The 40441-nt window shown below is 40.1% G+C and carries 31 protein-coding genes, 3 tRNA genes, 5 rRNA genes, 1 other RNA gene and 1 other annotated feature (2 of these 41 running past the window's edge); of the genes, 11 read left to right on the top strand and 29 right to left on the bottom strand.

Annotated elements, in window-relative coordinates:
• From G8O30_RS13840 to tadA, 9 genes are all read right to left on the bottom strand, one after another.
• Positions 1-532, bottom strand: a 23S ribosomal RNA gene (locus G8O30_RS13840); it reaches 2400 nt to the left of the window's first position.
• 206 nt (positions 533-738) lie between these two features.
• Positions 739-2289, bottom strand: a 16S ribosomal RNA gene (locus G8O30_RS13835).
• The 16S and 23S rRNA genes sit together here, the layout of an rRNA operon.
• A gap of 357 nt (positions 2290-2646) precedes the next feature.
• Positions 2647-2910 (bottom strand): pro-sigmaK processing inhibitor BofA family protein, encoded by a 264-nt coding sequence (locus G8O30_RS13830; protein ID WP_239674566.1) that lies wholly within the window; start codon positions 2908-2910, stop codon positions 2647-2649.
• 225 nt (positions 2911-3135) lie between these two features.
• Complete coding sequence (locus tag G8O30_RS13825) at positions 3136-3360, bottom strand: YaaL family protein (protein WP_239672635.1); 225 nt, start codon at positions 3358-3360, stop codon at positions 3136-3138.
• Positions 3361-3370: 10 nt separating this feature from the next.
• On the bottom strand, positions 3371-3967 hold the full coding sequence (recR, locus tag G8O30_RS13820) for a recombination mediator RecR (RefSeq protein WP_239672634.1): 597 nt from the start codon (positions 3965-3967) through the stop codon (positions 3371-3373).
• 17 nt (positions 3968-3984) lie between these two features.
• A complete protein-coding gene (locus tag G8O30_RS13815) occupies positions 3985-4302 on the bottom strand; it encodes a YbaB/EbfC family nucleoid-associated protein (RefSeq protein WP_239672633.1) in 318 nt (105 codons plus the stop codon).
• 12 nt (positions 4303-4314) lie between these two features.
• A complete protein-coding gene (gene dnaX, locus G8O30_RS13810) occupies positions 4315-6021 on the bottom strand; it encodes a DNA polymerase III subunit gamma/tau (RefSeq protein WP_239672632.1) in 1707 nt (568 codons plus the stop codon).
• A 178-nt stretch (positions 6022-6199) separates the two neighbouring features.
• Positions 6200-6463: signal recognition particle sRNA large type (gene ffs, locus G8O30_RS13805), an RNA gene on the bottom strand.
• Between the two features lie 77 nt (positions 6464-6540).
• Positions 6541-7032, bottom strand: coding sequence for a tRNA adenosine(34) deaminase TadA (gene tadA / locus G8O30_RS13800; protein ID WP_239672631.1), 492 nt, complete (start codon positions 7030-7032; stop codon positions 6541-6543).
• A gap of 64 nt (positions 7033-7096) precedes the next feature.
• Here tadA and G8O30_RS13795 point away from each other — a divergent pair, with 64 nt between their 5' ends.
• The 4 genes from G8O30_RS13795 (at position 7097) to G8O30_RS13780 (ending at position 10475) form a co-directional block, all read left to right on the top strand.
• A complete protein-coding gene (locus tag G8O30_RS13795) occupies positions 7097-7618 on the top strand; it encodes a cysteine hydrolase family protein (protein ID WP_239672630.1) in 522 nt (173 codons plus the stop codon).
• A gap of 71 nt (positions 7619-7689) precedes the next feature.
• On the top strand, positions 7690-8973 hold the full coding sequence (locus tag G8O30_RS13790) for a glycoside hydrolase family 18 protein (protein ID WP_239672629.1): 1284 nt from the start codon (positions 7690-7692) through the stop codon (positions 8971-8973).
• 196 nt (positions 8974-9169) lie between these two features.
• The gene (locus G8O30_RS13785) at positions 9170-9823 is read left to right on the top strand and encodes a deoxynucleoside kinase (protein ID WP_239672628.1); all 654 of its coding nucleotides are present in this window, start codon (positions 9170-9172) and stop codon (positions 9821-9823) included.
• Positions 9807-10475, top strand: coding sequence for a deoxynucleoside kinase (locus tag G8O30_RS13780; RefSeq protein ID WP_239672627.1), 669 nt, complete (start codon positions 9807-9809; stop codon positions 10473-10475). The genes G8O30_RS13785 and G8O30_RS13780 overlap by 17 nt, the downstream gene beginning before the upstream one ends.
• Before the next feature lie 122 nt (positions 10476-10597).
• On the opposite strand, the gene G8O30_RS13775 is transcribed toward G8O30_RS13780, so the two are convergent.
• The 6 genes from G8O30_RS13775 to guaB form a co-directional block, all read right to left on the bottom strand.
• Positions 10598-10690, bottom strand: a tRNA-Ser gene (locus G8O30_RS13775).
• Positions 10691-10818: 128 nt separating this feature from the next.
• Complete coding sequence (serS, locus tag G8O30_RS13770) at positions 10819-12102, bottom strand: serine--tRNA ligase (protein WP_239672626.1); 1284 nt, start codon at positions 12100-12102, stop codon at positions 10819-10821.
• A gap of 67 nt (positions 12103-12169) precedes the next feature.
• Positions 12170-12388, bottom strand: a binding site (T-box leader).
• Between the two features lie 50 nt (positions 12389-12438).
• Positions 12439-13029: a pyridoxal 5'-phosphate synthase glutaminase subunit PdxT gene (gene pdxT, locus G8O30_RS13765; RefSeq protein WP_239672625.1), complete on the bottom strand. Its 591-nt coding sequence runs from the start codon at positions 13027-13029 to the stop codon at positions 12439-12441.
• A gap of 1 nt (position 13030) precedes the next feature.
• On the bottom strand, positions 13031-13912 hold the full coding sequence (gene pdxS / locus G8O30_RS13760; protein WP_239672624.1) for a pyridoxal 5'-phosphate synthase lyase subunit PdxS: 882 nt from the start codon (positions 13910-13912) through the stop codon (positions 13031-13033).
• A gap of 252 nt (positions 13913-14164) precedes the next feature.
• Positions 14165-15490, bottom strand: coding sequence for a D-alanyl-D-alanine carboxypeptidase family protein (locus G8O30_RS13755; RefSeq protein ID WP_420844624.1), 1326 nt, complete (start codon positions 15488-15490; stop codon positions 14165-14167).
• A gap of 253 nt (positions 15491-15743) precedes the next feature.
• Entirely contained in the window at positions 15744-17207 is a 1464-nt protein-coding gene (gene guaB, locus G8O30_RS13750) for an IMP dehydrogenase (protein WP_239672623.1), read from the bottom strand.
• Between the two features lie 110 nt (positions 17208-17317).
• Here guaB and G8O30_RS13745 point away from each other — a divergent pair, with 110 nt between their 5' ends.
• Entirely contained in the window at positions 17318-18253 is a 936-nt protein-coding gene (locus G8O30_RS13745) for a YaaC family protein (RefSeq protein ID WP_239672622.1), read from the top strand.
• Positions 18254-18274: 21 nt separating this feature from the next.
• Here the strand turns inward: G8O30_RS13745 and G8O30_RS16300 are convergent, their stop codons facing one another.
• From G8O30_RS16300 to dnaA, 14 genes are all read right to left on the bottom strand, one after another.
• A complete protein-coding gene (locus tag G8O30_RS16300; RefSeq protein ID WP_420844623.1) occupies positions 18275-18487 on the bottom strand; it encodes a sigma factor G inhibitor Gin in 213 nt (70 codons plus the stop codon).
• A gap of 175 nt (positions 18488-18662) precedes the next feature.
• Positions 18663-18779, bottom strand: a 5S ribosomal RNA gene (gene rrf / locus G8O30_RS13740).
• A gap of 86 nt (positions 18780-18865) precedes the next feature.
• Positions 18866-21797 (bottom strand): 23S ribosomal RNA (locus G8O30_RS13735).
• Between the two features lie 113 nt (positions 21798-21910).
• Positions 21911-21986 (bottom strand) — tRNA-Ala (locus G8O30_RS13730).
• 29 nt (positions 21987-22015) lie between these two features.
• A tRNA-Ile gene (locus G8O30_RS13725) sits at positions 22016-22092 on the bottom strand.
• A 118-nt stretch (positions 22093-22210) separates the two neighbouring features.
• Positions 22211-23760, bottom strand: a 16S ribosomal RNA gene (locus tag G8O30_RS13720).
• 436 nt (positions 23761-24196) lie between these two features.
• The gene (locus tag G8O30_RS13715; protein ID WP_239672621.1) at positions 24197-25297 is read right to left on the bottom strand and encodes an HD-GYP domain-containing protein; all 1101 of its coding nucleotides are present in this window, start codon (positions 25295-25297) and stop codon (positions 24197-24199) included.
• Between the two features lie 125 nt (positions 25298-25422).
• Positions 25423-27927, bottom strand: a complete 2505-nt coding sequence (gene gyrA / locus G8O30_RS13710) for a DNA gyrase subunit A (RefSeq protein ID WP_239672620.1) — start codon at positions 27925-27927, stop codon at positions 25423-25425.
• Positions 27928-27981: 54 nt separating this feature from the next.
• A complete protein-coding gene (gene gyrB, locus G8O30_RS13705; protein ID WP_239672619.1) occupies positions 27982-29904 on the bottom strand; it encodes a DNA topoisomerase (ATP-hydrolyzing) subunit B in 1923 nt (640 codons plus the stop codon).
• Positions 29905-29964: 60 nt separating this feature from the next.
• A complete protein-coding gene (gene remB, locus G8O30_RS13700) occupies positions 29965-30210 on the bottom strand; it encodes an extracellular matrix regulator RemB (protein ID WP_239672618.1) in 246 nt (81 codons plus the stop codon).
• 14 nt (positions 30211-30224) lie between these two features.
• Positions 30225-31337: a DNA replication/repair protein RecF gene (gene recF, locus G8O30_RS13695; RefSeq protein WP_239672617.1), complete on the bottom strand. Its 1113-nt coding sequence runs from the start codon at positions 31335-31337 to the stop codon at positions 30225-30227.
• Between the two features lie 6 nt (positions 31338-31343).
• Complete coding sequence (gene yaaA / locus G8O30_RS13690; RefSeq protein WP_239672616.1) at positions 31344-31565, bottom strand: S4 domain-containing protein YaaA; 222 nt, start codon at positions 31563-31565, stop codon at positions 31344-31346.
• A 191-nt stretch (positions 31566-31756) separates the two neighbouring features.
• The gene (gene dnaN, locus G8O30_RS13685; RefSeq protein ID WP_239672615.1) at positions 31757-32893 is read right to left on the bottom strand and encodes a DNA polymerase III subunit beta; all 1137 of its coding nucleotides are present in this window, start codon (positions 32891-32893) and stop codon (positions 31757-31759) included.
• Positions 32894-33071: 178 nt separating this feature from the next.
• A complete protein-coding gene (gene dnaA, locus G8O30_RS13680) occupies positions 33072-34415 on the bottom strand; it encodes a chromosomal replication initiator protein DnaA (protein WP_239672614.1) in 1344 nt (447 codons plus the stop codon).
• Positions 34416-35045: 630 nt separating this feature from the next.
• On the opposite strand from dnaA, the gene rpmH reads away from it, so the two are divergent.
• The 6 genes from rpmH to mnmG form a co-directional block, all read left to right on the top strand.
• Positions 35046-35180 (top strand): 50S ribosomal protein L34, encoded by a 135-nt coding sequence (rpmH, locus tag G8O30_RS13675; RefSeq protein WP_239672613.1) that lies wholly within the window; start codon positions 35046-35048, stop codon positions 35178-35180.
• A gap of 189 nt (positions 35181-35369) precedes the next feature.
• Positions 35370-35750 (top strand): ribonuclease P protein component, encoded by a 381-nt coding sequence (rnpA, locus tag G8O30_RS13670; protein ID WP_239672612.1) that lies wholly within the window; start codon positions 35370-35372, stop codon positions 35748-35750.
• Between the two features lie 133 nt (positions 35751-35883).
• Positions 35884-36660, top strand: coding sequence for a YidC family membrane integrase SpoIIIJ (gene spoIIIJ / locus G8O30_RS13665; RefSeq protein ID WP_239672611.1), 777 nt, complete (start codon positions 35884-35886; stop codon positions 36658-36660).
• The gene (jag, locus tag G8O30_RS13660) at positions 36657-37286 is read left to right on the top strand and encodes an RNA-binding cell elongation regulator Jag/EloR (RefSeq protein ID WP_239672610.1); all 630 of its coding nucleotides are present in this window, start codon (positions 36657-36659) and stop codon (positions 37284-37286) included. Before spoIIIJ ends, jag begins: the two co-directional genes overlap by 4 nt.
• A gap of 530 nt (positions 37287-37816) precedes the next feature.
• Positions 37817-39202 carry a tRNA uridine-5-carboxymethylaminomethyl(34) synthesis GTPase MnmE gene (gene mnmE, locus G8O30_RS13655; RefSeq protein ID WP_239672609.1) on the top strand — a complete coding sequence of 462 codons (1386 nt, stop codon included), beginning with the start codon at positions 37817-37819 and terminating at the stop codon, positions 39200-39202.
• A gap of 18 nt (positions 39203-39220) precedes the next feature.
• Positions 39221-40441 carry the 5' portion of a tRNA uridine-5-carboxymethylaminomethyl(34) synthesis enzyme MnmG gene (mnmG, locus tag G8O30_RS13650; RefSeq protein ID WP_239672608.1) on the top strand. The gene runs 672 nt beyond the window's last position, so only the first 1221 of its 1893 coding nucleotides appear in the window; its start codon is at positions 39221-39223; its stop codon lies off the right edge, out of view.

Here is a 40441-nt window from a genome sequence, read left to right as displayed (position 1 = left end):
GGGTGCTTTTCACCTTTCCCTCACGGTACTGGTTCACTATCGGTCACTAGGGAGTATTTAGCCTTGGGAGATGGTCCTCCCGGATTCCGACGGAATTTCACGTGTTCCGCCGTACTCAGGATCCACTCAGGAGAGAACAAGATTTCGACTACAGGGCTTTTACCTTCTCTTGCGGACCTTTCCAGGTCGCTTCATCTACCTCGTTCTTTTGTAACTCCGTATAGAGTGTCCTACAACCCCAAGAGGCAAGCCTCTTGGTTTGGGCTGTTCCCGTTTCGCTCGCCGCTACTAAGGGAATCGCGTTTGCTTTCTCTTCCTCCGGGTACTTAGATGTTTCAGTTCCCCGGGTCTGCCTTCCAACTCCTATGTATTCAGAGAAGGATACTGTTCCATTACGAACAGTGGGTTTCCCCATTCGGAAATCTCCGGATCGAAGCTTACTTACAGCTCCCCGAAGCATATCGTTGTTAGTGACGTCCTTCATCGGCTCCTAGTGCCAAGGCATCCACCGTGCGCCCTTATTAACTTAACCGTTAATAATGCTATATTTTTTTCTTACCATAATGGAAAGAAATCTTAAGATGGCGATTCTCGGTTTTAATTGCTTTGGTGTCTTACAGTATTCAGTTTTCAAAGAACAAAAGTTTTGATGGATTGAACCATCAAAACTAAACAAACCAATGTATGTGCCGAACGTCAGCACTTCCGAAGAAGTACTGTTCCGTAATATATCCTTAGAAAGGAGGTGATCCAGCCGCACCTTCCGATACGGCTACCTTGTTACGACTTCACCCCAATCATCTGTCCCACCTTAGGCGGCTGGCTCCAAAAGGTTACCCCACCGACTTCGGGTGTTACAAACTCTCGTGGTGTGACGGGCGGTGTGTACAAGGCCCGGGAACGTATTCACCGCGGCATGCTGATCCGCGATTACTAGCGATTCCAGCTTCATGTAGGCGAGTTGCAGCCTACAATCCGAACTGAGAACGGTTTTATGGGATTGGCTTAACCTCGCGGTCTTGCAGCCCTTTGTACCGTCCATTGTAGCACGTGTGTAGCCCAGCTCATAAGGGGCATGATGATTTGACGTCATCCCCACCTTCCTCCGGTTTGTCACCGGCAGTCACCTTAGAGTGCCCAACTAAATGATGGCAACTAAGATCAAGGGTTGCGCTCGTTGCGGGACTTAACCCAACATCTCACGACACGAGCTGACGACAACCATGCACCACCTGTCACTCTGTCCCCCGAAGGGGAACGCCCTATCTCTAGGGTTGTCAGAGGATGTCAAGAGCTGGTAAGGTTCTTCGCGTTGCTTCGAATTAAACCACATGCTCCACCGCTTGTGCGGGCCCCCGTCAATTCCTTTGAGTTTCAGTCTTGCGACCGTACTCCCCAGGCGGAGTGCTTAATGCGTTAGCTGCAGCACTGAAGGGCGGAAACCCTCCAACACTTAGCACTCATCGTTTACGGCGTGGACTACCAGGGTATCTAATCCTGTTTGCTCCCCACGCTTTCGCGCCTCAGTGTCAGTTACAGACCAGAAAGTCGCCTTCGCCACTGGTGTTCCTCCACATCTCTACGCATTTCACCGCTACACGTGGAATTCCACTTTCCTCTTCTGCACTCAAGTTTCCCAGTTTCCAATGACCCTCCACGGTTGAGCCGTGGGCTTTCACATCAGACTTAAGAAACCACCTGCGCGCGCTTTACGCCCAATAATTCCGGACAACGCTTGCCACCTACGTATTACCGCGGCTGCTGGCACGTAGTTAGCCGTGGCTTTCTGGTTAGGTACCGTCAAGGTACCGCCCTATTCGAACGGTACTTGTTCTTCCCTAACAACAGAGTTTTACGATCCGAAAACCTTCTTCACTCACGCGGCGTTGCTCCGTCAGACTTTCGTCCATTGCGGAAGATTCCCTACTGCTGCCTCCCGTAGGAGTCTGGGCCGTGTCTCAGTCCCAGTGTGGCCGATCACCCTCTCAGGTCGGCTACGCATCGTCGCCTTGGTGAGCCGTTACCTCACCAACTAGCTAATGCGCCGCGGGTCCATCTGTAAGTGATAGCCGAAGCCACCTTTGAATCATCTGTCATGCGACAAATGATGTTATTCGGTATTAGCCCCGGTTTCCCGGAGTTATCCCAATCTTACAGGCAGGTTACCCACGTGTTACTCACCCGTCCGCCGCTAACTTGCGGGAGCAAGCTCCCACAAGTTCGCTCGACTTGCATGTATTAGGCACGCCGCCAGCGTTCGTCCTGAGCCAGGATCAAACTCTCCAATAGATGTTTGATTAGCTCATAAAAAACTTGTTTTGTTGTTTCCTAGAAACAACTGAATTAAACGTTGGCACTTGGTTTGTTTAGTTTTCAAAGTTCAATATTTGTTGTCGTCTTGTTTTGGCGACTTAACTATAATATCAAGTCTCAATAACTTTGTCAACAACTTTTTTCTTTTTTATCTCTGTGAACATGTTGTTCATCAGCGACGTTTAATAATATATCAACTATCTATTAATATTGCAATAAAAAAGATAAAACTTTCTTAAAAAGTTTTATCTTTTTTCACAATCCCATTAAAATGTTTTAACCTATCTTGATAGGTTTCTTACTATACCAACGCCTACTAAAGAGAAATGATCGCTATACAATTAAATATTGAATGACCGTTAAAGCCGCAACTCCAGGTATCCCTAATACCCCTGAAATTGTAGATGTTAATAAATTAATAGGTACATGAATCCCTACAGAACTTCCGAGCGTGTTTAATAGAAATAAAAAGATTGCTCCTATAATAATTTTCGTTATCCCTAAGCCTATCCATTTAACAGGTTTAATCGAACTTCCTATCGTCAGTAAAAAAACCACAGCTACACACACAATACCAATTACTAAAACTGGTTCCATCATCCAACTCTCCTTTTCGCACATCAATATCTTCTTATAATTAATCTACGAAAGGTTGTCCAAATTTAGAACCTAACGCTGCTACTTATACTTAGGAAAGCCGATTAATAGACACTAACATTACCTTTCACTACATGAATGGTTGGTGGAGACTCATCTCAGTACACGCCACATCAAGTGGCCACCGATGAGTTGTTACTGGTCACATAACAAAAAAGGAGGCGATTAATCGCCTCCTCCTGCTCGTATATTTCTATGTTTTGCTTCTTTAAATAAAAAGAAGTATATAGACTCTGCTACATTTGTTTCACTGGATAAACCTTCATTATATTCAAAGGTTCTAGAAAGAAGGTCTTTCTTTCTAACCCAATCCTCTCGAGCATCTTCTAATAATAGAAGAAGTTTTTCATCATACTCTTTTTTTAACTTTTGTTTTTGTCGGAAAAACATAATGTGCCTCCTATACTTGACGTCTTCCTTCTAACGCCTTAGACAGGGTAACTTCGTCTGCATACTCTAAATCGCCACCAACTGGGAGTCCATGTGCTATACGAGTGACATTAATCCCTGAAGGTTTTACCAATCTAGATATATACATCGCCGTTGCTTCTCCTTCTATATTAGGATTAGTGGCTAATATAACTTCTTCCACTTCTTCATTTTGAAGTCGCTTTAGAAGATCTGGTACATTTATATCTTCCGGACCAATACCGTCCATTGGTGAAATTGCACCATGTAATACATGATACAACCCATTGAATTCTTTCATTTTTTCCATCGCAATGACATCTTTTGGATCTTGGACAACACATATTAAAGACCTGTCTCTTCTTGTATCTTCGCAGATAGAGCACGGATCTTGGTCTGTTATATGTCCACATACAGAACAATACCCCAGATTCCTTTTTGCATTTACTAATGCTTTTGCAAAATCAAGGACTGTCTCCTCTTTCATACCAAGCACGTGAAAGGCTAATCGTGATGCAGTCTTAGGTCCAATTCCAGGTAATTTCATAAAACTATCTATTAGTTTTGATATCGGTTCTGGGTAGTGCATAGCATCCTCCCTACCAATTAGAATCCTGGTAGATTCATTCCTTTAGTAAACTGGCCCATTGTAGAAGAAGATAGTTCTTCTGCTTTCTTCAAAGCATCATTTGTCGCTGCTAATACTAAATCTTGAAGCATATCGATATCTTCTGGATCTACTACTTCTTCTTTAATAATAATGTCTACAACTTCTTTATGACCAGATACTACAACAGTAACCATACCGCCACCAGCAGATCCTTCAATTCTTTCTTCCCCAAGTTTTTCTTGTGCTTCTGCCATTTTCTTTTGCATCTTTTGCATTTGTTTCATCATATTTTGCATATTACCCATTCCACGCATATAGATACCCTCCTATTTTTCATCTACCCACTCTACTAGCTCATCACCCACTAGTTTTAAAGCTTCAGAAACCAATGGATCTTCTTCGCGTTCTCCAGAACTCATATCACTAGAAGAGGAGTCTGATTGTTGAAATTTAATAAACTCTTCTCTTATTTCATGCCAATGTTTTGAAGGCACTCCTATTACATCATATGACGTACCAGTTAATTCTGCAAGGACCGTTGAAATACTTTGCGAAAACTCGGGTTTTTCCGTAGCCATCTGACAGTGGATCTCGTGTTCAAACTTAATCACAAAGCTAGAAGGACTTGCAGCAACTGGCTCCGCTTCTGACAATAAAGCTACTAGGGAGCGCAGTTTCATTTGGACCATTCTCTCTTGCATTAAGCCCCAGCGAGTTCTAATTTGTTGGAGATCTTCCTTTGTTGCTTCTTTTAATATTTCTTTTACACGACCTGTAGGGGGACGATATCCTCTAGCCGATGGTCTACTAGTAGGTTTTGATTTAGCTGGCTCTGAGGTTGAACTTTGTACTTTAACCCCTTGTTCTACTAGCGTCTTTACTTGAGCTTGCAATTGGAGAAGCTGTTTTTTCAATTCATCTACTTCTTCATTAGATACGGAAACATGGTCTTGATCTTCACACATCTTTACTAATGAAATTTCCATAACAGTTTGTGCTTGATTAGCCCATTTCATATCTTGTTGTGTTTTTGTTAATACATCTAGGTAATGATAGATGAATGAAGTTGAAGTTCTATCTGCTAGCTCTTGAAACGCTTGGTCCATCACAACCCGTTCCATAGATTCCTCTAATTCCGGTGCAGATTTATATAAAAGTAAGTCTCTATAATACAATATAAGGTCTTCAATAATTCTGCTTGGATCTTTGCCACTCATCAGTAGCTGCTTTAAGGAAGTCAAAGCTTTCGATAAGTCCTTATCCTCTACAGCCTCTGCTAAAGACTGCAAAGCATCTTGTGAAATAGAACCTGTAACAGTTAACGCTTCCTGTATTGTTACCTCTCCATCACTAAAAGAAATAGCTTGGTCTAGTAGACTTAACGCGTCACGCATTCCACCCTCAGCTGTCCTAGCAATTGTAAACATAGCTTCTTCTTGAACGTGAATACCAGTTTCTTGTGTAATATGCTTCATTCGATAAACGATATCGTGTGCTGTAATTCTCTTAAAGTCGAAACGTTGACAGCGTGAGATAATTGTTAGCGGAATTTTATGCGGTTCTGTGGTCGCTAAAATAAATAAGACATGACTTGGAGGTTCTTCTAATGTTTTCAACAAGGCATTAAAAGCTCCAATGGAAAGCATATGGACCTCATCGATTATATATACCTTATAGCGAACGGAAGTTGGACTATATTTCACCTTATCTCGTATATCCCTTATTTCCTCCACGCCGTTATTAGATGCAGCATCAATCTCCATGACATCAGGACTAGACCCATCCGTAATACTTTTACAAGCAGGACATTCATTACAAGGTTCTGAAATAGGTGCTCTTTCACAGTTAATTGCTTTTGCTAAAATTTTTGCAGCACTTGTTTTCCCTGTACCACGAGGTCCAGAAAATAAGTAAGCGTGAGAAGTTTTTTGCTGAAGCAAGGCATTTTGGAGTGTTTGTGTAACGTGGCGTTGACCAATGACATCTTCAAATACCTGTGGTCTCCAAACACGATACAAAGCTTGATAACTCATTTGTTGCCTCCTTTATTCGATCTATTATATATGTTCTATTATACATGAATTAATATGTAAATATTAGAATGAACCTCACCCAAGTGTGAATCCTTTACCTGGTCGATGATATGTTTTCCTTGATTAAAGAAAAAAGCACGCCCCCTAAAGGACGTGCTTTGCTTATGTAAGTAAACTGCCGTGCACCTCTCGTCGATCACTTTCCATAAGCGTTACTCAAGCAGTTAGCTCGGCCCAGGCACTCCTGCGGCACATGAGAGATTCCACTTAATGCTGCTTCCTTCCGGACCTGACATGGTTCGTGGATTCTCATTGCGCAGGACCCAGACGTCAACACCACTTACTTGAGGCAGCCTTACAGAAGAGTGACCTCGGAAAGGGATTCAGTCCCGCTAGAGCGGATTGCGGGTGCAGGGCACCGCTACCTCCCCACCTAGCACGGCAAATGTGATACCAATTATGAAGTCGTGTAATCACGACGTAGACTCAGTATACTAAGAAACGGAACAAAATGCAAATTCAATCCGTATCGCTTCTTAATTGCTTAAGCAGCTTTTTCTTATCTCTAAGTTCACGGAAAAATGTTGTTAAAAGGCTAGAACAACGCTCATTTAATACACCTTCTGTTACTTCACATTGATGGTTAAATCGATCATCTTGAAGTAAATTCATTAAACTACCAACACACCCAGCCTTTGGATCCCTAGCACCATATACTACACGTTTAACTCTAGATAGGATGATAGCACCACTACACATAGGACATGGTTCTAATGTTACGTATAATGTCGTATCTTCTAAACGCCATGAACCAATTTTCTTACAAGCTTGTTCAATCGCTATGACCTCTGCATGAGTTGTTGCTTGTTGAGTAGTTTCACGCAAGTTGTGCCCTCTACCTATTATTTCTTCGTTTAATACAACTACAGCACCAATAGGAACTTCTCCGATAGCTCTTGCTTTTTCCGCTTCTGCTATTGCTTGTTCCATAAAATATGAATCCGTACACATGGCATTATTCTCCTTACTAATCGCCTTTTTACTTAGACAGACTAAAAGAAAAAAGGAGGCTACTATGACTAAAAAAGCCTTACTACTAATTGATGTTTTGAACTCCTTCGACTTCTCTCATGGAGACGTTTTAGCAAATAAAACAACGGCGATGATTCCAACTATATTGAAACTGAAACAATCTTTTTATGAGAGAAATGAGCCCATTATCTATATTAACGACCATTATAACTTATGGGAAGCAGATATAAAAAGGATTGTACAAGAAATTTCAAACCCTACAAGCAAGCCGATTATCGATTCTTTGTTCCCTGATAAAAATGATTATTTTTTAATAAAGCCGAAACACTCTGCCTTTTATGGTACAGCTCTCCAGACACTACTACACCAACTTCATGTAACCAACTTAGTGTTGGCAGGAATTGCAGGAAACATATGCGTACTCTTTACTGCAAATGATGCATATATGCGAGAGTTCCCTTTGCATGTTCCGGAAAATGCTATCGCATCCGTTTCTGATGATGATCAAATCTATGCACTGCGAATGATGAAGAATGTTTTGAAAGCTGACACAACTAAATTCTAACTTTTTGGTATGTGCCAACCCCCACCTGTCATATATGTAGCTTGAAAGCCATAAAGAAAAGAGGTGGGACAGTGCAAATACACGTTGTAAAGCCTGGCGAAAGCATTACTACCATTGCTCGTTCATACGGTTCAACAGTGTCAGAGATCGTAGAAGCAAATCAAATTCCAAACCCAAATCGACTAGTAGTCGGTCAAACAATGGTCATCCCTATTATAGGTTCTTTTTATGAAGTACAAAAAGGGGATTCTTTGTGGTCCATCGCAAACCGCTTTGGTTTGACTTACCAAGAGTTAGCAAGAATCAACGGTATATCCGTTAATCAATCCTTAACAATTGGGTTCCGTCTTTATATCCCAGAACCACCTAAGGTAAAAATGGAATTTAACGCGTATCTTGAACCTTTTAGTAAAACAATTCCTCAAGATTTACAAGATAGCGCAAGGGAAGCAGCTCCATACTTAACGTATTTAGCACCTTTTTCTTTTCAAGCTTTACGAACAGGTGAATTAAAGGAGCCTGCATTAACAAATTTGAAACAAATTGCTGATGAGAACAACAACATACTTATGATGGTAATAACCAACCTAGAAGAAGGTGGATTTAACGACGAATTAGGACGTATCTTACTAAACGATCAAGCCGTCCAAAATAAGTTACTAAACAATATTGAAGCAACTGCAAAAAAATATGGTTTCCGTGACATTCACTTTGACTTTGAATATTTACGTCCAGCTGACAAGGAAGCATATAACCAATTCTTAAGGAAAGCTAAACAACGTTTTTCCGCACAGGGATGGTTACTTTCAACTGCTCTTGCACCTAAAACAAGTAGCGATCAAAAAGGTGCATGGTACGAAGCACATGATTACAAAACACATGGTGAGATAGTCGATTTTGTTGTAATTATGACGTATGAATGGGGGTATAGTGGCGGTCCTGCTCAAGCTGTATCTCCTATTGGTCCTGTAAGAGAAGTTCTAGAATACGCTATTACAGAAATGCCTAGTAAAAAGATAATGATGGGACAAAATTTATATGGATACGACTGGACGCTTCCATTTAAACAAGGGACAACAGCCAAAGCATTAAGTCCTCAGGCAGCTATTCTTTTAGCTGCAGAAAAAAATGTAGCGATAGAATACAATGAGAAAGCTCAAGCACCGACATATAACTATCGTGATCAAGAAGGCAAACAACATGAGGTATGGTTCGAAGACGCTAGGTCCATCCAAGCTAAGTTTAATCTAATGCGAGAGTTAAATTTGCGAGGAATGAGCTATTGGAAGCTTGGTTTACCTTTCCCTCAAAATTGGTTACTCATTGACTCTAACTTCACAGTAGAAAAGAAGTAAAGCCCCTCTCCTACTTAGCGATATTTCTCGCTAAGTTTTTTTATTCCCCTAACTACCTTTACCTACTAATCAACTACATGCATTACCATAAAAAGAGAAAAGAAACTATTTGTTTAGACTAACTGTAAAGGAAGGTCTGTGATACAATAACATTTGTCTATTTAGGAATCGTTTCAGTTAGTGAGGAGGAAATCCTGTGAAGAATGTTCCGTTTATTACGGTAGAAGGTCCAATTGGGGTAGGAAAAACATCTTTAGCTAAAGCAATATCTGAGCACTTTTCTTATCACCTTTTAAAAGAGATAGTAGATGAAAATCCTTTTCTAGGAAAATTCTATGAAAACATTGAAGAGTGGAGTTTCCAAACAGAGATGTTTTTCTTATGTAATAGGTATAAACAATTAGAAGATATCCATACGAAGTTTTTATCTGAAGAAAAAGCGGTAGTAGCTGATTATAATATCTTCAAAAACTTAATCTTCTCTAAGCGCACATTAAAAGAACAACAAGCACAAAAATACATGGATATATACTCTATTTTAACAGAGGACATGCCTAAGCCTAACTTAGTGATCTATTTACATGCTAGTTTAGAAACATTACTAGAACGTATTCAAAAACGTGGTCGTGAAGTAGAGAAAAATATCAGCCCGCTATACTTAGAACAACTTTCAGCTGATTATGAACAGTTTATGGCTGACTTCGAAAAAGCTCATCCTGAAGTACCAGTTCTACGCTTTAATGGAGATCATATTGATTTTGTACAAAAACCAGGTGACCTAAAAATGATGTTACAAGCATTAGAAGAAACCTTAAAAGAAGGAGCACAGCAAGATGAATTTACGCGATAAATATAATATCCCGAAAGATGCTGTTATTACCATTGCAGGGACAGTTGGTGTAGGAAAATCTACTATGACAACAAAACTTGCAGAGAAATTAAACTTTAGAACATCTTTTGAAAAAGTTGATACAAACCCTTACCTTGACTCTTTTTATAATGACTTTAAACGTTGGAGCTTCCATCTACAAATTTATTTCTTAGCGGAAAGATTTAAAGAACAAAAACGTATCTTTGAATACGGAGGCGGATTTATACAAGATCGATCTATCTACGAGGATACTGGAATCTTTGCTAAAATGCATTATGAAAAAGGTAATATGAGCGAAGTGGACTATGAAACATATAAGAACTTATTTGATGCAATGGTTATGACACCTTACTTCCCTCATCCAGACTTACTTATCTATTTAGAAGGTTCGCTAGATGACATTCTTTCTAGAATTCATGAACGAGGACGTCCGATGGAACAAAAGACGCCTGTTGCATATTGGGAAGAAATGCATGAGCGTTATGAAAACTGGATTAATAACTTCAATACTTGCCCTGTTATGCGTTTAAACATTAATGAATATGATTTAATTGCTCAAGAGGATTCTATTGAACCATTATTAGAGCGCATAGGAGATTTCTTAAAACATACCTCTAACTTCAAAAAGTAACGAAAACCCTCTGTTCGGCAGAGGGCTTTTTTCTATCCAAATATATACGAAAAACCGCCATACTAGGTATGACGGTTTAATCTCCAATTTATGCGCGATGGTTCTTTGTTTAAAATATCAAATGGAGGAGGAAGAGGGATTCGAACCCCCGCGGGCTGTTACACCCCTGTCGGTTTTCAAGACCGATCCCTTCAGCCAGACTTGGGTATTCCTCCGTATCGACAAGATTTATATTACACTATATAAACGAAATGGTCAACACTTTTTAAAAAGTTTTTTCGAAAAGTTTTTTTAACCTTATTCAGACTCACTCTATCTCTAGAATGAGTCTGAACAATTTTCATTATCCTTTATAAGGGATAACTTCTTTTCCACCCATATATGGACGAAGTACTTCTGGAATAACTACACTACCATCTTCTTGTTGATAGTTCTCTAAGATTGCTGCAACAGTACGACCGATCGCTAGCCCAGATCCATTAAGTGTATGCACATGTTCTGGCTTCGCATTCGCTTCTCGACGGAAACGAATGTTTGCACGGCGCGCTTGGAACGCTTCGAAATTACTACAAGAAGAGATTTCACGGTAGGTACCGTAACTTGGAATCCAAACCTCGATATCATATTTCTTAGCTGCTGTGAAACCAAGATCAGCTGTACACATGCTCATCACTCGGTATGGAAGACCTAACAATTGAAGAACTTTCTCTGCATGTCCAACTAGTTTTTCAAGTGTTTCATAAGACTCTTCTGGTTTAACAAAGTGAACTAATTCTACTTTATTGAACTGATGCTGACGAATAAGTCCTCTAGTGTCACGACCAGCTGATCCTGCTTCTGAGCGGAAGTTTGCACTAAACGCAGCATAAGACATTGGTAATTCTTCTCCCGGAACAATTTCATCACGGTGCATATTCGTTACAGGAACCTCTGAAGTTGGAATTAAGAAATAATCTTCACTTTCAATACGGAATGCATCTTCTTCAAACTTTGGTAGTTGACCTGTACCAGTCATACTAGCACGGTTTACAAGGTATGGAGGTAATACCTCTTCATATCCATGTTCATCTACATGAAGATCTAACATGAAGTTAAATAGTGCGCGTTCTAATCTTGCACCTACCCCTTTATAAAAGACAAAACGGCTACCAGTAACCTTAGAAGCACGTTCAAAATCTAATAACTGTAGATCTGTCGCTACATCCCAATGAGGTTTTGGTTCAAAATCAAACTCACGAATATCACCCCAATGACGTACTGGAATATTGTCATCTTCAGAAGATCCAACAGGAACACTATCATGAGGAATATTAGGGATAGATAGTAGGATGCTTTCTAGTTTTTCTTCTACTTCACGCAGTTCTTCATCTAATACTTTTACACGGTCTCCAACTTCACGCATTTCTACGATCATAGCTTCGGCATCTTGCTTTTCTCTTTTTAATTGTGCAATCTTTTGAGAAACTTCATTACGTTTACTTTTTAGTTCTTCTACTTCAACTAGTAATTCACGGCGACGAACGTCTAGTTCCCCGAATTTCTCAAAATCTCCTAGGTCTTCTCCACGATGCTGGAATTTCGCTTTTACTTCTTCGAATTGAGTACGTAATACTTTGCTATCTAACAAAAGAAACTCCTCCTTTTTAATGAACGATTAGAGCGATAAGAACGCAAAAAAGCCCCCATCCCTTGTAGAAAGGGACGAGAGCTTTCCCGCGTTGCCACCCTAGTTAAGAAAGTTAGTACACTTTCTTCGCTTGACTGAATAACGGTCAGTGCCGGATACCCTTATACTCACAGAGCTTCGAATATCACTCTAAGATGGATTCATAAAAGGTGTTGAACGGTTTTCACCAACCACCGTCTCTCTTTACAACAGCACTTCTATTACTATTTCTTATCATCGTTTTCGTTCATTTAATTAACAATAGTTTACTATCATTATGTCTGAAAGGCAATACGCTTATGCATTCGTTTTTTGATAATCCTGTACCATTTCTACAAAGTAGTGCGTAATACGATGATCATCTGTCAATTCTGGATGGAATGAACAGCCTAGATATTGGCCATCTCTTGCTGCAACAATTCGACCATTATGTTTAGCTAAAACCGTTACATCTGGACCAACTTCTAAAATGTGTGGAGCACGAATGAATACTGCCGGGAAATCATCACCAATGTCAACCAAATCTAATGAGACTTCAAATGAATCTTTTTGACGCCCAAAAGAATTACGAGCTACTTTCGCATCCATTACACCAATATGAGGCTGATCATATCCTTCTATTGATTTTGCTAGCAAAATCAATCCCGCGCATGTTCCAAACATCGGCTTTTTTGATTCTGCAAAAGATTGTAGCGCTGGCATAAATCCATATTCATCAATTAGTTTACGCATCGTGGTACTTTCACCACCAGGTATAATCAAGCCATCTACAAGCTCTAACTGTTCTGGTTCTTTTATAATAACAGCTGTTTGACCAATTGCTTCAATAGCTTGCACATGCTCACGTACCGCACCTTGTAATCCTAATACTCCAACGCGAACGGTCATTTTACCATCCACGCTCTTGCATACGGTCTTGTGGTAGTAAGTTAGAAATTTCAATACCTTTCATCGCCGTTCCTAACTCTTTAGATAAACGAGCAATACGCTCATAATCTTGATAGTAAGTAGTTGCTTCAACAATCGCTTTCGCAAACTTCTCTGGGTTCTCTGATTTAAAGATACCAGAGCCTACGAATACTCCATCTGCACCTAGTTCCATCATAAGAGCGGCATCAGCAGGTGTCGCTACTCCACCTGCTGCGAAATTAACAACTGGTAGTTTTCCTTTTTCTTGTATTTCTAGTAATAATTCATACGGAGCACCTAACAATTTAGCTTCTGTCATAAGTTCATCGCGATTCATAGCTGCTACCTTACGTACTTGGGCATTTACTTTACGCATATGACGAACTGCTTCTACGATATTACCTGTACCTGGTTCACCTTTTGTACGTAACATAGATGCACCTTCTCCAATACGGCGAAGAGCTTCTCCTAAGTCACGGCAACCACAAACGAAAGGTACAGTAAATGTGTTTTTATCTAAATGATACTCTTCATCTGCAGGTGTTAATACTTCACTCTCGTCGATATAATCCACACCCATTGATTCTAAAACACGAGCTTCTACAATATGACCAATACGAGCTTTTGCCATTACTGGGATAGATACTGCCCCCATTACTTCTTCTACAATACGTGGATCTGCCATACGCGCAACGCCACCTGCTGCACGGATGTCTGCAGGTACTCGCTCTAGTGCCATAACTGCAACTGCTCCAGCTGCTTCTGCAATACGAGCTTGCTCTGCATTAACAACGTCCATAATAACGCCGCCTTTTTGCATTTCTGCCATTCCACGTTTTACTCGGTCTGTTCCTGTAATCATCTCATTGCCCCCTAAGTATCTATTTCACAATCATTCATGGTAACACGATCGGAATAATCGGTTGTCCTAACGTAACTAAACAATAAATTGAGTATTGTGTCAAGAATGAAAGGTTCTACCTATCTCCAATTACCACTTACTATTGTCCTTCCTATAGATCATTTTATAACAACTAGTACAATGAAGTTAAGTATAGATATGAAAAAGAAGGTTGAAACAAAGTCTTTTACAACTTGTTTCAACCTTCTCTTATTAAAACCAACCTTTTACAGTCGAAGCGATACTATCCCAAATACCTGAGAAGAATCCTCCGATACCTCTCATAGATAAGACAAACCAATTTGCTTTTTCTACAGATACCGTAGTGACAACTGGAATCTCTGTTGCTTGAGCAAGTTCTTCTGTTAAGTAGGATTCTTCGCCTTCACCATTGTATTGAAGTTTAATGTATCCGACACGAGTTCCCTTCTCAATAGGGGCAGTTAATTGTCCATCTTCATTTAATAGACTTTCATCCACTGTAAAGACTGGAGTGTAGTTTTCTGCTTGACCGTTTCGGATGATCATTTCTAGAGCTTTTTCTGTTTCAATTTGAACAGAATCTTCTTTTCCTTTTGTAACAGGCAATGTTTTTGCCGCTTCCATTGTGTACCCTGCTGGTAATACTTCTTCTTTTGTATGTTGACCAAATGCAAAGTCTAGCATTTTCTTCGTTTCGCCAAAACGAGCTTGGTAAGAACCTTGCCCATCAGCATTCTTGGCATTCATCACTACTGTAATGTAACGTTGTCCATTTCGTTCTGCTGTTGCGGTAAAACAGTAACCAGCAAAATCTGTTGTTCCAGTTTTAATACCGTCTACCCCTTCATATTCGAACAGTAGACCAGGCAACATCCAGTTCCAGTTATCCATTTTTATTGCATCATCGGTACCATCGCGGAACACTTTACGAGAGATTCCAGATGTCTCTAATACCTCGGGGAATTCCGTTAAAAGCTTTTGAGCTAATAAAGCTGTGTCTTTCGCCGACATAATATTTTCATCTTCCGGACCCGTTCCTTCCGGATGCATACCTTTTAGATCACGATTATTTAAGCCAGATGAGTTAACAAATCGAAACTCCTTAAGCCCTAACTCATTACCTTTTTCGTTCATTAATTTAACGAACTCTGTCTCAGATCCGGCGATTACTTCCGCTAATGCCATAGTCGCTCCATTGGCTGAGTAGATTACCATTGCTTCATATAACTCTTGCACACTATATGTACCGTCTGCACGAAGTGGAACATTTGATAAAGCTCGATCTTGTGAAACTTTATACACTACTTCACTAACATTATATTGTTGATCAAACGTAACTCTTCCATCTTCTATAGCTTCTAACAGTAGGTATTCTGTCATCATTTTTGTCATAGATGCAACACCTAAGGCAGTGTCTGCGTTCTTCTCGTATAATACCTTACCTGTTTTAGCATCAATTAAGATAGCAGCATCTGCATTAACCGCCAATGTGTCTGTAGCCGCATTCGCTTGGTTCGTTTGAATAACCCCAACCGATAACATTAGAACTGTCATCATAGTTATAACTTTTTGAACAAGATTATTTTTCACTCCAATACCCTCCAAAATTAATCTGCATGCCTAGAATTTTATCATATTATGTATGGAATAGGTAGAAGGACTAAAGTGGGAATCCGCTATATACGTAGGTTTCACAAAATAGACACCATTCTAGTACAAAGTATGTTTTCTATTCTTTGTGAAATTTGTAACATCCTTTCTAATAGAAATACCTCCTTCAAAAAAGAAGGAGGTATAATAAATGAATCTATTATAACGAGTAGTTTGGAGCTTCTTTTGTAATTTGTACATTATGCGGATGACTCTCACGTAATCCAGCACCAGTCATACGGATAAACTGCGCTTCTTCACGAAGAGCTAAAAGGGTTGCAGCACCACAATAACCCATTCCCGAACGGATTCCACCAAGTAATTGATAAATAGTATCTGTTACTGGACCCTTATAGGCAGTTCTTCCTTCAATCCCTTCTGGTACAAATTTCTTAGCATCTTCTTGGAAGTAGCGATCTTTAGATCCTTGTTCCATTGCCCCAACGGAACCCATTCCTCTATAAACTTTAAATCGTCGTCCTTGGAAAATTTCTGTTTCCCCTGGACTTTCTGATGTTCCTGCAAGTAGGCTACCTAGCATGACTGCATTACCACCTGCAGCTAGTGCTTTCACAATATCACCTGAATACTTGATTCCACCATCTGCAATAATAGTTTTTCCTAATTCTCGTGCTACAGATGCACAATCATATACTGCTGTAATTTGTGGTACACCTACTCCAGCTACTACACGAGTTGTACAAATGGAACCTGGTCCAATTCCCACCTTCACAATATCAGCACCTGCCTCATATAAAGCACGTGTTGCTTCTGCCGTAGCGACGTTACCTGCAATAATAGCAACAGTAGGATAAGCTTCTCTAATTTTACTTACAGTGTCTAGCACCCCTTTAGAGTGGCCGTGAGCAGTATCAATAACAATAACATCTACTTGTGATTCTACTAGTTTACCCACACGAAGTAATACATCGTTTGTAACACCTACTGCAGCTCCAACTAATAAACGTCCTTGTTTATCTTTTGCACTATTAGGGAACTCAATAACTTTCTCAATATCTTTAATCGTAATAAGTCCTTTTAGTACACCAGAATCATCTACCAAAGGTAATTTTTCAATTTTATATTTCTGAAGGATTTTTTCTGCTTCTTCTAAACTAGTTCCTACTGGAGCAGTTACTAAATTCTCTTTTGTCATTACATCTGAAATACGTATAGAAAAATCACTAATGAATCTCAAGTCACGATTTGTTAGGATCCCAACTAGCTTGCATTCTGTTTCGTTATTTACAATCGGTACACCGGATATACGATATTTACCCATTAAGTGCTCTGCATCAAACACTTGATGATCTGGTGTTAAATAAAATGGATTAGTAATAACTCCACTTTCAGAACGTTTAACTTTATCTACCTGCTCTGCTTGCTGCTCTACACTCATATTTTTATGGATTATACCTAATCCACCTTGACGAGCCATACTAATGGCCATTGCAGCTTCAGTAACTGTATCCATACCAGCAGAGATAATAGGAATGTTCAATTTTACGTTAGGTGTTAACTCCACACTTAAATCTACGTCTCTTGGTAATACTTCGGATTTAGCTGGAATTAATAGAACATCATCAAACGTTAAACCTTCTTTAGCAAACTTTGTCTCCCACATAAATCGTTCCTCCTCCAAAAAATATTATTAGTAGGTTATCAATTGGTTAAACTACTGTCAAGAAGTCTATAATTTGTTAGATTATTCAGTTTATATAAGGGGTACGTGCCATGACTTTACCTATACATATTTGGGAGAGAGGATACCGTTTTACTTCCGCATCTTATGTGAATAAATATCTTCATGATCACTATGAAACATTAGCATTACCAAATCCTACTCTTCAAGCTAGGGACAAATCTACTGCTTTTATGTACTATCTAGAACATGGAAAGAGTTACTATTCATTATCATCTACTTCGCCTTTAGAAATAAAACCTCTCCTCCTTTTTTACGGGTTAACACATTTGCTGAAGGCTGCTCTTTTAACTGTAGATCCTTTCTATCCTGACTCTACCAGTGTTTTAGCACACGGCGTATCAACTCGAAAAAAAAAGAAACAGCAATATTTATTTTTTCAGGACGAAGTAAAAATTCAACGTAATGGGTTATGTACTCATTTATCCGAGAAGTTGTTCCACGTGAAACAACTTGAAAATAAGAAAATTAGTATGGGGGATTTAATGGAATGTCTTCCCGAATTAGATAAACTGTTTTATTATTTTCGGCCTACGAAAGGTACTACATCTGTTACCGTAAATGGAGATACATTGCTAATGCCTTCTAACATATCCATCCAGGATATAAAAGAATCTTTTGGAGATGATTTAGAAATTAAATGGAACAATAACATGATTTCTATCCAACGATATAATAAGCACTTAGTGTTTCCAATTAGATCTCATTCCGATACAGATATCTATATACCGTCAAAACTAAGTTATATACACTTTTTACCCCACCTTATCATTCATTACCTCCTGCTTTATAATCTTAGTATGATTGCAAGGTATGAGACAGAGTGGTGGGGAAACTTAATTAGATCTTCGCCAACACATGATTACCCTTTAATTCAATCTTTTTTACAATCTACTTTATATTCAGGTCCGTCTTTAATCTTTGACTACTTAGAAAGCAATCAAGAAAAAAACCCTCTTCTAGAATAAAACTAGAAAAGGGTTTACCTATTAATTAACTGGTATTGTATTAGGTTGACTATTTCGTCTTCTGGCGGCAGTCATAAGCTTGACATATTCTTTGTATAAGGGGTCTTCCGGCTCTAAGGATATTAGTAACTGTTCACAACTCAAACATAAGTACAGATGGTGAATATAATATCCGCTACGCTTTCTTTGTTTACAACACTGGCATTGATACTCTACTAAGTTACTATTGTTCATCATACTACCTCCCTTTAGGGGTAGTATGGACAAATTACTAGAATTATATACTATGAATTTATCTTTCACTAAATAGTCGTTACATTAGTAACTATAGGCCATATCACATAGCCTACACATAGTTATTCCTATTCACAAAAAACACCGTATCTAATTAGATACGGTGTTCGTAAATGCCTGGCGACGTCCTACTCTCACAGGGGGAGAACCCCCAACTACCATTGGCGCTGAGAAGCTTAACTGCCGTGTTCGGGATGGGAACGGGTGTGACCTTCTCGCTATCGCCACCAGACTATGTACATGTAAAAGAACGTTGTTCTTTCAAAACTAAATACTGCGCGCCACCAAAGCGTATTGCCGAGAATCACCAAGTTTGACTTGGTTAAGTCCTCGATCGATTAGTATTCGTCAGCTCCACATGTCGCCATGCTTCCACCTCGAACCTATCTACCTGATCATCTTTCAGGGATCTTACTTCTTACGAATGGGAAATCTCATCTTGAGGGGGGCTTCATGCTTAGATGCTTTCAGCACTTATCCCTTCCGCACATAGCTACCCAGCGATGCCTTTGGCAAGACAACTGGTACACCAGCGGTGCGTCCATCCCGGTCCTCTCGTACTAAGGACAGCTCCTCTCAAATTTCCTACGCCCACGACGGATAGGGACCGAACTGTCTCACGACGTTCTGAACCCAGCTCGCGTACCGCTTTAATGGGCGAACAGCCCAACCCTTGGGACCGACTACAGCCCCAGGATGCGATGAGCCGACATCGAGGTGCCAAACCTCCCCGTCGATGTGGACTCTTGGGGGAGATAAGCCTGTTATCCCCGGGGTAGCTTTTATCCGTTGAGCGATGGCCCTTCCATGCGGAACCACCGGATCACTAAGCCCGACTTTCGTCCCTGCTCGACTTGTAGGTCTCGCAGTCAAGCTCCCTTGTGCCTTTACACTCTACGAATGATTTCCAACCATTCTGAGGGAACCTTTGGGCGCCTCCGTTACCTTTTAGGAGGCGACCGCCCCAGTCAAACTGCCCACCTGACACTGTCTCCCACCCCGATAAGGGGCGCGGGTTAGAAGTTCAATACAGCCAGGGTAGTATCCCACCAATGCCTCCACCGAAGCTGGCGCTCCGGCTTCCAAGGCTCCTACCTATCCTGTACAAGCTGTACCAAAATTCAATATCAGGTTGCAGTAAAGCTCCACGGGGTCTTTCCGTCCTGTCGCGGGTAACCTGCATCTTCACAGGTACTATAATTTCACCGAGTCTCTCGTTGAGACAGTGCCCAGATCGTTACGCCTTTCGTGCGGGTCGGAACTTACCCGACAAGGAATTTCGCTACCTTAGGACCGTTATAGTTACGGCCGCCGTTTACTGGGGCTTCGGTTCAGAGCTTCGCGTGAGCTAACCCCTCTCCTTAACCTTCCAGCACCGGGCAGGCGTCAGCCCCTATACTTCGCCTTGCGGCTTCGCAGAGACCTGTGTTTTTGCTAAACAGTCGCCTGGGCCTATTCACTGCGGCTCTCTCGGGCTTTCACCCTATCAGAGCACCCCTTCTCCCGAAGTTACGGGGTCATTTTGCCGAGTTCCTTAACGAGAGTTCTCTCGCACACCTTAGGATTCTCTCCTCGCCTACCTGTGTCGGTTTGCGGTACGGGCACCTTCTTCCTCGCTAGAGGCTTTTCTTGGCAGTGTGAAATCAGGTACTTCGGTACTATAATTCCCTCGTCATCACAGCTTGACCTTACGGTAACGGGATTTGCCTCGTTACCAGTCTTACTGCTTGAGCGCACATATCCAGCAGTGCGCATACCCTATCCTCCTGCGTCCCCCCATTGCTCAAACGGAAGAGAGGTGGTACAGGAATATCAACCTGTTGTCCATCGCCTACGCCATTCGGCCTCGGCTTAGGTCCCGACTAACCCTGAGCGGACGAGCCTTCCTCAGGAAACCTTAGGCATTCGGTGGAAGGGATTCTCACCCTTCTTTCGCTACTCATACCGGCATTCTCACTTCTAAGCGCTCCACCAGTCCTTCCGGTCTAGCTTCGACGCACTTAGAACGCTCTCCTACCACTCACACCAACGGTGTGAATCCACAGCTTCGGTGATACGTTTAGCCCCGGTACATTTTCGGCGCAGAGTCACTCGACCAGTGAGCTATTACGCACTCTTTAAATGGTGGCTGCTTCTAAGCCAACATCCTGGTTGTCTAAGCAACTCCACATCCTTTTCCACTTAACGTATACTTTGGGACCTTAGCTGGTGGTCTGGGCTGTTTCCCTTTCGACTACGGATCTTATCACTCGCAGTCTGACTCCCACGGATAAGTCATTGGCATTCGGAGTTTGTCTGAATTCGGTAACCCGATGGGGGCCCCTAGTCCAAACAGTGCTCTACCTCCAAGACTCTTACAACGTGAGGCTAGCCCTAAAGCTATTTCGGAGAGAACCAGCTATCTCCAAGTTCGATTGGAATTTCTCCGCTACCCACACCTCATCCCCGCACTTTTCAACGTGCGTGGGTTCGGGCCTCCATTCAGTGTTACCTGAACTTCACCCTGGACATGGGTAGATCACCTGGTTTCGGGTCTACGACCTCATACTCATTCGCCCTATTCAGACTCGCTTTCGCTGCGGCTCCGTCTTCTAAAACTTAACCTTGCATGAAATCGTAACTCGCCGGTTCATTCTACAAAAGGCACGCTATCACCCATTAACGGGCTCTAACTACTTGTAGGCACACGGTTTCAGGATCTATTTCACTCCCCTTCCGGGGTGCTTTTCACCTTTCCCTCACGGTACTGGTTCACTATCGGTCACTAGGGAGTATTTAGCCTTGGGAGATGGTCCTCCCGGATTCCGACGGAATTTCACGTGTTCCGCCGTACTCAGGATCCACTCAGGAGAGAACAAGATTTCGACTACAGGGCTTTTACCTTCTCTTGCGGACCTTTCCAGGTCGCTTCATCTACCTCGTTCTTTTGTAACTCCGTATAGAGTGTCCTACAACCCCAAGAGGCAAGCCTCTTGGTTTGGGCTGTTCCCGTTTCGCTCGCCGCTACTAAGGGAATCGCGTTTGCTTTCTCTTCCTCCGGGTACTTAGATGTTTCAGTTCCCCGGGTCTGCCTTCCAACTCCTATGTATTCAGAGAAGGATACTGTTCCATTACGAACAGTGGGTTTCCCCATTCGGAAATCTCCGGATCGAAGCTTACTTACAGCTCCCCGAAGCATATCGTTGTTAGTGACGTCCTTCATCGGCTCCTAGTGCCAAGGCATCCACCGTGCGCCCTTATTAACTTAACCGTTAATAATGCTATATTTTTTTCTTACCATAATGGAAAGAAATCTTAAGATGGCGATTCTCGGTTTTAATTGCTTTGGTGTCTTACAGTATTTAGTTTTCAAAGAACAAATATTGGTGGAGCCTAGCGGGATCGAACCGCTGACCTCCTGCGTGCAAAGCAGGCGCTCTCCCAGCTGAGCTAAGGCCCCATAAAAAGATTATATTATAGAAGAAAAAATGGTGGGCCTAAGTGGACTCGAACCACCGACCTCACGCTTATCAGGCGTGCGCTCTAACCAGCTGAGCTATAGGCCCTCTATAAAATTCTGTTATTCTATGATGAATTCGATTGAACCATCAAAACTAAACAAACCAATGTATGTGCCGAACGCCAGTACTTCCGAAGAAGTACTGTTCCGTAATATATCCTTAGAAAGGAGGTGATCCAGCCGCACCTTCCGATACGGCTACCTTGTTACGACTTCACCCCAATCATCTGTCCCACCTTAGGCGGCTGGCTCCAAAAGGTTACCCCACCGACTTCGGGTGTTACAAACTCTCGTGGTGTGACGGGCGGTGTGTACAAGGCCCGGGAACGTATTCACCGCGGCATGCTGATCCGCGATTACTAGCGATTCCAGCTTCATGTAGGCGAGTTGCAGCCTACAATCCGAACTGAGAACGGTTTTATGGGATTGGCTTAACCTCGCGGTCTTGCAGCCCTTTGTACCGTCCATTGTAGCACGTGTGTAGCCCAGCTCATAAGGGGCATGATGATTTGACGTCATCCCCACCTTCCTCCGGTTTGTCACCGGCAGTCACCTTAGAGTGCCCAACTAAATGATGGCAACTAAGATCAAGGGTTGCGCTCGTTGCGGGACTTAACCCAACATCTCACGACACGAGCTGACGACAACCATGCACCACCTGTCACTCTGTCCCCGAAGGGGAACGCCCTATCTCTAGGGTTGTCAGAGGATGTCAAGAGCTGGTAAGGTTCTTCGCGTTGCTTCGAATTAAACCACATGCTCCACCGCTTGTGCGGGCCCCCGTCAATTCCTTTGAGTTTCAGTCTTGCGACCGTACTCCCCAGGCGGAGTGCTTAATGCGTTAGCTGCAGCACTGAAGGGCGGAAACCCTCCAACACTTAGCACTCATCGTTTACGGCGTGGACTACCAGGGTATCTAATCCTGTTTGCTCCCCACGCTTTCGCGCCTCAGTGTCAGTTACAGACCAGAAAGTCGCCTTCGCCACTGGTGTTCCTCCACATCTCTACGCATTTCACCGCTACACGTGGAATTCCACTTTCCTCTTCTGCACTCAAGTTTCCCAGTTTCCAATGACCCTCCACGGTTGAGCCGTGGGCTTTCACATCAGACTTAAGAAACCACCTGCGCGCGCTTTACGCCCAATAATTCCGGACAACGCTTGCCACCTACGTATTACCGCGGCTGCTGGCACGTAGTTAGCCGTGGCTTTCTGGTTAGGTACCGTCAAGGTACCGCCCTATTCGAACGGTACTTGTTCTTCCCTAACAACAGAGTTTTACGATCCGAAAACCTTCTTCACTCACGCGGCGTTGCTCCGTCAGACTTTCGTCCATTGCGGAAGATTCCCTACTGCTGCCTCCCGTAGGAGTCTGGGCCGTGTCTCAGTCCCAGTGTGGCCGATCACCCTCTCAGGTCGGCTACGCATCGTCGCCTTGGTGAGCCGTTACCTCACCAACTAGCTAATGCGCCGCGGGTCCATCTGTAAGTGATAGCCGAAGCCACCTTTGAATCATCTGTCATGCGACAAATGATGTTATTCGGTATTAGCCCCGGTTTCCCGGAGTTATCCCAATCTTACAGGCAGGTTACCCACGTGTTACTCACCCGTCCGCCGCTAACTTGCGGGAGCAAGCTCCCACAAGTCCGCTCGACTTGCATGTATTAGGCACGCCGCCAGCGTTCGTCCTGAGCCAGGATCAAACTCTCCAATAGATGTTTGATTAGCTCATAAAAAACTTGTTTTGTTGTTTCCTAGAAACAACTGAATTAAACGTTGGCACTTGGTTTGTTTAGTTTTCAAAGTTCAATGTTTAGTGTCGTCTTGTTTTGGCGACTTAACTAATATATCATGTGTTACTTAATTCTGCAATACTTTTTTAAAAAAGTTTTTCAAAAAAGAAGTACGCTACCTCTCAGAAAGAGAAGCGACTTGTAATATACCATTTATGTATATATCAAGTCAATGAATATAATAGAAAAATTTCCGTTTCTTTTTTTAATTGTGTTTTAACGTATAGCTACACTATTAAAGATACTTTTCTAAGATCAGACGACATCACGTGGTAAATGATGAGTTGTTACTAATCTAGTAATGAAAACTCCAAGAGCAATTATACTCTTGAAGTCCTCTCTTCTACTATATTGTTTCTTAGACAGACTCAATGTATAGTGCGCGTGACTTTTCTAAATCAATATACTCATCTCTATCTTTTAATCTAATAAGTGGCCTTAGAGGGTCATTTGCTTTTGTAAACATAATTTGAGCATATTCACCATTAGACAGTCTCACAGTAGTTCCAGGCGTAAAAGAACATATTAAATTGATTAAATTAGATAATACTGCAGCATCATACTCACCAAAAAAATCTTGTGATAACATTTCTAACACTTTATAAGGAGACTTTTTTGATCGATATATTCTCTCTGATGTCATAGCATGATACACATCAGATACAGCAATAATTTGTGCGTATAAATGAATTCTTTGCCCTCTTTCTCCAACTGGATATCCACTACCATCTACTCGTTCATGATGTTGAAAAATAGCTACTTTCATTTCCGTTTTTAGAAAAGAGGTGTCTTTTAATAAAGAGTAACTATATGCTGTATGTTTCTTTACCTCATCATATTCACTTCTATTTAAGGCCTTATTTTTCACCAGGATAATATTTGATATCTTTGCCATACCACAATCTGCCAATGCCCCTGCAATACTTAACTGAACATAGGTACCTTTATCTAACCCTAATTTTTTTCCGATTGCTCCAGCGATAATACCTGTAGAAACACCATGATGATATAAGTAGTCCTCTTTGGTTGAGTAATGATGTAAGGTAGAAACAAGGGAAGTATTGGAATCTATAAATTCTAACAATGGCAACAATAAACTCCTCACAGCTACTACGTCTACAGGTGAACCACTTTGCCATTGGATGAATTGTTTTTTGTACAAAGAAACGGCTTTTAAATAGGCACTCGTAAAAGCTGAATTAGTATCCCTTGATACTAATTCTTCATTTAGTTGCTTAGTTTTGTCACTCATCTTATCCAAAACAGGAACTACACTGAATGGATCTCCATTTACAAGCACCAATGATACATGAACTTCTTCTATTAGGAACGATTGGAGTACCTCAATATGAAGTTGATCTATCACTGTATTTTTTGCCACTAGAGGGAATTTTGATTTTCCCATTACATCTTCTTCTAAGATACATCCTTCTACAAGATCTGATACTTTCACTCTCATCCATTCACCACCTCTTTCACTCATATCTTTAAAACTATTTTAGCAAATTTTACATATTTACAAGTACTTTTTTTCTTATTTCTACAAAAAAAGAACACCAGTATTGACTGATGCTCTCTTCCTTATTATTCTTCTGAATCATCTTCTACAACTTCAATATCCGTAGGCTCGGTTTCCTCTGGAGCTGTTGTTGGTTCCGCTTCATCTTTTTCTACTTTTGCTACTGTAGATACATATTCATCTTCATCTAGACGAATAAGTTTTACACCCTGTGTGTTTCTACCCGTTACGGAAATCGTATCTACAGCCATACGGATAATAACACCTTTAGCTGTGACAATCATCAGATCCTCTTCTCCAGTTACAGCTTTAACGGATACAAGTTGACCTGTTTTTTCTGTCACATTCAACGTCTTAATTCCTTTTCCACCACGACTTTGAACTCGATACTCCGCTTCCTTAGTACGCTTTCCAAATCCATTAAACGTAACTACTAACACTTCGTTATCTGGCTCTAAGATATCCATACCAACAACATAATCGGAGTCTCCAAGTGAAATACCTTTTACTCCAGTTGCAGTACGTCCCATTGACCTAACATCGGTTTCATGGAAGCGAATAAGGAGACCTTTATTGGTACCTATGACAATATGTTTATTACCATCTGTCAATCTTGCTGCTATTAGTTCATCATCTTCACGCAAATTGATAGCAATTAGACCATTTGTACGGATATTCGCAAAATCCGAAAGCGGTGTACGCTTTGATACACCGTTTCTAGTAGTAAAGAAAATAAACCAATCTTCCACAAAATCTTCTACGCGGATCATCGTGTTAATACTTTCGTCTTTACCTATCCCTAAAAGGTTTATTATTGGTAATCCTTTTGCTGTACGAGAATACTCAGGGATTTCATATCCCTTTAAGCGGAAAGCTTTCCCTTTATTTGTAAAGAACAGAATCGTATCATGTGTGGAGGTTTCTAGAATGTGTTCCACGAAGTCATCTTCATTTGTTCCCATTCCTTGAACTCCACGACCACCCCTACGTTGTGCACGGTAAGTAGAAGAAGGTAATCTTTTAATATATCCGTTGTGCGTCAGTGTTAAAACGATATTTTCACGTGGTATTAAGTCTTCGTCTTCGATATTCTCAATTCCACCTGCCACGATTTCTGTTCTTCTTTTATCGTTAAATCGCTCTTTTACTTCTTCTAATTCTTCTCGGATGATCTCTAAGATTTTCTCTTCATCTGCAAGAATTGCTTTCAATTCAGCAATAAGTGCAACTAGTCCTTGATATTCATCTTCAATTTTTTCTCTTTCTAAACCTGTTAAACGTTGAAGACGCATGTCTAAGATTGCTTGCGCTTGCTTTTCAGATAACGCAAACTCCGTCATCAAACCTTCTCTTGCAAGGTCAGTAGTTTGTGACCCACGAATGATCTCTATAATCCGATCAATATGGTCTAAAGCAATACGTAGTCCTTCTAAGATATGTGCTCTAGCTTCTGCTTTTTTCAGTTCAAACTCTGTTCGTCTACGAATGATAACTTGTTGGTGAGCAAGATAATATTGTAGACATTCTTTTAAGTTTAACAACTTTGGTTGACCATCAACTAGTGCAAGCATATTAATACCAAAACTAGATTGTAATGCGGTTTGTTTATATAGATTATTCAGTAGAACATTAGCGTTTGCGTCACGACGAACCTCAATAACAATACGCATACCTTTACGATCTGATTCGTCTCGTAGGTCCGTGATACCATCAATCTTTTTATCTCGAACTAACTCAGCTATCTTTTCAATTAGTCTAGCTTTGTTTACTTGATATGGTAGTTCGTTAACAATAATTGTTTCCTTACCATTAGCCTTTTGTTCAATATCAACTTTTGCACGAACTGTTAAAGACCCACGACCTGTTTCATAAGCCCGTCTTATTCCAGATCGTCCCACAATGATTCCAGCAGTTGGGAAGTCAGGTCCAGGAATCATTTCCATTAACTCTGGGATAGTGATGTCAGCATCTTTACTAACTGCTAAAACTCCATCAATAATTTCTCCCAATTGATGTGGCGGTATGTTTGTTGCCATACCAACCGCAATACCTGTAGAACCATTTACTAAAAGGTTCGGAAAACGTGATGGAAGAACTGCTGGTTCTCTTTCTGATCCATCATAGTTGTCTTTATAATCAATTGTGTCTTTGTTAATATCACGAATTAATTCCATTGATATTTTAGACATACGTGCTTCTGTATAACGCATCGCTGCAGCCATGTCACCATCGACAGAACCAAAGTTACCATGACCATCAACTAGCATATATCTATAGTTAAAATTTTGAGCCATACGAACCATCGTATCGTATACTGCAGAGTCACCATGTGGATGGTACTTACCTATTACTTCTCCGACGATACGAGCAGATTTTTTATAGGCTTTATCCGACGTCATACCTAAATCGTTCATAGCGTATAAAATACGTCGTTGAACAGGCTTTAAGCCATCACGCACATCTGGTAAAGCTCGAGAAACGATTACGCTCATTGCATAGTCTAAGAAAGACGTACGCATTTCCTGGCTAATGTTTATCTCCTTGATTCTTGCATTAGGCGTTTCTGCCATTACAGGAACCTCCTTACGCTTGAGGTTTACTCACATTATTTTCAATCATCTATATTAAATATCTAAGTTCTTTACGTATGCTGCATTTGTTTCGATAAAGTCACGACGTGGTTCTACTTTTTCACCCATCAACATTTCAAATGTCTCATCTGCTTCGATTGCATCTGCAAGACTTACCTGAAGTAGGGTTCTTGTTTCTGGGTCCATTGTCGTTTCCCATAACTGATCGGGATTCATCTCACCCAGACCTTTGTATCGTTGAATACCTGGTTTAGGTATTTCATTCAACATTTTTAATGTTTCTTCTAATTGTTTTTCGTTATAAGCGTATTCAATACGTTTACCTTGTTGAATTTTATATAACGGTGGTTGTGCAATATACACGTATCCCGCTTCCACAATTTGTCGCATGTATCTGTAGAAGAAAGTGAGTAAAAGCGTCCTAATGTGCGCACCATCTACATCGGCATCTGTCATAATGACGATTTTATGATATCTAGCTTTCGCAATATCAAAATCTTCTCCTATTCCCGTACCAAGAGCTGTAATGATTGCACGCACCTCGTTATTAGATAAGATTTTATCTAAACGCGCTTTCTCCACGTTAATAATTTTCCCACGTAACGGAAGAATTGCTTGGAAGTGACGATCACGACCCTGTTTTGCTGAACCACCTGCAGAGTCACCCTCCACCACGTAAATTTCACTAATTTTAGGATCACGAGAAGAACAATCAGCTAATTTACCAGGTAAACTAGAAACTTCTAATGCAGATTTACGACGTGTCAACTCACGTGCTTTTTTCGCAGCTAAACGCGCTCTTGAAGCCATTAGTCCTTTATCAATTACTTTTCTAGCTACAGTTGGATTTTCTAATAAGAACTTATCAAAGTGCTCTGAGAATAAGGCATCTGTAATGGTACGAGCTTCGGAGTTACCTAATTTTGTTTTTGTTTGTCCTTCAAACTGAGGATCTGGATGCTTTACAGAAACGATTGCTGTCATACCCTCACGAACATCTTCACCCGTTAAGTTAGCATCACTATCTTTGAACACACCATGTTTTCTTGCATAGTCATTAATAACACGTGTTAGAGCTGTTTTAAAACCAGACTCATGTGTTCCACCTTCATAGGTATGAATATTATTAGCGAATGAGTAGATATTACTTGCATAACCATCGTTATATTGAAGCGCTACTTCTACAGTAATACCGTCTTTATCGCCTTCGATAAAAATTGGCTCACTATGAAGAACTTCTTTTGATCGATTTAAATGTTCTACATATGACTTAATACCACCTTCATAGTGGTAAACATTTTCTTTCGGTTCGTCTAAACGATTATCGGTAATCGTTACTTTAATACCTTTATTTAAAAACGCTAGCTCTCTAATACGATTAGCAAGTGTATCAAATTCGTATTCTGTTGTTTCCGTAAAGATTTCAGGATCTGGTTTAAATCTTGTCAAAGTTCCAGTTATGTCTGTTGTACCAATAACAGCTAAGTCTGCTGCTGGTACTCCTCGCTCATATTTTTGATAGTAGACTTTACCGTCTCTATGTACTGTAACTTCTGTTTCAATGGAAAGTGCATTTACAACGGATGCTCCAACCCCATGAAGTCCTCCAGAAACCTTATAGCCTCCACCGCCGAACTTTCCGCCTGCATGAAGAACTGTCATGATAACTTCTACTGCTGGTCTTCCCATTTTTTCATGTATACCTACAGGAATCCCACGACCATTATCTCTTACAGTAATGCTATTATCTTTTTCAATTGTGACATTAATTTCATCACAGTACCCAGCTAATGCTTCATCAATACTATTATCAACAATCTCCCATACTAGATGGTGCAACCCTTTTCCACTAGTTGAGCCAATATACATACCAGGTCGTTTTCGTACCGCTTCTAGTCCTTCTAAGACTTGAATCTGATTTTCATCATACGATTGTGGTTGGAGCTTATCGTCCATCGACACACCGCTTCACCTACACTTTCCTATTGATGTAACTTTTCTATAATTAAACGAGTACTAACCTCTATTTACTTGCTGTTGCATGATTCGTTTCTGGATCGTTTGAGTAGCTAATGGAGAATAGTAAAGTATATTTTCTGTTACAATAATTGTTTTCGGTGCATTAGTAGATACTTCTACTTTTTCTCTATGTTGATTAGTAAATTCTGCATTAATAGTTGACTCTATTACACTAGAATAATCAATCATCGTTAGTATATCTTTTGTCTGCAACATTTTGTCCCCACCAATATGAATGTACATATCTTCCTCCTACACTAGTACGTAATAGTACCGGAATCTACTTGATACGTTGCTGCCTCTTTCAACGTTTGATGGTCAATCCCATCCACACTGGTTGTTGTGACAAAAGTTTGTACTTTACCTTGAATAGTATTTAAAAGGTGCGATTGCCTATAGTCATCTAACTCAGAAAGAACATCATCCAATAATAAGATAGGGTATTCTCTTGTTTCCGAATGAATAAGTTCAATTTCTGCTAGCTTTACAGATAGTGCAGTTGTACGTTGCTGCCCTTGTGAACCATACGTTTGCACATCTCTATCATTTACAAAAAAAGTAATATCGTCTCTATGGGGACCAAATAGGGTTACACCACGCTCTTTTTCTTTCTCTTTTTTGTGATTATACATTTCCTCATACTTCTCTATAAGCATAGACGAATCCATGCTCTCTAATACACCTACTGAAGGCTGGTAAGCAATTCTTAAGGCTTCTTTCCCTCTGGAGATTCCAGTATGAATTGGCTCTGCCCACTCTTGTAGTTTTTGAAGAAATTCAAAACGCTTTTGCAATATTTTTACCGCGACCTGAATGAATTGCTCTGTTAGTACTTCTAGCATAGTTTCATCCGTCGTCTTACGCGTTTGCAAAAGCTTTAAATAATGATTTCGTTGCTGAACTATTTTTTGATACTGACTAATATCGTGTAGGTACACCGCAGAGACTTGTCCAATTTCCATATCAATAAAACGTCGTCTTACTTGTGGGCTACCTTTAACAAGATTTAAATCTTCCGGGGCAAACATAACTACATTCATGTTTCCAACATACTGACTTAGTTTGGATTGTTCTAAATGATTATACTTAGCCTTTTTCCCTTTTTTTGAAATGATAATTTCAAGTGGGGCCTGACCGTTAGATTTATGTAGTCTACCTTCTATTTTAGCATAATCCTTCTCCCATTGAATCAATTCTTTATCATTTGCTGTTCGATGTGATTTTGCCATTGCTAAGACATAGATAGACTCCATGACGTTGGTCTTTCCTTGAGCATTCTCCCCAATAAATACGTTTACTTGATTTTGAAACTTAACATGCAAGTCATCATAGTTTCGATACTGCTTAAGAGTAAGATCCGTTATAAACATGGATACCTACTCCTCTTCTACCACGATAAATGATCCAAATCCTGGTATTTCCACATGGTCATCAGGGTATAGCTTTCTACCTCGACGTTGATCTTGCTCCCCGTTAATAAAAATTTCATGTTCACTCAAAAACCACTTTGCCATTCCACCTGTTGAAATGACATCAGCTAATTTAAGGAACTGACCTAGTGCAATATATTCTGTTGAAATTGCTACAGGTGTTTGCATTCTACTCACCAACTTTTCTGAAAGATAAATGTATGTGAATGGAAATAAAATTGTGTCGTACTCCAATTAATCTCTAATATCTTATTTTACTAAAGATTACTCTCAATGAAAAGCGAACTCATGAAGTTACTCATAAGTTTCTCTTAGTTGTATAAAAAAGAGAGACCAGCTGCTGGCCTCTCTACTAAAAATTAATATGTTCTTACTGGCAAGATAAGTTGCAAGATGGACTCATCATCCAATGGACGGAGAATAAATGGTCTCATTGCTCCAGTAAATTGAATAGTAATTTCTGTACCTTCAACTGCTTTAAGAGCATCCATCATGTATTTCGCACTAAAGGAGATTCTTAACTCTTCCCCTTCCATGTTACTTGTTTGGATATGTTCTACTACCTTTCCGATTTCAGGAGAATCAGAGCTCACTTCTACACTATTGTTAACTTCAGTTGCTAGTTTTACAACATTGTTTCGTCCCTCTCTCGCAAGTAAAGAAGCACGGTCAATAGCTTGTAGAAACTCTTTTGTTTTAATAGACATAGTAGTTTTAGACTCGGAAGGAATCAGCCTGCTTGTATCAGGATAGTTGCCTTCTAACAATCTAGAGAAGAATAAAATGTGTTTTGTTTTAAATAAAATCTGGTTTTCTGTAATAACGATATCAACAGGATCAGTTGTGTCATCTACAATTTTACTTAATTCCGTTAGTGACTTTCCTGGAATAACAACATTGTATTCTTCTGATAGGGACTCTTCTATTGGTGCTGTTCTCATCGCTAATCTATGACTATCAGTAGCAACACACGTTAATTGTGAATCACTTATCTGCCAGTTTACACCTGTCAAGATAGGGCGTGTTTCTGACGTGGACACTGCAAATACAGTTTGTCTTATTAGAGCCCTTAACAAATCTGCTGGCATTTTAAAAACATGTTCTTCTGCAATTTGCGGAAGATGTGGGTACTCTCTTGGATCTAATCCATTTAGATTAAACTCCGCTGAACCTGATCGTATAACAGTTTGAAAACCTTGAGTAATTTCCATTTCTATATCAGTTCCAGGAAGTTTCTTTACTATTTCACTGAAGAACTTAGCTTGTAATACTACCCCACCTGTTTCTTGTACTTCAACAAGTACTTTACCGTCTTCCTCGACTGGAATAAATGATTCAATTGAAATATCAGAATCGCTACCAGTTAGTGTAATACCTTCTTCGCTAGCAATCAGTTTAATACCAGTTAATATTGGGATGGTTGTTCTAGTAGAAACAGCTTTCATTACATCTTGAATACTTTGAACAAACAAATCTCGTTGGATAGTAAATTTCAAAAAATATCAATCCTTTCGGCTGGATATATGAATAATTATTTATTTAAAAAAATATAGAAGTACTAGTAGGGCCTGTGAATATGTGGATAACCTAATTAAACAATAGAAACACAGACTATCCACATGTGGACAGCCTGTGTGTGAGTTAGTGCAAAAAAGAAATACTTATACACAGACTTTATTTTAGCTGATCTTGTATTTCCTTTACGCTTCTTTGTAGTTGGGCATCTGATTGAAGTAAGGAGGATATCTTTTCGTGAGCGTGGATTACCGTAGTATGATCACGTCCACCGAATTCTTCCCCAATTTTAGGTAAGGAGAAATCTGTTAGCTCTCTTGATAGATACATAGCTATCTGTCTAGGAAACGCTACTGATTTCGTTCTCTTTTTTGCCTTGAAATCCTCTAACTTAACACTATAATGCTCACCAACAATACGTTGGATATCGTGAATTGTAATTACTTTAGGCTTTGAACTAGGAATAATATCTTTTAAAGCTTCTGCCGCGAGATCTGCATTAATATCTTTATTAATAAGGCTGGAATAAGCTACTACACGAATTAAAGCTCCTTCTAATTCACGGATGTTAGAGTCAATTTGGTTGGCGATGTATAGCATTACCTCATTAGGTATATCTAATCCTTCTGCTTTTGCTTTTTTTCGTAGAATAGCAATACGCGTCTCCAAATCTGGAGGAGTAATATCAGTGATTAGTCCCCATTCGAATCGTGAACGTAAACGATCTTCTAATGTAGGTATTTCTTTTGGTGGACGATCACTAGATATAACTATTTGCTTAGACTCTTCATGTAATGTATTGAAAGTGTGGAAGAACTCTTCTTGGGTCTGTTCTTTTCCTGCTAAGAATTGAATATCATCAATAAGTAGCACATCTACATTACGATATTTGTTTCTAAAATCCACTGTTTTGTTGTCACGGATAGAGTTGATAAATTCGTTTGTGAATTTTTCGGATGACAAATAGACTACCTTGGCAGCTGGATTATGTTCGATAACATAATGTCCAATAGCGTGCATTAAGTGAGTTTTTCCTAACCCAACTCCCCCGTATATAAACAATGGATTATACGCTTTGGCAGGTGCCTCAGCTACTGCAAGAGATGCTGCATGAGCAAAACGATTTCCTGAGCCTATGACAAAAGTATCAAACGTGTATTTAGGGTTAAGCATGTTTTGACCTGCATCAAAGTGTTCATCCGCTTTAACCTGTTTTTTCGGAGGCATTGGTAAATCGAATTCCTCTTCCTCTTGGTTTTGAGGAATAATAAATTTCACGTTTAGATTTTCTCCGGTAATTTCATATAAAACACCAGAAATAAGCTGAGAGTATCTTCCCTCTAGCCAATCACGAGTAAATTCATTAGCGGCTGTGATGATCAAAGAATCACCTTTTAGCGAGTGAGCTTTGGTTAGTTTTAGCCAAGTATCAAAACTAGGTTTACTAATTTTCTGCTCAATTTCATCTAATGCTTTACTCCATAAATCTGCAATGTTCTCCACTTGTTTCCCCCTTTTTTGTCTTTGTATAAGTTCTGTATAACTATTCGTTCGTTATAAAGTACAACTTTATCGAAAGAAAACTTTTTTAGAATAAGTTCATGTGGAAAACTATATAATAAGGAAAGAACTATTTTTTCGACAGTATCCACCTGGTGTGGACAAACTTTGTCAAAGTACGTGAATAAGTTACCCACACGTTATTCACAATTTGTGGATAACTTTTCTAGTAAGAAAACTTGTCCAGAGTGAAAACAAAATAATCATACCAAATAAAACGAGTAGGTGCAATTACTTAAAGAGATTATCCACAGCATACAAAACGTGTGAAAAAAACTTGTCCACATAGAGAAATGTTGTGAAAAAGCTGTCGATAGCACTTGTGGATAACGAAAAATATGTCGAAAAATTATCCACGGGCTTTCTAAATATCTAATAATTAGAGATGTGTTCTACATTTATACATAGTGTTATTTGGTAAGATCTCTTTTAGAGTTAGTAGGATTTTATAGTCTGTGGGAAGGAAACTTTGGAATTTTGGAACGTAGGTTGACAAATAGTAGGGTGAGTCACTATAATTATTAAGACTGTCTTTAATGAATTTTGATTAAAATCCTCAGGGAGGTGTCATACATGAAACGCACTTATCAACCAAATAAGCGTAAACATAGTAAAGTACACGGCTTCCGTGCGCGCATGAGCACAGCAAACGGACGTAAAGTATTAGCACGTCGTCGTCGTCGTGGACGTAAAGTTCTATCTGCTTAAGCCACTGAATTGCTCAGTGGTATTTTTTATGGCCACTTTTGTGGCCATAAAATCTTTTGTTATGTGTTCAGTAACAATTCATCGCTTACTGCAGAACGTAGTAATTCGTAGATGAGTCTCCTATATGAATAAAATACTTAGGTTTTAGGAGATAAAGAAGTAGTAGGATCTCTGAAGTAGGTGAACAAAGTGAAAAAAGAGTTTAGAGTAAAGAAGGAAAGAGACTTTCAACTTGTTTTTAAGAAGGGAATCTCTTTTGCAAACAGACAATTTGTTGTCTATCGATTGCGAAAAGAAGGACAGTCACATTTTCGTATAGGCTTATCTGTTAGCAAAAAGCTTGGGAACGCTGTACAACGTAATCAAATTAAGCGTTACATACGCCAAGCATTTTTAGAGATGGAACCACACTTAGACAATGAATATGATTATGTTATTATCGCCAGAAAGCCGGCGGCCGATCTTATTTTTACTGAAGTAAAATCTAGTCTTATACATGTTTTAAAAAAATCATCTGTTTATCAAGATAAGCGTGTAAATAGAGTAGAAAAGAAAATGTCTGATCGATGACACGTTTCGTCAGGATTTCCATGTAAAAAAATGATAGAATAGCTTGGGATACTATCTTGCGTACTTACATTCATCATATGATAGGATATAGTTACGTACAAAATAGAATATGTTGGTTAGGGAGGCAGAAAGATTGAAAAAGAAGTGGCTTTTTCTAATAACGACTGTATTACTAGTCACCTTTTTAGCGGGATGTACTGAAATTGATAAAGAAATCACCGCTGATAGCCAAGGATTTTGGAACGAATATTTCGTTTATCCTCTATCTTGGTTGATTACAACTATATCTGAATTCTTTAATGGAAACTATGGGCTAGGGATTGTGGTAGTTACTATTATGATTCGTCTTGTGTTACTTCCATTAATGATTAAACAAATGAAAAGCTCCAAAGCGATGCAAGCGCTTCAACCAGAAATGCAAGCACTACGTGAGAAATACAGCTCAAAAGATGCTACTTCTCAACAAAAGTTACAACAAGAAACAATGGCGTTGTTCCAACAACATGGTGTTAATCCAATTGCGGGTTGCTTACCTTTGATTGTTCAAATGCCAATTTTATTTGCATTTTACCAAGCTATTATGCGTACGTTTGAAATTCGTGAACACAACTTCTTATGGTTCGATTTAGGTGAAGCGGATATTGCTTTAGCATTAATTGCTGGTGTAACAACGTTTATCCAGCAAAAAATTATGATGGCTGGAACAGAAACAGTAAACCCTCAAATGCAAATGATGTTATACATCATGCCTGTAATGATTGTTGTCTTTGCTATTACATTCCCAGCAGCTTTATCCCTATACTGGGTTGTAGGTAATATCTTCATGATTGTACAAACGTTCTTTATTAAAGGACCTGATATGAGAAAAATCCAACAAACAGTTGCTACTGATGGAGGAAAGAAAAAGTGACCGAGGTCACTTTTTCTGCTTCAACGGTAGAAGCGGCAGTAAAGGAAGCTTGTTTGAGCTTAGGGATAACCGAAAATGAAGCAAAAGTCACCATTTTACAAGAGCCAAAGAAAAAGTTTCTTGGATTGTTTGGTGGACAACCAGCAATTGTCTCTGTCTTACCTAAACCAAATGCCATTAAAGTAGCAAAGGCATATTTAGAAACGATATTAGAAAAGATGGGTGTTGCAGCCACTGTCTTAGTTACCACAAAGGGAAGAGAAGCTACGTTTGAAATTGTCGGAGATCAACTTGGTGTGTTAATTGGTAAAAGAGGACAAACGTTAAATGCACTGAATCTTTTAACTCAACTTGTAGCAACTCATGTACCAGAACATTTCGTAAATATAACAGTGGATGCTGGTGATTATAGGAACAAACGAGCATCCTCGTTACAAGAGTTAGCGCAACGAGTAGCAGATCAAGTCCAACAAACTGGTCACTCTGTAAAGCTAGAGGCGATGCTACCGGGTGAGAGAAAGACAGTCCATGCTGCTTTAGCGAAAATAAAAGGTGTAAAAACACAATCTGCAGGAGAAGATCCTAACAGATACGTAATTATAAAACCTAATATTAGTAATAAATAAATTAAAACTGCGAAAATTAGTATTAAATTACTAATCTTCGCAGTTTTTTTGTTGCGAGACCAGCAACAACTCTGTGTTGACCACGTAATGTGGTCCGTACTTAACAGAGTCTCCTTACTATAATTACATTCTTAGCCAATAAGATTAGTATCTTTACCATCGTTTCTTTGATGTCCAGCTCCAGGTGCGCAGATGCTCGGCAAACTCGGATGGCCCTGTGGTGGCTGGGGAGCTGCCTCCTCGGTCCCTCCAAGTTTGCTGCCGCATCTAAACGCGCGCCTTGCGCTTTTCTTTATGTCCAGCTCCAGGTGCGCAACCGCTCGGGAAAGTCCAAAAGCCCTCCGTTGGCTGAAGAGCTGCCTACTCGGTCTTCCAAACTTTCCTGCCGCGGCTGAACGCGCGCCTTGCGCTTTTCTTTTTATTCACATGTGGATAAGTTATACTATACGTGATAGAATATTCGATTGTGGATAAAAATTTCATTTACCGTTGTGGATAATATAAAACACTAATTTTAAGGAGGGATTTTGATGGAGTTTGATACTATATCAGCTATTTCTACTCCGATGGGAGAAGGGGCAATTGCCATTGTTCGACTAAGTGGTGATGATTCACTAGCAATTGCGGATCGCTTATATAGAAGTAGAGATGGTAGAAAACTTTCTGATGTCGCATCACACACTATTCATTATGGAAATATTGTGGATCCGAAGACAGACGATGTTGTCGAAGAAGTGATGGTTAGCGTCATGAAGGCACCACGGACATTTACTCGAGAAAACGTCGTAGAGATTAACTGTCATGGTGGATTTGTTACCGTAAATAAAGTACTTCAATTAACGCTTAGAGAAGGAGCTAGACTAGCAGAGCCAGGTGAGTTTACGAAGAGAGCGTTCTTGAACGGTCGTATTGATTTGTCACAAGCGGAAGCGGTGATGGACTTAATCCGAGCAAAAACAGATCGTGCAATGAATGTGGCGATAGGACAGATGGAAGGAAGGTTATCGAACCAAATTCGTACGTTGCGCCAGTCTATTTTAGAGACTCTTGCACAGGTAGAGGTAAATATAGACTATCCTGAATACGACGATGTAGAAGAAATGACACATCAATTATTCAAAGAACGAGCAGATTACGTCGGTGGTGAATTAGATAAGCTATTACGTACATCTCAGCAAGGTAAAATTTTACGTGATGGACTATCTACGGTAATAGTAGGAAGACCAAACGTAGGGAAGTCTTCTCTATTAAATGCTCTTGTTCATGAAAACAAAGCTATTGTGACAGATATACCTGGAACAACACGTGATGTGATTGAAGAGTATGTTAATGTCCGTGGAGTACCACTCCGCTTAGTAGATACAGCAGGCATTCGTGAAACGGAAGATATTGTAGAGCGTATTGGAGTAGAGCGTTCTAGAGAGTATCTAAAGAAGGCAGATTTGATTTTACTTGTGTTAAACTATTCGGACGACCTAACTGAAGAAGACGAAGGTCTGTTTGAAGCAGTAAAGGGAATGGACGTTATTGTTATCGTAAACAAGACGGATCTTGATCCTAAAATAGATATGGAACGTGTAAAAGAATTAAGTGCAAATCATCAACTAGTTACGACATCTCTGTTGAAAGAAGAGGGAATAGATGAATTAGAACAAGCTATTGCAGATCTTTTCTTCGAGGGAGAATTGGAAGCTCAGGACTTAACGTATGTTTCCAATAGTCGACATATTGCGCTAATTGAACAAGCACTTCATCATATAGAAGAGGTAAAGGAAGCTATTGAGTTAAATACACCAGTAGATCTTATTCAAATAGATTTCACACGAGCGTGGGAATTACTTGGGGAGATTATTGGAGATGCTGTTCATGAAAGCTTAATTGACCAGCTATTTTCTCAATTCTGCTTAGGGAAATAAGAATAGGAGGAAATGAATATGCAACGTTATGACGCTGGATCGTTTGATGTAATTGTCATTGGTGCTGGTCATGCTGGAGTGGAAGCGGGACTTGCTTCCGCTCGCATGGGAGCAAAAACATTAATGATTACCATCAATTTAGATATGGTTGCTTTTATGCCGTGTAACCCATCTGTTGGTGGGCCTGCAAAAGGGATTGTGGTACGTGAAATTGATGCGCTTGGTGGAGAAATGGGTCGTAATATTGATAAAACTCACATCCAAATGCGTATGTTGAACACTGGTAAAGGACCAGCTGTACGTGCTTTACGTGCACAAGCAGATAAGTTCTCTTATCAACATGAAATGAAAAAGACAATTGAGAACGAAAAAAATATGACACTTCTACAAGGGATGGTAGAGGAATTAGTAGTGGAAAATGATGTGGTAACAGGTATTGTGACGCAAACTGGTGCTACGTATAAAGCGAAAACGGTTGTCATTACAACTGGTACTTTCCTACGTGGAGAAATTATATTAGGTGAATTAAAGTACTCTAGTGGCCCTAATAACCAACAACCATCGATTAAACTATCTGAGCAGCTACAAGAGCTTGGATTTGATTTAGTGCGCTTTAAAACGGGAACACCTCCACGTGTAAATAGCTCATCTATTGATTATAGTAAAACCGAAATTCAACCTGGTGATGATGTTCCGCGTGCATTTAGTTTTGAAACAACGAAATATATTACAGATCAATTACCTTGTTGGTTAACGTATACAAATGAACACACACATCAGTTAATAGACGATAACTTACATCGCTCACCGATGTATTCAGGGATGATTAAAGGTACGGGTCCTCGTTACTGTCCATCTATTGAAGATAAAGTGGTTCGTTTTAATGATAAACCTCGTCACCAAATTTTCTTAGAACCAGAAGGACGTAACACCCAAGAAGTGTATGTTCAAGGATTATCGACAAGTTTACCGGAAGATGTTCAACGAAGAATTTTAGAAACGATTCCAGGGCTAGAAAATGTACAAATGATGCGTCCGGGTTATGCGATTGAGTATGATGCAGTAGTTCCGACGCAGTTATGGCCGACGCTAGAAACAAAACGCATTAAGAATCTATATACAGCAGGCCAAATTAACGGTACATCTGGTTATGAAGAAGCAGCAGGTCAAGGTCTAATGGCTGGTATTAATGCTGCTCGTCGTTCTTTGGGACAAGAAGAGTTAATTTTAAAACGTTCG

The sequence above is a fragment of the Mangrovibacillus cuniculi genome, assembly GCF_015482585.1.
Lineage (GTDB): Bacteria > Bacillota > Bacilli > Bacillales > R1DC41 > Mangrovibacillus > Mangrovibacillus cuniculi.
Note: the sequence above shows the minus strand (reverse complement) of the source record. Positions and strands in the feature narration are given on the sequence as shown.

Coding starts and splice junctions, on each gene's coding strand:
- tadA (WP_239672631.1), bottom strand. CDS start 7,032: ATGTGTACGGATTCATATTTTATGGAACAAGCAATAGCAGAAGCGGAA.
- recF (WP_239672617.1), bottom strand. CDS start 31,337: ATGTTTATAACGGATCTTACTCTTAAGCAGTATCGAAACTATGATGAC.
- G8O30_RS13745 (WP_239672622.1), top strand. CDS start 17,318: ATGACTTTACCTATACATATTTGGGAGAGAGGATACCGTTTTACTTCC.
- remB (WP_239672618.1), bottom strand. CDS start 30,210: ATGTACATTCATATTGGTGGGGACAAAATGTTGCAGACAAAAGATATA.
- G8O30_RS16300 (WP_420844623.1), bottom strand. CDS start 18,487: ATGAACAATAGTAACTTAGTAGAGTATCAATGCCAGTGTTGTAAACAA.
- dnaX (WP_239672632.1), bottom strand. CDS start 6,021: ATGAGTTATCAAGCTTTGTATCGTGTTTGGAGACCACAGGTATTTGAA.
- gyrA (WP_239672620.1), bottom strand. CDS start 27,927: ATGGCAGAAACGCCTAATGCAAGAATCAAGGAGATAAACATTAGCCAG.
- mnmE (WP_239672609.1), top strand. CDS start 37,817: ATGGAGTTTGATACTATATCAGCTATTTCTACTCCGATGGGAGAAGGG.
- G8O30_RS13825 (WP_239672635.1), bottom strand. CDS start 3,360: ATGTTTTTCCGACAAAAACAAAAGTTAAAAAAAGAGTATGATGAAAAA.
- recR (WP_239672634.1), bottom strand. CDS start 3,967: ATGCACTACCCAGAACCGATATCAAAACTAATAGATAGTTTTATGAAA.
- pdxS (WP_239672624.1), bottom strand. CDS start 13,912: ATGATTACAGGAACAGACCGAGTAAAACGTGGAATGGCAGAAATGCAA.
- G8O30_RS13755 (WP_420844624.1), bottom strand. CDS start 15,490: ATGATGACAGTTCTAATGTTATCGGTTGGGGTTATTCAAACGAACCAA.
- pdxT (WP_239672625.1), bottom strand. CDS start 13,029: ATGACCGTTCGCGTTGGAGTATTAGGATTACAAGGTGCGGTACGTGAG.
- G8O30_RS13715 (WP_239672621.1), bottom strand. CDS start 25,297: ATGAGAGTGAAAGTATCAGATCTTGTAGAAGGATGTATCTTAGAAGAA.
- G8O30_RS13795 (WP_239672630.1), top strand. CDS start 7,097: ATGACTAAAAAAGCCTTACTACTAATTGATGTTTTGAACTCCTTCGAC.
- G8O30_RS13830 (WP_239674566.1), bottom strand. CDS start 2,910: ATGGAACCAGTTTTAGTAATTGGTATTGTGTGTGTAGCTGTGGTTTTT.
- G8O30_RS13780 (WP_239672627.1), top strand. CDS start 9,807: ATGAATTTACGCGATAAATATAATATCCCGAAAGATGCTGTTATTACC.
- gyrB (WP_239672619.1), bottom strand. CDS start 29,904: ATGGACGATAAGCTCCAACCACAATCGTATGATGAAAATCAGATTCAA.
- G8O30_RS13815 (WP_239672633.1), bottom strand. CDS start 4,302: ATGCGTGGAATGGGTAATATGCAAAATATGATGAAACAAATGCAAAAG.
- yaaA (WP_239672616.1), bottom strand. CDS start 31,565: ATGCAAACACCTGTAGCAATTTCAACAGAATATATTGCACTAGGTCAG.
- rpmH (WP_239672613.1), top strand. CDS start 35,046: ATGAAACGCACTTATCAACCAAATAAGCGTAAACATAGTAAAGTACAC.
- guaB (WP_239672623.1), bottom strand. CDS start 17,207: ATGTGGGAGACAAAGTTTGCTAAAGAAGGTTTAACGTTTGATGATGTT.